This is a genomic window from Clostridium saccharoperbutylacetonicum N1-4(HMT) (genome assembly GCF_000340885.1).
Lineage (GTDB): Bacteria > Bacillota > Clostridia > Clostridiales > Clostridiaceae > Clostridium > Clostridium saccharoperbutylacetonicum.
Map to the genome: position 1 here is coordinate 6,413,014 of NC_020291.1, position 57,671 is coordinate 6,470,684.

Sequence of the window (57,671 nt, forward strand, 5' to 3'; positions counted from 1 at the left end):
TTGCTAAAATATTTTCAAAAAATTTTTAAATTTATATTTTTATAAAATTCACCTATACTATAACTTGATTTTTATAAAAAATAGATTTGATTAAAAAATATTTTTATTTTTCATTGATTATTATTTCTGTAACGTCAACATTCAATGCTCGTGCTAATAATCCTATAGTTTTAGGGCTTGCATTTCTTTTCCCATGCACGATGTTAGTTATAGTTGCTCTTGGCATCTTAGCTATTTCTGCTAACTCATTAGTATTAAGACATGCTTTTGCTTGTAATAATACTAATTTTTTTATATCTAATTTCAACATTCTTTCGCCTCCGTTTACTTTTGTATATTTTTAATTAAATATTAGTTTACTTTTGTGTCTTTGTCAAGAATTTTGTAAACTTTTTTCACTTTATAGTTACAAATGTGTACTTTAATGTTATTATTTTATCAGGAGGTGTTACTATGCCTGTAGGTGAAAATATAAAAATGTATAGAAACAATTTAGGTCTGACTCAGAAACAATTAGCTGAAAAATGTTCAATTTCTGAATCTGCTATCAAATATTATGAAAGCAATAGAAGAAATCCTAAAATAGAAACTTTAAATAAAATCGCTGATGTTCTTCAAGTTAGCTTAGATGATTTAATTGAACGCAATGTAGTATTATCAAAAAAAATAATTGCCTATTTAGAAAGACCAATGTTAAAAACTATTGATTATGAAAACATATTAAAGATATTATCAGAAACCTTAAATATTGATTATGAATTGTTAGAGAAATGTGTAAATAGCGATAAAGAATTATCTTTAGAAATACAAAAAAAACTATTAAATTACCTTTCCGATATAGATTATCCTTTATTTTTAGAATTTATCGAAAGATACAAGAGTAAAATTCAAAAATCAGATGAATTAGATAGATATGTAACAGAACTTTTTGCCTTGAAAATATATGATTTAGATAAAAACTCTATCGAATTATTAAGATCGTATATACTCCTTGTTTTTGATAAAAAGGTATCACGACTTCTTAATGATGATATACTTCACAAACTTCAAAAAGATATAACTAAATTTTTAGAATTTAAATTGTATGAGATAGAAAAGGAACACTATGGCGAGGATAAATAATGTAAATAATGCTTTAAGACTAGAGTGAATATTTTTTGGATTTAGCCTATTACCTATGCAAAAATAATTATAATTTTATTTCTTAATTTAAGATAAATATTACTTTCATGTAAAATATAGTATAATTATTTTATATTTTATTATTGGAGTGATTTTATGGGTATATTAGACTTCTTTAAGCCAAATAAATATGAGAATTCAAAATTAATAGAGTTACAGAATATAGTTTTTAACATTGATTCTACTAGTTTACAAGTAAGCAGAAAACAATTAAATGATGCTCTAAACAAGTATGTATCTGACCATTCTAAAATTGTTAATGATTGCGTTAATTTAATAGGAACTACCTCAGATTCAAATACATTTTTTACTCGCTTCAATTTATTGAATGTTCACTTAAAAGCTTTATCAAAAGTTGAAAATTATTATTCTTTTAGTGAAATGCTTCCATCTGCTCAATTAAAGAAACTTTCAATCGATAAAGACATGCTGATCAATTGCTTTATCAGCAAAAGCTGGGAGACGTTATTATCTAAAACATCATCTTTAAAAACTGAGAAAGCAAAACAAAATAACATTAGTAAATTTTTTGAGAACATTTATGGATATAAGAATAATATGAGTAATTCAAATGTTGAACATCTTGAGAAACTAAAAAATAGTACTAATTTATCTAAAGTTAAAATAGATACTAGTGGTAAAGTAATTTATGATGGATTAAAAAAGGAAATTGATGCTTCTCTGTATGAGTATGTATACAATAAAGCCATTAACGATAAAAATATACATAAATTCTTTCCAGAAGGGATCCCAAAACAAACAGTATTTCATATAATTTCTGAACATTTTAAAGGAAGAAGATCTGAAGCTATAAATGCAGATATATGCAAAATGTTTTTTGATATTTCAAATAAAAATTTAGAAAAAATAACTCAAACTATATGTAGTATAAGTTCCATAGCTCTAACCATGTCTAGAAGTAAGAAGTTAGGAATAAACTGGTACGTATGGAGAACATGTATGGATACACGAGTTAGACCATCACATGCTTATTTAGAAGATGTTTTAATTAATTATGATACTCCACCTTTCTCAGAAACTTTGTTAAATGAAAAACCTATTGATAATTATAATGCAGGAGAACAATATAGATGTCGTTGTTGCGCTTCGCCAGTTATAAGACTAGATTTTATTTCATGGCCACATAAAGTATTCTATCAAAACAAAATTCAAACTATGACTAAAGAACAATTTGAATCAATTATGTAACTTATTACTTTTATTTTTGTTGTAGGTACTCTGCAAATTAATTTAGTAACTACAAGCGAAGTCAATACTATTGACCTAGTTAAATAAATCTTAAAGCAGATTAGGCTGAAATCCATTTAGGAAAGGTGGTATTTATGGCAAGTTATAAGCAATTATCAAAATACAATTGGAAAGTAGATATTCCATTAGGCTACGAAAACGGTAAAAGACAACGAGTTATAAAACAAGGATTTAAAACAAAAAAAGATGCTGAAAAATTTGCTACGGAAACATTAGCGCAAAAGAATAGAGGTTATATTGCCTCTACAGAGAGCAATATACTCTTTAAAGACTTTATAAATAAATGGTTTAATGAATATAAGATAAATACAATTAGCACTAATACAGTAACAAATTATAGATCAAGGATAGATACTCATATAATACCTAAATTAGGCCATTACAAACTAAATAAAATTACTAATATAATTGTTCAAGATTTCTATAACAGCCTTATTAATGAAGGTGCTAAGGCTTCTAGTGCTAAAAAGATTATTGAAACACTAAATAATTGTTTAAAGTATGCACAAAAAAATAAACTTATATATAATTTACCTACAGATATTGAAAGAGTTAAAATGGAAAAACCTAAAGTTGAATTTTGGAATAAAGATGAAATTGACTTTTTCTTAAGTGAAATAAAAGATACATATCTTTATACTCCAATTTTAATTGAACTATTTACAGGATTAAGAATTGGCGAATTATGTGGCTTACGCTGGGGTGATATTAATTTCAAAACCAAATATTTAAATGTTACCCACCAGGTTATATATGATAGAACCACTAAGGAACTAATATTTACGGATAAGTTGAAGACACCCACAAGTTATAGAAAAATGAGTTTACCTGAAATATTAATTGATCACTTAAAAGATATTAAAGGAGAGGCTCTTAAAACTGACTTTGTTGTGTTAAGTCGTGAAGGTTCAATGTGTAATCCTAGAAACCTCTCTATGAATTTTACTGGTGAAATTGCAAAATATAAAGATTCATTAAGCGATAAAATGAAATCATCTCCAAAAGATTTTGGACATTATAAGTCCTTAAAACAAATAACATTTCATGCCCTCAGGCATACCCATGCCACCTTATTAATATTTAATGGTGAAAATATCAAGGTTGTATCTGAAAGACTTGGACACAAGAGCATATCTGAGACATTAGATACCTATACTCATGTTATGGATGATATGAGAGATAATACTGCTGAATTGCTTGATAATATATTTAAATATAAACCTCTTCATGATGATAAAAAACAACTCTAATTTATGGTCACTTTTAGTCATCTTTTTACGTGAAATAAACTTTTGGTCATCTTTTCGTCACCTTTTTGATAAATAAAAATGGCTTAACCATTACAGTTAAGCCATTCTTCTTTGTACATTGGTACTCCCAGCGGGAATCGAACCCACATCTATCCCTTAGGAGGGGATTATTCTATCCATTTAACTATAGGAGCTTATATTCAATTCGTACTCATAAATTTTATACTAATTATTTACTATTGTCAAATTAATAATCAGCTTACTTTTTCTTTAAGATTCTGAAATTCTAAAATTCTTAAGAATTTTAGAATTTCAGAACTTAGGAATAAAAGAATATAAGAATATATATTCTTAAGAATAGCTGCTTTAACTAAAATATTCCTCCATTAATTCTTCTAACTGCTTCTGCAAGTCAACTTTTTCCTTATACAAAGCATCTAATTTTTCATAGTCATCACAGAACTTATTGATTTCCTCTTCAATGCCTTTTAATTTTTCTTCTAATTCTTCTATTTTCTCTTCAAGTTTTAATTTTTTAAATTCGTTATTAGGTTTTGTATTGTTAGATACTTTTTCTTTTTTAGTTTTGGCTATTTTGTTTTCTTCCTTAGGGATTATTTTAACTTCTACTCCACTTTTTAATTGGGCAATTTTTTCTTTATAGTATTCATAGTTCCCATTGTATGAATTTAAGATTCCCCCCTCTAATTCTACAACTCTATTTGCTATATTATTTATAAAATATCTATCATGAGATACAAATAATAGTGTTCCTTCAAAGTCTTTTAAAAATTCTTCTAATTCCTCTCTTGAAGCTATATCTAAATGATTTGTTGGTTCATCTAAAATTAAAAGATTCACTTCCTTATACATTAATATAGCCAGTTTAAGTCTGCTTCTTTCACCTCCAGATAAAGCTCCAATCTTCTTAAATACCATTTCTCCAAAGAACATATATCTTGCAAGATATTCTCTAGCCTTACCTTCTGTTATTACTATATCTTCTCTAAAGGTTTCTAATATAGTTTTATCTTCAGCTTCAAACACTACATTTTGTGGTAAATATCCAAGCTTTATACTGCTACCTAAGCTTGCTGTTCCCTTATCTGCTTCAAGATTTCCAAGCAAAATCTTTATTAAGGTTGATTTTCCACAACCATTTGCTCCTATTAAGGCTACTCTTTCCTTATTTCTCACTAGTAAATCTGCTTTATTAAATAACACTTTTTCATCATAGCTTTTGTATAATTCTTTAACTATAACTACATTATCTCCAGACCGTTCTCCTGTATTAACATTAATATTAATGTTTTGTCTTTCCATCACAGGCTTGTTTACCCTTTCAAGCTTATTTAACATCTTTTCCATGCTTGCAGCTCTTTTAAAGAACTTAGTATTATCACCATTCTTTCCCCATTCCCTTAATTGGGCAATAGACTTTTCAATTGCTTTAATCTTCTTCTGCTGATCTAAGAAGGCTTCCATTTGAAGCTTGAGTTGTCTATCTTTTTCATTTACAAAGGCTGTATAATTCCCATCGTAACTTTTTGCTTTCATATCTTCTATTTCAATAATTTTCGTCACTACATTATCTAAAAAATATCTATCATGAGAAACTATTATTACTATGCCTTTATATTCTTTAAGATAAGCTTCAAGCCATTCCATAGTCTCCAAATCCAAATGATTAGATGGTTCATCTAATAGTAATATATCAGGATTTTGAAGAAGTATTTTCCCTAAAATAACTGTTGTTTTTTCTCCTCCACTGAGTTCCGTAAATAGTTTATTCTTAAACTCCTCGTCAATTTTAAGTCCCACACAAACCTTGCTTAATTTTTCTTCCTTTTCATAACCTCCCAAACTTTCATAGTTAGTTTGTACTTTAGAATAACTATCTAATAGTTTCTCCATATTGGCTTCATTAGCTTCCGTCAGTTGCTTTTCAATAAGTTCCATTTCCTTTTGCAACCTATCTATTTTCTCAAAAGCTGTATTTAAAACATCAATTACTTTATAACCTTCCGGGTAAACTGGCATCTGTTCAAGATACCCTAAAGTTGAATTCTTTTTAATTGAAATAGTTCCACTTTCATGTTCTTCAATTCCCATAAGTATTTTTAATAGCGTACTCTTACCACAACCATTTTCCCCTACAACTCCAACTTTTTCAGAGGTTTGTATATCAAATGTAACATCCTCTAAAACCATATTTGCTCCATAGTATTTTTGTAATTTATTCAAAGCTAATTCTATCATTATTAATTCCTCCAATTTTCTCTATATTTTTTTGTTCTACATTCTTGTGTTTACTAAGTTTTATTAATAAAAATAACATTACTGGAATATACACGACTGCTATAATTCCAAAGGCTATTGAAAATCCAACCTTTTCTGCCAGTGCTCCAAACAAAGGAAACACACTTATCATAAATGCACTAAAGCATAAACTATCAAAAGATAATATTGTTGCTCTATATTCTGATGGTACTCTTGAGTTAATATAATCGCTAAAGATTGTGAAAGAAAGCCCTGCTGAAACTGAACTTAAAAGGAAAAATGCTACTGATAATTCCTTTACAAACGCTAATCCCATCAAAGATAATATATTTATAAGTGATACAGTTATTAAAGTTCCTTTTAATTTTAAGCTTGCTTCAAGCTTATAAGCATATTTTGAGCTAATAGCATCAATAAGACTACTTGCTGCACAGATTATAGCTATCATTGTTTTTGAATAACTAATATCAGAAAAATACTGTTGACTGTAATAAAACACAGTAGTTTGAAGACTTGATACTAATGCTGAAAATAATATTAAATATAATACTACCTTTCTTATTCTTAGTACTTTAACACTTGTCACCAATTGATTTAATATTAAATTTCCAGTTTCCTTTACTTTATCTTCTTTTTGAATAGGTGGTTCATTAAAGTTATAAGCAGCTATTAAAGCTATTATCTGTATAACAGCCCCTAATATATATGCATATAAGAAATTAACATCTGCTAAGATTCCACCAAGTAAGACTGCTAACCCCTGAGCTAAAGACATAATAAAGGCTAAATCCCCCCATATTTTCTTATATTTATCCTCTTCACCTAACTCTTTTAAACTATCATAAACTAGAGCTTCCCCTGCTCCAGAATTTAAATTTGCTCCTGCTGCACTTAATGCAAAGGCAATACTAAAGCCCCAAAAGCCATTTGAAATAATCATTAGAATACAGGAAACTATACCAACAATTCTTCCAAGAATTACACTAAACTTCTTTCCATATAAATCAGCAATAACTCCTGTTGGCAATTCAAATAACACTCCTGTTATATGATAAACAGATTCTATAAGCCCTATCTCCACTAAAGACATACCTTTAAAGCTTAGGTATAGTACCCATATTGCTGAGGTGATATTTAATTGTAGTAAAAAATTATAAACATAACTAATTGATATATTTCTTTTTAATTTTTCTTTAATATTCATATTTATTAATCCTCCAAAAATCTAATTTATTTTTTTATGCACAAAAATAAGCCTTTAAATTTTAGCTTTTAGTAAAACTCACTAAAGCTAAAGTAAAAGACTTATGGAAGAAACGCATCTTAGATTTTTGGTTATAACTCTATTGATATTCAAAATTCACACATCAAAGTTTAGCTAAAACCCTTAAAATAAGTAATATAAAAGGACCCAAGTATAAAAACCTTGAGTCCCAAAAAGCTTAACTTATCAGTATATGAATTTCAAAAAATTCAATTTACCTAAAGACATGGAATCATGGATTCATACTATAGTCAGTACTTATTCTAAAAATGGACGCACTTCCCCCGTTAAATTGAGCATATGCAAATTTTGTAAACAATCCACTACCGAACTTTTCTTTCTTGCTTACAACGATTTTAAAACTACCAACTATATTAGCCATGATTCCACCTCCTCTTCTTAATAATATTATAAATTATATACTAAATACTGGTATTTTGCAAGGATTTTATTAGATTAGCTATCTCATTTCCTCGGAAATACTTAATACTTAAATTGTTTTTACTTTAAATTTTCTGTTAACTCTAACTCTAAAAATATCAACTATCTTTGTAATTAATGGACCTGATAATATTATTACAGCTAAAGATATTGCCCAATCTTTTATATTTATCACAGATAAACTAAATATTTCTCTTCCAATAGGGGTTATAAATGCAAGCACTATAATCCCAAACATAGATAAGCACATTATAGTTTTGAACTTTGTCAAAGGTTTTGCAACCCTAAATAAAATTACCATGCTTATACCAGAAAACATCAATACTGATAAGGTCCTGCTATAATCCAAAGATGCATTTATTCTAAGAGACAATACGAAGGTTATTACAGTAAACAATGCCAGCAATATTCCATTTGGTATACTTACTGTGGTTATTCTTGTTAAGAAGCCTTTCTTTACTCCTCCAGTACTAGGTAACAACGCTAAAAAGAAAGATGGAATTCCTATTGCACAGCTTCCTACCAAAGATAATTGAATTGGCAATATTGGATATTCTAAGAATAACACTGAACACATAAGAGCTAAAATCCCTGAATATATTGTTTTTGATAAAAATAATTCTGAAACTCTCTCTAAATTATTAATTTGCTTTCTTCCTTCTTCAAGTACCTTAGGAAGTGCAGAAAAATCTGATTTCATTAATACCAACTGTGCTACTGCTTTTGTTGCATCAGATCCATTTGCCATAGCTATTCCACAATCTGAAGCTTTTAAAGCAAGTACATCATTTACTCCATCACCTGTCATGGCAACAGTATGCTCCATTTCTTGAAGAACTGTAACTATTTTTTTCTTTTGATGTGGAGTTACTCTTCCAAAAACAGTTGTATCATTAATTACTTTTTTAAGTTCTTCATGGTCTTCTGGCAATTCTCTTGCATCAATATATTTTTCCCATTGCTCTACGCCAGCTCTTCTTGCAACCTCTGATACAGTAATAGGACTATCTCCAGAGATTATTTTTACATCAACACCTTGTTCACTAAAGAATCTTAATACATCTGGTGCTGCTTCCCTTATAATATCTTCAATTAATATTAATGCAACACTTTCTATATTTCCTTCTAATTTTTCACTTAATTTGTTGTGAAGATTAGCTAACAACAAGACTCTCTTGCCCTTCTTTGCTTCTTCTTTAACTAGATTTTCTATAAAGTGATATTGTTTATTTAATATAATTTCAGGTGCACCTAAAATCCATGTTCCAATTCCCTCAAAAGTGGCACCACTCCACTTTCTTTTTGATGAAAATGGAATCTTATCTGTACATACTAAACTTTTATCATAATCTTTATATTTATCTAAAATAGCCTTTTGTGTTGGGTTATTACAAGGTAAATTATGAATTAAAGCCGCTAATATATTATCTATTTCTCCTGAATCTCGGCAGCCTATATTTTTAACTTCAGCTAGTCTTAAATCTCCTTGTGTTATTGTTCCTGTCTTATCTAAACATAATACATCCACCCTTGCTAAAACCTCTGTAGCACATAATTCCTGCACTAAGGTATCATATTGAGATAATTTAACAATCGAAACGATAAATGTAGCACTCGTTAACAATACAAGCCCTTCTGGCACCATACCAACAATTCCTGATACTGCACCTATACATGCATCCTGCCAAGTATTCTCAGGGATTCTTAATTGAGTTATTATTAGCAATAATGATAATGGTGGTACTATCCATATTATAACTTTAAATATTTTATCTATAGCTGTCTGCAATTCTGAATTTATTATTTTGAATTGTCTTGCTTCCTCTGCAAGTGTAGAAGAATAAGTTTCTTTTCCAACTTTTCTTACAACTGCATAACCTTCTCCTGATGCAACAAAGCTTCCTGAAAGTAACTTTTCACTATAATGCTTAGAGATTGCATCTGCTTCCCCAGTAAGCATTGATTCATCTATTTCAAGTCCATTACTTTGTATAACTTCAGCATCTGCTAGTATCTGCATACCTGCTTCTAAATACATTACATCATCAAGCACGATATCTTCTATGGAAATTTCTTTTATTTCACCATCACGAATGACTTTTGCATGAGCTTCACTAATAACAGATAACTTTTCTAATGTATGTTTAGCTTTAATTTCCTGTATTACTCCAATTAATGTATTTACAATAATAACACCTACGAAAACAGCATTCTTAGGTGAGCCAGCTATAATAATTGCCGCTGCAAGAGTAAAATTTATAGCATTAAATTTTGTAAATAAATTTGCTCTTATTATTTGAGCTATAGTTCTTGATGGAGTTTTAGGAATATGATTAACTTTGCCTTCTTTTATTCTTTTCTTAACTTCCTTTGATGTTAATCCTATTATTTCGTCATCGTTCCTTTCCTGAATATCTAATGTATTGTTTAAATTCATTAAAACTCTCCTACCTATGTAAATTATTTTTCTACCTTATTTCATCGAATTAATTAATGTATTATATATTATACCTTATTTTAATAATATTTTTCCCTATGTTTTACTTAAAATATTATTAAATTTATCTATTTTTAATAATCGTATAACTTTTTTATTCTTTTAATATAATAATTTTTATATTATACTGATTAGTGTAAAATTATTATATTGAAGGAAGTGTAATATTTAATGCTGAGAACTTTATTATTTTATTCAGGTATGATCCTTAGTTTAGTTTTTGCTTCTATCTTTAGAATTAGAATAAAATTTTTAACTTTTACCAATAATATAAAAGGAAGAAATAACTTCATTCATAAAGTAACCCATACATGGGCTAAATTTATTTTAAAAATAGCTGGTGCTAAAGTTAATGTTATAGGTCTAGAAAATATTCCTAAAGATGAAACTGTATTATTTGTTTCAAATCATGAAAGCAATTTTGATATTCCATTATTATTAGGTGTTATCGACATGCCAAAGGGCTTTATCGCAAAGAAAGAGCTTGAAAATTGGCCTTTCATAAGCACTTGGATGAAATATATAAATTGTATCTTCATGGATAGGGATAATTTAAGAAAATCTGCGGAAGCAATAGTTGACGGTATAAATTTATTGAAGTCTGGCCACTCTATGGTTATTTTCCCATCGGGTACACGAAGTAAAGGCAAGTCTATTGATGAATTTAAAAGCGGCAGTTTCAAACTAGCGACAAAATCAAAATGTCCAATAGTACCATTAACAATAAACGGAACCTATAAGCTCCTAGAAGAAAATAATAATAGAATTAAAGGCGCCGATATAGAATTAATAATTCATCCTACTATATATGTAGATAAATTAACTAAGGACGAGCTAGAGAAGCTACCTAATACAGTCCATTCCATCATAATTAATTCATGTAAGGATTACTAAAAAATATTATAACATATATTAAATTTTTTTGACATAGTTTCGTATAATATGTTATAATAAATTCATTTGACTTATATATGTTGCAATTCACAATTGTGTTTAAATTTTTTGGCATTTCAATACTAGAAATTAAGAATTATTCTTGCAATTTATATATTCCTTTAATTAGTAAATTAAAGGGGAGCGACCAATTTTAAAATATAGAAACGAGGATATTTAATGAATGATAATCAATTTGCTACATTAGGTCTAAAGGAGAGTATTGTAAAAGCAATATCAGACCTTGGTTTTACGGAACCATCTCAAATACAAGAACAAAGTATACCTGTAACCCTTAGTGGAGCTGACCTAATTGGGCAGGCTCAAACTGGTACCGGAAAAACTGCTGCTTACAGCTTACCAATCCTTACAAAAATGAGTGATAAAAAAGGGATTAAAGCTCTTGTTTTAGCACCAACAAGAGAGCTTGCAGTTCAAGTTAACGAAGAAATACAAAGATTGTCTAAGTATGAAAAAACTGAAGTATTATCTGTTTATGGTGGAGATTCAATAGACAGACAAATTAGAGCTTTAAGAAAAGGTACTGTAGACATAGTTGTTGGTACTCCTGGACGTATGCTTGACCTTATAAAGAGAAAATGCCTTCATTTAGATAGCATTGAATTTTTAGTTCTAGATGAAGCTGACGAAATGCTTAATATGGGATTTATTGATGATATAGAAGAAATTCTTAGTCATACACCAACAGAAAGACAAACTTTACTATTTTCAGCAACAATGCCTGATCAAATAAAAAAACTTGCTAAGAGATATATGAAAGCAGATGCACAGCATGTTTCGATAAAGAAAAGTTCTTTAACTGTATCTAAAATCGAACAAAGTTATTTTATGATTAATAACAAGCATAGATTAGAAGCTCTTTGCAGATTATTAGATTCAGATAATCCTAGTTCTGCTATAATATTTTGTAGAACTAAAAGAGGCGTTGATGAGCTTGTACAAGAACTACAATCAAAAGGTTACATGGTTGAAGGAATGCACGGAGATATGACTCAAGCTCATAGATTAACTACCTTAAATAAATTTAAAGAAGGAACATTAAGCTTATTAATTGCAACTGATGTTGCTGCTAGAGGTATTGATGTTGAGGGAGTAACTCATGTATTTAACTATGATTTACCTCAAGATGTTGAATCTTATGTTCATAGAATAGGTAGAACTGGTAGAGCAAACAAGAGTGGTACTGCGTACTCATTAGTAACTCCAAAAGATTTTGCAATGCTTAAGCAAATTCAAAATGTTACAAAGAGTCAAATTACTCAAAAACCTGTTCCAACTGCTGAAGAAATCAACAATAAGAAATTCAAAAACATGGTTTCCGAAGTTGAAAAAACTATTGAAGCTGGTGAACTTACAAAGTTTATCCCAAGTGCAATAGAATTAACTGAAGCTCATGATCCAGTATCAATTATTGCAGCTTTAATGAAAATTAAATTCCAATCTGAAAGTGTATTTGACTATAGTGCAAATAAGCTTGATGCACCTAAGAAAGAAGATGTACGTTTATTTTTCTCTGTCGGCAAACGAGATGGATTAACTCCAAAGGTATTGATTAATTACATTAAAGACATGACAAGAATTAGTGCTTCTGCAATTGGTCAAATAGACCTTATGGAAAACTTCTCATTTGTAACAGTTGATGAAACTGTAGCTGCCAAAATAATAAATAAATGTCCTGGCGGAAAGATCAACAAAAAGAAAGTTAATGTTGAAGTAGCCAATAAGCGTAAGAAATAATTATAAGTTAATTAATTATTCTTACATAAGGGAAGATTATTTTTAGGAATTCTCCTAGGTTTATCCTCCCTTTTTTTGTTGTTCTTTTTTAATATCTTCACTTATTACATTTCTAATTTCTATCCACAATATTTTATTTATTTATCCACATATCTGCTTAGTTATCTACATTATCTTCATAAAAATTCACATCTACAACGCCATCTAGTGCATACTTTTTTGGCATTCTAATACTAAGAATTCCATTATCAATATTCTTAAGTATTTGGCTTGTCTCTATATCTTCAATATTTTCAAATTTCTTATTGTATGACTTTTTTACAAGCACCTTACTTGTTAATATCCCAATTCCTCTATTCACTAATTCAGACCTATTTAAATTTATTTCTAATATTCCTGGATCATATCTTATACTTAATTCTCTAAGGTCAATCCCTTTTAAATTGATATTTAATAGGTACATATCCTCATATTGCTCCAATTCAATAAAATCATTATTTTCATCTTCTTTTCTTTCATAAATTCCTTCTTCCAAATTCCCATTATCAGTATTTTGAAATTCGCTAATATCTATATTCTCTAGAACAGAACTCATAATATCACTAATTTTTTGCAGATTATTTAAGTTAAAGGTGTCACCTATTCTAAATGAAAAAATTTTAAACATACTTTCCTCCTCATATTTATGGATTTCTAGTTACAAGATAAAAAGCTTCTAATACCTATATAGTATTTATAATTTTTCAATTTGTTTAAACTATTTATTCCATAAATAGAGTTGATTTGCCGAAGAAAAGTCGTCTTTAACCTTCAACTTCATTTCTTAAAGCTGCTTAGTTTTTCTTTATATTTCTTTATTTGAACTCTTGTATCCTCAATTTCTTTATAATCTAAATTTCCTCTTCCCAATCTATCAGAAAGTGAAACTAGTACTATTTCATTAATATTAACATCTTTTAACATGTCACCAATATTTTGAAACTTCATATCTTTAGTAACAAATAAGCTTTGCATATGCCATCTTACAAGACCTCGTACCTCTTCAATAAATGCCTCATCTTCATTAAAATGTTCTAAGAACTTTACAGTCATATCAGCTCCAACAATATCATGATTATAAGAGGTTAATCTTCCTTTTCTAAGCTTAGTAGTTGGCTTTTTCCCTATATCATGTAATAGAAGTGACCACATAAATACACGCTTATCTCTGCTTTTTTCTCTATACTTTGCACCTTCATCAACTACCATCATTGTATGAATAAAGACATTTCCTTCAGGATGATATTTGGGATTCTGATCAACCTCCTGCAAATCTTTAATCATTGAAAAAGGATAATTATCTAGCAAGTGATTTTTTAAAGCTTCTTCTAAATAATTAGATGGTTTATTATCATTTAATAAATTTTGTTCAATCTCTAAAAAAATTTCTTTATCATTCATTAAAATCATCCCCCTTTTATTATCTGTATTCAAACCTAATACTAGTATTTCAAATATTTTAATTCTTAATCATGAAAATATCTTTTTTATTTTTGAATATATTTAAACTCTAAACCACATTCCACATAAAATAATCTGCTTCACAGGACTATATGTTTCTGCTAATTTTAAAATTTTTCCTAAACTTTAACTTAATTATAGCTCCTAAAAACGAAAAAACAGTAGATAATTTTGCTTAACACAATATTATCTACTGTTTAATTATAGTATATATTTAAATTTTAACCTTCCAAGAATTAAAGAGCTGAATTTCCTCTTTCTCCAGTTCTAATTCTTACACATTCTGCTATATCCACAACGAAAATTTTTCCGTCACCAACTTCACCGGTTCTAGCAATTTTAGTGATTAATTCTATAACGTCTTCCACTTTCTCATCTTCAACCACTATTTTAACTTCTATTTTAGGTAATACATTAGTTACTATCTCAGTACCTCTGTGATATTCTTTCCATCCACGTTGTTGACCACAACCCATAACTTGGCTTATAGTTACACCATTTATATTATTATTTTTTAATGCTTCTTTAATATCCTCAAGTTTTGAAGGTCTTATAATTGCTTCTATTCTTTTCATAATTATTTCCTCCCTAATCATCCATTATAATATAAATATATGTTGTCTTATTGAGTCTTTATCTAAAAATTATACCATAAATTATTTTAAAATGAATTCTTTATTACAACATATATTATATTATTAATTTATATTCATATGCCCTGACTAGTCTAATCCATTAAATGCTGGGTAAGCAGTTTCACCGTGTTCAGCTACATCAAGGCCATCAGCTTCTTCTGAACTTTCAACTCTAATGCTCATAAATAATTTCATAACTTTTAGTATTATAAATGTCATTATACCTGCAAATAATACTGTTATTACAATAGCTTCAACTTGGGCAATTAAAAGATGCACATCTCCAAAGAACAATCCATCCCATTTAGCTACAGAGTTAATTGCTGTTTGTCCAAATAGTCCAGTTGCAATTCCTCCCCATACTCCTCCAATTCCATGACATCCAAAAGCATCAAGAGCATCATCGTAACCAAATTTTGATTTTACTGCTCCCATGAAGAAGTAACAAATTGGAGATACTATAGCTCCTATTATAATTGAGCTCCAAAGTGGTACAAACCCTGCACCAGGTGTAATTGCAACTAAGCCTACAACTGCTCCTGTTACTGCACCAAGTACTGTTGGTTTTCCATGTTTAACTTTTTCAATTAACATCCATGAAAGCATTGCTGTTGCTGCTGCAGTATTTGTTGTCATGAAAGCATGCACTGCTAATTCATTAGCTGCTAATGCACTTCCTGCATTAAATCCAAACCATCCAAACCAAAGTAATGCTGCTCCAAGAACTACAAAAGGAATATTGTGTGGTTTATAAGACATCATACCATATCCACGTCTCTTACCTAACATAATACAAGCTACAAGGCCTGAAACTCCTGAACTAATATGAACAACATCTCCACCAGCGAAATCAACAGCTCCTAAAGCTCCTATTATTCCACCACCCCATACCATATGAGCTAATGGATAATATACTAATAGCGACCACAATCCTATAAAAATAAATAATGCTGAAAATTTCATTCTTCCAGTTAAAGATCCAGTTATAAGTGCTGGAGTTATAATTGCAAACATCATTTGAAAAGCTGCAAAAAGCATATGAGGTATAGTTGGCGCATATGCAGAAGGCGCTCCTGCTACACCATTGAATCCAAAGAAATTAAGTCCCCCTACTATTCCACCAATATCATCACCAAAAGACATTGAGTAGCCTACTAATACCCACATTACAGAAGCTAATCCACAAATAAACATTGAAGACATTAGTGTATTTAAAACATTTTTCCTACGAACCATTCCTCCATAAAAGAATGCAAGACCTGGCGTCATTAAAAGTACAAGTGCTGAACAAAGTATAACAAAACTGATATCACCTGAATTAATTTCCATAAATATTCCTCCTTAATATATAAATACTAAACCAAAAATTATAAATTCAAATTACTTATTTTTTCTTTTTTTAAATAAATGTTAGCCCTAGGTAACTGCGCGCTCGTTCCCTAATACAACAATTATAAAATCTGCTTCATTATTACATTATTTGAAATAATAATGTAAAATAAAAAGGTGTTTGATCCGCATACTTAGCAGTACGCTTATCAAACACCATTGTTCTTATTTCATAGTATATAAGGCGAATTAACTTTTGTCAACAATTTTTTCATATTAATTTCAATTTTGTTTAATTTCTAATCAAAATTGTTTATAGTACTAATTATCATCTTCTTTATATGCTTATGCTTATTAGGCATGTCGTCTTCAGTATTGATTAATTGAATTAAATTAGTCAAATCACGAAGTTTACTCACTTTATACCAGTTATCACTAAGCTTGTAATCTGAATTATTATTATATTCTTCTTTAAACACATTAATTAGACTTTTATTGAAATATTCTTCATATCTAAAAAACTGCCCTATATCAGCAATAGGGTGTCCTGCCATTACAAATTCCCAATCTAAAACTCCAGATAAATGTCCATTTTCTATCAAAATATTAGTACCTTGAAAGTCGCCATGCACTAATCTAATATCCTTATCCAATTCCAATAAAATTTCATCATTTTGTTTTACTAATCGACAAATTTTATTTACAATGTCTTTACCCAATCTCTTTTTTGCCATATCCCCCATTAAAATTTCATACCACTTTATAAGTGGAGGAAAGTTGTCTATTACATGTAAATTTTTATCTAAAAATCCGACCTTATCAAATTTATAGCTGTGTATTTTTGCTAGCGTTCTTGCAACACTTTTAACAAAGCCGTCTTCTAATTTATATCCATCACTTACGACTTTACCCAAAGTCTGTCCATTCATATATTCATAGATTGCATATTCCCTATTTTCAATTAGTTCATCTCTACTAATCTTATATATTTTAGGAACTGGTATAGCTTTATTTTCTTTCAACATAGTCAATAATTTAATTTCTCTCATATAATTTTGTTCCATAGGAAAAAATATTTTCAAAAGATATTTTTTATTAATATTATTAGTTGAAATAATATAATTTGTGGTTCTACATCCCTCATCAACTGGTGTTATATTTACAATATTATTTTCTTGTAATATACCTTCAAATAGTTTACTGACTATATTCTCATCAATCTCTAAAAATGGGAATGTTCTCTCCCAATCATATTCCATAAATTATACCTCGCTACTCTAAATATATTAATTAGTTCCTATGCTTCTAATTGTTCTAAATAATCATAAGCTTTCTCTATTGCCTCTGTTTTAGTTTCATATATATGACTTACTCCAAGTTGAACTGCAAAGCCCATTCGATGTAATACCTTCATTGGCTGCTCTTGTACGTGGGTTAAACAAAGCTTTATATTATTCGCATCACAATGTTTAAGTAATCTGGTTAATGCATCTATTGCAGAAGCATCTATCGCATGGGTATGTCTCATATCCAAAATTACAACCCCAACAGAAGCTTCAATTTCTTTTATCTTACAAATAAATTCTTGTGCAACTCCAAAAAACATTGGACCATTTACTTGATATACTCGTATTCTTCCATCTGTTTTTTCTAATATTGCAGTTGTTTCTTCATCAAAAACTTTTTCCTCTACTAAATCTCTGATTTGTGTAGTATCTGATATTCTCTTCATAAATAAAAATGCTGTCATGACCATTCCAATACCTATAGCAACTACTAAATCAAATATAACAGTTCCTATAAATGTAACTAATAATACAATAACATCACTTTTAGGTGCTTTTAATAAGCCTTTAAAAGCTCTCCATTGTGACATATTATATGATACAACTGCTAATATTGCAGCAAGCACAGTCATTGGTACCATTTTAGCAAGAGGCATTAAAATTAACATAGTAATTAATAATGTTATAGCATGTACCATTCCTGCTATAGGACTTCTTCCTCCTGTTCTTACGTTAGCAGCAGTTCTTGCTATAGCACCTGTAGCAGGTATTCCGCCAAATAATCCTGATGTAATATTAGCTATCCCTTGCGCCACAAGTTCCATATTAGAATCATGAGTATCTCCAATCATTCCGTCTGCTACTACTGCTGACAGCAATGATTCTAAAGCAGCTAAAATAGCAATTGTCATGGCAGGACTGAATAATTTATTTATTACACTCATGCTAAGCTGTGGCAACACAGGCGCTGATATTGTTGATGAAATATCTTGAAATCTGCTTCCTATTGTATCTACTGGGAAATCTAACAGCTTTACAGCAAGAGTTGCTAAAATTAATGCAATCATAGATCCTGGTATAGTTTTATTAATCTTAGGCCAAACAATTATTATAATAACAGAAATTATTCCAATTGCTAGAGAATATATATTTAGTGTTCCCATATTAGAAAAATAACTGTTCCATTTTGCAAAAAACTCTGCTGGTACATTATCAATTTTTAAACCTAAAAAATCTTTAACTTGTGTTGACATTAATGTTACAGCTATACCTGCTGTAAATCCTATAGTTATTGTTTGAGGTATATACTTAATCAGCGAACCAAACTTTAATAATCCCATTATTATCATTATAATTCCAGCCATTATTGTCGCGGTGATGAGTCCATTTAATCCATATTCCTGAATTATAGAATAAATTATAACAACAAAGGCTCCTGTAGGTCCTCCTATTTGAACTCTACTTCCTCCCAAAAATGAAATAATAAATCCCGCGAAAATAGCAGTTATGAGTCCTTTTTCTGGTGATACACCAGAAGATATTCCAAGTGCTATTGATAATGGTATTGCTATTATAGCTACAATAACACCTGCAATAATATCCTTCATAACTTGTTCTTTAGTAATTTCCCCGTTCTTAATCATAGAAAAGAACTTAGGCATCATTTTTAATCACATCCTTATTCAATTGTTCAAATTTTATATTACTCCTAATCAATATAGTAGTCAAAGCAAAATATTCATTTTTTTGACAATAGGAGTACATTTATGACAATTAAATATAGGATTAACTTTTATATTTCTATTAACTATTTATAACATTATCTAATTTAATTTTTAATTCATCAGTAATATTTACTAATGGAAGCCTAACTTCATCTGAATCTATAAGACCTAACTTTTTCAAACAATATTTCACTGGTGTTGGATTAGGTTCTGCAAATAATAGAGGAATCATATTCTGTAATGATTTCCACTTTTCCAGTGCTTCTTGATGATTATTCGCTCTAATCAAATTGTACACTTCAATAAATTCTTTAGTCTTTAAATGAGCAGAAGACATGATTCCACCTTGTCCTCCCATTGTAAGTGTTGTATAAAAAAGTGCATCTTCGCCTGTTAATATAGAAAAATCCTTTGGTGGATTTAATAATAATTCAATTGTTTGTTTTATATTTCCTGAACAATCTTTTATTGCAACTATATTTTTAAGTTCTGCCAGCCTTTCTACAGTTTCATTTTCAATATTAGTTCCAGTCCTGTAAGGTATATTATATAGTATTATATCTAAATCAGTTGCTTCAGATATACATTTAAAATGTTCGTAAATTCCTCTCTGATTAGGTCTTGAATAATATGGAGCTACAGATAATATACCATTAACTTTGTGCTTTTCCACCACTTTTAATTTACTTACTACCTCACTAGTATTGTTTCCTCCCAATCCAACATATATTGGTACTCTATTATTACAATACTCTAGAGTTTTAGTTAAAACTTCATCATATTCATTTGGTAGAATTGTAGGACATTCACCTGTTGTTGCCAATGGCATAATTCCTGTTACACCTTCTTCAATATAGTGATCAATCATCCTTTTATAAGATTTCAAATCTACTTGTCCATCTTTAAATGGTGTTATTAGTGGCACTAGTACGCCTTCAATTTTCATAATATTACACTCCTCAAATTAGTTTTTAACAAAAGAAAAACCGTTAGCAGGTACTAACGGGCAGAGTTAATCATATAAAGCTTTATTTAAAATCAAAATACAACAATAAATAATAATTTCATTATTATTCTAAATTTGACTAAATCCTTGTTAGCTCTCCACTTTCGTGACAGTCATACATATATTTTATGCATACCCAGAAATAAATTTTTGCATAATTTAAATCTTCGGCCATATTACCTTTCCTTATTAATCAATGTTTGCCAACTCATAATAAGTACTAATTATATATAGCACCTCTACCTAAGGTTTCTGTTATTAAATTACAATAATTATAACATTTAATTAGATTGTTGTAAATGAAACGCTTTTACAGAACGACTGAATATATAATTAAATTGCCTATTAATACTTATAATAAAAAAGATATATTATTTCATTTTCTTATACACTATTTTAATATTTTCTAAAATACTAATTTATTACTTATCTTATAGTCTTTCAATTAACCTTACTTATCTTTATAAATATATTATTATAATTTTTTTGCATAGTATATAGTTAAAAATGCTATAAAAGTTGCAAAAATGCTATTAGAAAACTATATTCCATATCTAATATATAAATAAATTAATCTTTACATAATCAAATATTAATTTATATTTTAAATTTTATACACACATATCCACATAAACAAGAAATAATCCACAAAGAAATTAAATTTATTGTGGATTATTTTTCTATTATGTTAATAATTATATGAACTTTATCTCTTAAATTGCTTTTTAAAACAATTTAAGAATAGAAATAAAAAAAGACAGTTATTACAACTATCTTTTTAACTTACCTCGCAACGTCCTACTCTGCCACACAGTCTCCCATGCAGTACCATCGGCGCTATAGACCTTAACTTTCCTGTTCGGAATGGGAAGGAGTGTTACCTCTATGCCATCATCACGAGATCTTATACAGTTAACAGTTTATGCCCTTTAGGGTATCCTGTGGACAATTCATAGTTAACAATTTTGCTGGATATTCCTTTGGAATATCTTTTTTGAAAGATTTGTTCTTTCAAAATTGCACATAGTTTTTTAATGTATTTTTACAACTTAACTTATTGGTCAAGCCCTCGACCTATTAGTATCAGTCAGCTAAATATGTTACCACACTTACACCTCTGACCTATCAACCTTGTAGTCTTCAAGGGGTCTTACTAGCTTATGCTATGGGAAATCTCATCTTGAGGGGGGCTTCACACTTAGATGCTTTCAGCGTTTATCCCTTCCCGACTTAGCTACCCAGCTATGCTTCTGGCGAAACAACTGGTACACCATAGGTCAGTCCATCCCGGTCCTCTCGTACTAAGGACAGCTCCTCTCAAATTTCCTACGCCCGCGACGGATAGGGACCGAACTGTCTCACGACGTTCTGAACCCAGCTCGCGTGCCGCTTTAATGGGCGAACAGCCCAACCCTTGGGACCTACTTCAGCCCCAGGATGCGACGAGCCGACATCGAGGTGCCAAACCTCCCCGTCGATGTGAACTCTTGGGGGAGATCAGCCTGTTATCCCCGAGGTAGCTTTTATCCGTTGAGCGATGGCCCTCCCACGAGGTACCACCGGATCACTAAGCCCGACTTTCGTCCCTGCTCCACTTGTAGGTGTCGCAGTCAGGCTCCCTTCTGCCTTTGCACTCTTCGAACGATTTCCGACCGTTCTGAGGGAACCTTTGGGCGCCTCCGTTACATTTTAGGAGGCGACCGCCCCAGTCAAACTGCCCACCTAACAATGTCCTGTCACCAGTTTCATGGCATCCAGTTAGAACTTCAATACTATCAGGGTGGTATCCCAACAACGACTCCACTAAAGCTGACGCCCTAGTTTCCCAGTCTCCCACCTATCCTGTACAGACAATACCGAAATTCAATGCTAAGCTACAGTAAAGCTCTACGGGGTCTTTCCGTCCAATCGCGGGTAGCGAGCATCTTCACTCGCACTACAACTTCGCCGGATTTGCAGTTGAGACAGTGCACAAGTCATTACGCCATTCGTGCGGGTCAGAACTTACCTGACAAGGAATTTCGCTACCTTAGGACCGTTATAGTTACGGCCGCCGTTTACTGGGGCTTAAGTTCATACCTTCGCATTACTGCTAAGTATTCCCCTTAACCTTCCAGCACCGGGCAGGCGTCAGCCCCTATACATCAGCTTTCGCTTTAGCAGAGACCTGTGTTTTTGTTAAACAGTTGCTTGTGCCTATTCTCTGCGACCTGCTTTCGCAGGCACCCCTTCTCCCGAAGTTACGGGGTCAATTTGCCTAGTTCCTTAACTGCAATTCTTCCGTCGGCCTTAGGATTCTCTCCTCATCTACCTGTGTCGGTTTGCGGTACGGGCACTACTTCTCTCTCTAGATGCTTTTCTTGGAAGCATGGAATCAGATACTTCGGTTCCGTAGAACCTTCCCCATCACGCCTCAGAATTGTTGGAACGGATTTGCCAATCCCAACTTCCTAAACGCTTAGACTAGCATCCAATAGCTAGCACATCCTATCCTTCTCCGTCACACCCTCGATATTAACGATGATAGTGGTATTGGAATATCAACCAATTGTCCATCGACTACGCCTTTCGGCCTCGCCTTAGGTCCCGACTAACCCTGAGAAGACAAACTTTACTCAGGAAACCTTAGATATTCGGCCTGTAGGATTCTCACCTACATCTCGCTACTAATGCCAACATTCTCACTCGTAATCAGTCCACCGCTCCTTTCGGTACGACTTCAGCCCGATTACGACGCTCCTCTACCGCTCACGTATAAACGTGAACCCGTAGCTTCGGTGGTAAGTTTGAGCCCCGGACATTTTCGGCGCAGGATCTCTTGACTAGTGAGCTATTACGCACTCTTTTAATGAGTGGCTGCTTCTAAGCCAACATCCTAGTTGTCTTAGAAATCCCACATCCTTTTCCACTTAACTTACACTTTGGGACCTTAGCTGACGATCTGGGCTGTTTCCCTTTTGACCATGGAACTTATCTTTCACAGTCTGACTGCCGGACTGATAGTATATGGCATTCGGAGTTTGATAAGGTTCGGTAAGCGCTATGCCCCCTAGCCTATTCAGTGCTCTACCTCCACTACTCACATTTTCCGACGCTAGCCCTAAAGCTATTTCGAGGAGAACCAGCTATATCCGAGTTCGATTGGAATTTCTCCGCTATCCACAGCTCATCCCATGCTTTTTCAACAGCAACGTGGTTCGGTCCTCCACGAGGTTTTACCCTCGCTTCAACCTGGCCATGGATAGGTCACCCGGTTTCGGGTCTACAGCATGCAACTAATCGCCCTATTAAGACTCGGTTTCCCTTCGGCTCCGTACCTTAAGTACTTAACCTCGCTACATACCGTAACTCGTTGGCTCGTTCTACAAAAAGCACATCATCACACACGTAAGGTGCTCTGATCGGTTGTAGGCATATGGTTTCAGGTTCTATTTCACTCCCCTCCCGGGGTTCTTTTCACCTTTCCCTCACGGTACTGCTTCACTATCGGTCATCAGGTAGTATTTAGCCTTGGGAGGTGGTCCTCCCTGCTTCCCACAAGGTTTCACGTGTCTCGTGGTACTCTGGTGCAGAACTGTTCATTATTATTTTCACCTACAGGACTATTACCCCCTATGGTCCAACTTTCCAGTTGTGTTCGGTTAACAATAATTTCACGTTATGTTCTGTCCGCAACCCCAGAGATAAATCTCTGGTTTGGGCTCTTTCCTTTTCGCTCGCCGCTACTAAGAAAATCGATTTTTCTTTCTCTTCCTCCAGGTACTTAGATGTTTCAGTTCCCTGGGTTTACCTTCATAAAGCTATGTATTCACTTTATGATACATGGGGTTTCCCATGTGAGTTTCCTCATTCGGAAATCTTCGGATCTCTGACTATGTGCGTCTACCCGAAGCTTATCGCAGCTTATCGCGTCCTTCATCGGCTCCTGATGCCAAGGCATTCACCATACGCCCTTTGTAGCTTGACCTAATTTATTAGTCATATCACAAAGAATATATATTCTTGGCTTTGTTGTATTTTTTATACATCAAATCTATGTGCAATTTTCAAAGAACAATTTGCTTGCTTATTACCGCCAATTGCTTCGTCAGCTGCAAATTTTATTCATTCACGTACATAAAGTACGCTTCATTTCATAAAATTTTTGCTTCCTCGCACTTGTTGCTACTAAGCTACGCAACAATTTTGCTGTTTTTTAGCAAAATTTTTTTGAAAGACTTAGTCTTTCAAAATTGAACAGAACAAATACTTTAAGCAACCTGTTGAGTAAGTATTTTAATTTTGATACATAAATGTATCTGTACTAGCCAAACATCATGTTGGTCTAGATTTCTCCATAGAAAGGAGGTGATCCAGCCGCAGGTTCTCCTACGGCTACCTTGTTACGACTTCACCCCAATCGCTGACCCTACCTTAGGTCGCTGCCTCGCTTACGCGTTAGCTCACGAACTTTGGGTATTGCCAACTCTCATGGTGTGACGGGCGGTGTGTACAAGGCCCGGGAACGTATTCACCGCGACATTCTGATTCGCGATTACTAGCAACTCCAGCTTCATGTAGGCGAGTTTCAGCCTACAATCCGAACTGAGACTGGTTTTAAAGTTTGGCTCCACCTCGCGGTTTAGCATCTCTCTGTACCAGCCATTGTAGCACGTGTGTAGCCCTAGACATAAGGGGCATGATGATTTGACGTCATCCCCACCTTCCTCCCGGTTAACCCGGGCAGTCTCGCTAGAGTGCTCAACTAAATGGTAGCAACTAACAATAAGGGTTGCGCTCGTTGCGGGACTTAACCCAACATCTCACGACACGAGCTGACGACAACCATGCACCACCTGTCTTCCTGCCCCGAAGGGCTTCCTCCATTACAGAGTAATTCAGGAGATGTCAAGTCTAGGTAAGGTTCTTCGCGTTGCTTCGAATTAAACCACATGCTCCGCTGCTTGTGCGGGCCCCCGTCAATTCCTTTGAGTTTTAATCTTGCGACCGTACTCCCCAGGCGGAATACTTAATGCGTTAGCGGCGGCACGGAGGTCATGACAACCCCCACACCTAGTATTCATCGTTTACGGCGTGGACTACCAGGGTATCTAATCCTGTTTGCTCCCCACGCTTTCGAGCCTCAGTGTCAGTTACAGTCCAGAAAGTCGCCTTCGCCACTGGTATTCTTCCTAATCTCTACGCATTTCACCGCTACACTAGGAATTCTACTTTCCTCTCCTGCACTCTAGATATCCAGTTTGGAATGCAGCACCCAGGTTAAGCCCGAGTATTTCACATCCCACTTAAATATCCACCTACGCTCCCTTTACGCCCAGTAAATCCGGACAACGCTTGCCACCTACGTATTACCGCGGCTGCTGGCACGTAGTTAGCCGTGGCTTCCTCCTCAGGTACCGTCATTATCGTCCCTGAAGACAGAGCTTTACAATCCGAAGACCGTCATCACTCACGCGGCGTTGCTGCATCAGGGTTTCCCCCATTGTGCAATATTCCCCACTGCTGCCTCCCGTAGGAGTCTGGGCCGTGTCTCAGTCCCAATGTGGCCGATCACCCTCTCAGGTCGGCTACGCATCGTCGCCTTGGTGAGCCGTTACCTCACCAACTAGCTAATGCGACGCGGGTCCATCTCATAGCGGATTACTCCTTTAATTGCTGCACCATGCGGTACTACAATCTTATGCGGTATTAATCTTCCTTTCGAAAGGCTATTCCCCTCTATGAGGCAGGTTACCCACGTGTTACTCACCCGTCCGCCGCTAATCCATTCCCGAAGGAACTTCATCGCTCGACTTGCATGTGTTAAGCACGCCGCCAGCGTTCGTCCTGAGCCAGGATCAAACTCTCAATAAAAAGTTTAATCTTAGCTTACTCAAATAAAAATTGCTGGTTTACTTAAATGTATTTATCTTATTCTGTTCAATTTTCAAAGACCATTTTCTTTCTTACAACTTTCGCTGTAATCTTTTGTTTGTTTTTGTCACTCGTAAGCGACTCGTTTATCTTATCACTTAGTCTCAAGCTTGTCAACAACTTTTTCAAAATCTTTTTTAGCTCTTTATTTATGAGCTATTTATTCATTTGCTTAAGTTGTTTACCGCTCTCAGCGACGTGTTTTATCTTAACATATCCACTTAGCCAAATTGCCATTAAATCACTCATAATTCTAATTTAGATTTATAATTCACTAATATTCTTCACTTTTCTTAATTATCCTCATATTGATACACCCCGCAGAGTTAATTGCTTACTATAAGAGTTTACATCCATAATATCAGCTTAAAATCTATTCTATCATCTTTTCTCATTAATCTTCCTTTACTCGACTCCTTATACCAATTTCTTTAGTTTATAAATCTTTTAATACTCCTATAATTCTAATAAAACAAAAAAACTACTGAGATATATTTTAGAACTGCTTAATCGCTGTGCAAAATATATATTTCAATAGTTTATTTTTCTATAATTATATTGCTATAAATATATATTATAAAAATAGCCTCTTGCTATTATTAACGTTATATTGACAGTACCTCCATATATAAAACATTTATTATAGCCTATATTACAAATCCTTATCCATAATTCATGCAGCTGCTTGTCAAAAAGTAATCCAAAAATCTTAAATCATCTGTTACTTCAGGATGAAAAGAAGTGACTACAATATTTCCTTCTCTTGCAGCTACTATATTATTATCTATCTTACATAATACTTCTACAGTTTCTTTTACATCTACTATATATGGTGCTCTAATAAAAACAAGTTCTATTTTTTCTTCAGATACTGTACTAATTGATTCATAAACTCTAAAACTATCTATTTGAGTTCCAAATGCATTTCTTCTTACTTTAATATTCATTACTTTAAGATATTCTTCTTGCCCTTCTATCTCATCTGCCAATAATATCATTCCTGCACATGTTCCCCAAGTTGGAAGTCCATTTCTTATTTTATTCCTTAATGGTTCCATTAATCCTGTTATTTTCAATAGTTTTCCAATAGTTGTACTTTCTCCTCCTGGCAATATTATTGCATCAATATCATTTAAATCTTTTTCCTTCTTAACTTCAACTCCTATATGTCCTAAATGCTTTATCTGATTTAAATGCTCTAAAACATCCCCCTGCAGAGACAAAACCCCAACCTTCATTTTACCATCCTCTTTCAGCATATTGAGTCTTTACCTCTTCTGCTGAGATTCCACTCATTGCATTTCCTAAATCTGCAGAAACTTCTGCTAATTTTTCAGAATCATTATAATAAGTAGTAGCCAATACAATAGCTCTTGCTCTTTTTTCTGGATTATCAGATTTAAATATTCCTGAACCCACAAATACACCATCACTGCCTAACTGCATCATAAGAGCTGCATCTGCTGGCGTTGCAATTCCTCCGGCTGCGAAGTTAACAACAGGTAATTTACCATTTTCCCAAACGTATTTAATTAACTCATATGGTGCTCCAAAATTTTTAGCTAAAGTCATTAACTCTTCTTTTGATGAACTTTGTATTTTCTTTATTTCCTCAGTCATCGTTCTCATATGCTTAACTGCTTGTACTATATCTCCTGTACCTGCTTCACCTTTAGTTCTTATCATTGATGAACCTTCACCAATTCTTCTTAGTGCTTCGCCAATATTCGTTGCACCACAAACAAACGGAACTTTAAAAGTTTCTTTATTTATATGGTATTTATCATCTGCAGGCGTAAGTACTTCGCTTTCATCTATGAAGTCAATATTCAGAGCTTCTAATATTTGAGCTTCCACAAAATGCCCTATTCTGACTTTAGCCATAACTGGAATAGATACTGCCTCCTGAATCTCCTTAATCATTTTAGGATCTGACATCCTGGCAACTCCACCTTCTTTTCTTATATCTGAAGGAACTCTTTCAAGAGCCATTACTGCACATGCCCCAGCTTTTTCTGCAATTATAGCTTCTTCTTTGTTTGTGACATCCATAATAACGCCACCCTTTAACATTTGAGCAAGATTTTTATTTATTGATTCTCTTCCCATAATACATAAATCCCCCTTTTTTGAATTACCCTTATAATAAAATATGTATGGATACAATGCAAATGTACCCATACATTAAAATGATACCAATCAACTTTTACTCACAAACATTTATATATCTCTTAAATTTTCCTTTACAGACATATGATTTATCAACAATTTTAAATCCTGCATCCATAATATAATTATCCATATCCTCAAAAGTAACTAAGACTAATCTATCACTAATTTTACGTGCACTTCTGATAAGAGCTGTTTGCTCCTCTATTGTCGTTGGTGTAAATAAACCATATGGCAAATCTATAATTGCAACATCGTACCTCTCTTCTATTTCATTCATATCCCCATTAGTTATTACATCTTCATAACCATAGAATTTTAAGTTTTTCTTAGCATTTTCTGCAATACTCATATTGAGTTCACATCCAACAACATTAATCTCCATTGAAAGAGCTTCAAGAATAACTGTCCCTACTCCGCAACATGGATCTATTAACTTTAACTCCAAGTTGTTTCTAACTGCTATATTTACTAGTGCTCTAGCCACTCTCACACTCAAAGAATTCGAATATGAGTAGGGTTTCTTATCATGAATATGCCACTCATAATCATTTTTCTCATACTTACCAAATATCCACTTTCCATTAATCCTTGTAATCCCAAGAATAATCTTAGGATTGTGAATTTCTGGTTCCCCTGTTATTACAAATCCAATTTGACTCAAGCTTTTAAGTCTTTCCTCATAATCTATATCCCCATATTCTGTTCTTAAGTAACAAACCTTAAAATTATCATATGCTAATTTATCCCCTATGATATTTTTCATTATTTGCTCTAATGAATCCTCTTCATATACAACTGATATCATTTCTTTTATAAAAGGACTCCTTGACGGGCAAATGTAAAAATCTGAAAACAAGTATTTTTCACTTAGAGTTTCTCCGAAAAGACACTTAATCTCCAGCTTGCATAAAGCTTCTTCAAACACAGGATACTTAATGTAGTAGAAGTACTTTTTATAATTATTATCATCTAATTTATCTTTATCCAATTAATTTCACCATCTTCGCTTTAAATATAATTTAAGTATTGATATTAGTTTAATAATACCATAACAGATGCACGAAATAATTCATATTCTATAATCTAAATAAGTGCTTCAACCCTTTTTATTCTTCAACTTTATTTAACATAACATTATTTTTCACTGTTTTGTCATATATGATAACGTTTTTATCTCTGTTTTATTATTTTTTATATAAAATATTAAATATCAATCTTGTAATAATCACTTGTATATGTTATTATATCAACAATATATATGATAACTTTATAATATTTTATCAACATATTTCGAAATTAATTATCATTTTAATATTATTGTTTAAATTAAAGGGGGATAAATATATGAAAAAAAAATTATTATCGGGAATATTAATTTCCGCTATGGCTGTTACTCTTTTAGCTGGTTGTAGTGGAAATACAGCTGGAGGCGGAAGCAATGGAGATACTATAAAAATCGGTGCCATTGGTCCATTATCTGGGGCAGCATCTACTTATGGGGTTTCAGTTAAAGAAGGTGCTCAATTATTAGAAAAAGAAGTTAATGATGCTGGCGGAATTAACGGTAAGAAAATCAAATTTGTTTTTGAAGATGACCAAGCTGATCCAAACTCATCGATGCAAGCTTTCAATAAACTTGTTGATGATGAAAAAGTATGTGCGATTTTAGGACCTGTTACATCAGGTGCAACACTTGCAGTCGCTCCAAATGCAACATCAAAGCAAATTCCTATGATAACTCCAACAGCTACAGAACCAACAATAACTAAAGTTGGTGGAGATTATATGTTTAGAGGTTGTTTTGTAGACTCTTTCCAAGGTGATGTTCTTGCTAAATATGCAACTGAAAAATTAGGAAAGAAAACTGCTGCAGTTTTATATAATTCTGGTTCAGATTACTCAAAAGGAATAGCTGACAGCTTTAAAGCAAAATTTGAAGGTGCTGGTGGACAAGTTGGTGAATTCTTAACTTACAATGATAAAGATACTGACTTTAAAGCTCAATTAACTAAAATTAAAAGCTTAAATCCAGATGTAATAGTATTACCTGATTACTACAATGTTGTTGGTCTTATTGCTAAACAAGCTAGAGATATGGGAATAACTTCTCAATTCCTAGGCGGAGATGGATGGGAATCAGAAGAATTAACTAAAATCGGTGGAAAAGCTGTAGATGGTGCATTATATATCAATCACTACTACTCTGGAGACTCAGATGAAAATGTAAAGAAATTCGTTGAATCATACAAGAAAGAATATAACAAAGAACCAGATGCTTTCGCTGCTCTTTCATATGACACTTCTAAAATATTAGTAAAAGCAATCGAAAAAGCTAGCAAAACAGATGGTGCCGCTATTAAAGATGCTTTAGCTGGAATGGAAATGAACAGTGTTACTGGTAACATCAAATTTGGTAGTGACAGAAGTGCTATAAAGAGTGCTGCAATTATTAAAGTTGATGGAGATAAGAAAGTTTTGGCTGGTAAAGTTAATCCTTAATCATTAAAAAAAGGAGGAATATACAATGGAATTTATACAACAAATCATTAATGGTTTAGCTTTAGGTAGCGTATATGCCCTCCTAGCATTAGGATATACAATGGTATATGGAATCATACAGTTAATAAACTTTGCTCATGGTGAAATTTATATGATAGGAGCCTTTTCAGGCTTCTATTGTGCTTCAACATTAAAATTGCCATTAATCCCAACATTATTAGTTGCTATGGCAGTTTCAGCATTAGCAGGAATAATAATAGAGAAGGTTGCTTATAAACCACTTAGAAATTCTCCAAGAATTGCATTACTTATTACAGCAATTGGTGTTTCTTTATTCTTACAAAATGCTATGAGATTATTAGTTGGATCTAATCCAAAACCATTCCCTGATTTAATTAATGCTGGGAGTATTAATATAGGTGCTATTCAAATTGATATGAAGACAATATTAATGTTTGGAGTTTCTGCACTTCTTGTTGTTTTACTACAATTTATTGTTTACAAAACTAAAGTTGGGAAAGCTATGAGAGCCTCTTCTCAAGATATGGAAGCTGCTTCTCTTATGGGTATAAATGTTGATAACACTATTTCACTTACCTTCGCTATTGGCTCTGCCTTAGCTGGTATAGCTGGAGTTTTAGTTGCAATATCTTACCCTAGCATTACTCCTTATATGGGAGCTATGCCTGGACTTAAAGCTTTCGTTGCTGCAGTACTTGGTGGAATTGGAAGTATACCAGGAGCCCTTGTTGGTGGACTTGCTATAGGCTTACTTGAAACTTTTTCTAAAGCTTATATCTCAACCAACTTCTCTGATGCAATAGTTTTTGCAATTTTAATTATAATACTTTTAATTAAGCCTTCTGGTCTATTGGGTAAAAAGACCAATGTGAAAGTGTAGGTGTTAATTATGAAGAATTTGTTTAATAAAAAGAATATATGTATTGCTGCCGGAGTTTTAATAACTTATGGAGTATTGTTTGGTTTAATAAGTGCTGGTGCTATTAACTCATATTACAAAGGAATTATTACTTTTGCTTTAATTAATGTTGTCTTAGCAGTATCACTAAATTTAATTGTTGGATTTACAGGACAATTATGTTTAGGACATGCTGGTTTTATGTCAATAGGCGCATATGTATCTGCTATGGTTACACAAAAAGCACACATGCCCTTTGTTGTTTCAATTATTATTGGTGCAGTAATTGCATGTATATTAGCAGCATTAGTTGGATATCCTACACTAAAGCTTACAGGTGACTATTTTGCAATAACTACATTAGCCTTTTGTCAAATTATCCAAATAGTAATTATGAATATTGATACAGTTGGTGGGGCGCGTGGACTTACTGGTATACCAACAAAAACTACTTTTACAGTTGCTTTTGTCTTTATGGTGGCCAGCATAGTTATAATAAAGAATATAATTAATTCATCGCAAGGGAGAGCAATGCTTTCAATTCGTGAAAATGAAATAGCTGCTGAATCTATGGGAATCAACGCATTAAAATATAAAATGATGGCATTTATTATAGCTGCATTTTTTGCTGGACTTGCTGGAGGACTATATGCTCATTATTCAGGTTATATAAAACCAGATCTTTTCGACTTTAACAAATCAATTGATTATTTAACTTTCGTTGTATTTGGTGGTATGGGATCTTTATCTGGTTCAATTATTTCAGCTATAATGTTAACTTTCTTACCAGAACTTTTAAGAAGCATGGGTGATTTCAGAATGGTTATTTATCCATTAGCTTTAATACTTCTTATGATATTCAGACCTGAAGGATTGCTTGGAGATAAGGAAATTTCTCTTAAAATCTTCGGCAAAATAATACCAAGTAAAAAGTCAAAGGACAGAGAGGAGGCATAATTCAATGTTAGAAGTTCAAAATTTATCAATTGTATTCGGTGGATTAAAGGCAGTTTCAGATTTTAATCTTACTATAAATGAAAAAGAAATTGTTGGACTTATTGGACCTAATGGTGCTGGTAAAACTACTGTATTTAACATGTTAACTGGCGTTTATACTCCAACTGAGGGTACTATATCCTATCTTGGGGAAAAGATTCAAGGTCTTAAACCATACAATATCACTCAAAAGAAAATAGCTAGAACCTTTCAAAATATACGTCTATTTTCTCATCTTTCTGTTCTTGATAATGTAAAAGTAAGTTTTAACTATAGAATAAATTATTCTCTATTTGATTCTATCTTTAGAACTCCTAAATTTAGAAAAACTGAAGCTGAAATTATAGATAAGAGCATTGAATTATTAAAAGTCTTTTCTCTTGATGGAAAAAAAGATGAATTAGCTAGCAATCTTCCTTATGGAGAACAAAGAAAACTTGAAATTGTAAGAGCCTTAGCAGCTGAGCCATCTCTTTTATTATTAGATGAACCTGCTGCTGGTATGAATCCTCAAGAAACAGTAGAGCTTACTGAACTTATAGACTGGATTAAAGAAAAATTTAATATTTCAATTCTTTTAATTGAACATGATATGAAACTAGTTATGGGAATTTGTGATAAAATTGCTGTTCTTGATTACGGAAAGAAAATAGCTGAAGGTACCCCTGAGGAAATTAAAAACAACCCTAAGGTAATTGAAGCTTATCTTGGAGAGGGGGCTTAAAAAATGCTTAAAGTAGAAAATATTAATCTATATTATGGTGTAATTCATGCCCTAAGGGATATTTCCCTTGAAGTAAAGCAAGGTGAAATAGTAACATTAATAGGTGCCAATGGTGCTGGCAAGACTTCTACCCTTAGAGCTATATCAGGACTTCAACCTATAAAGTCAGGTAAGGTTACTTTTAAAAATTCAGAATTAAGTAGAACTCCAGCTAATAAAATAGTTTCTCTTGGCCTTTCACATGTACCTGAAGGAAGAAGAGTTTTCCCTCAGTTAACGGTTTTAGAAAATCTAGAGTTGGGTGCTTATTTAAGAAAAGATAAAGCTGGAATAAAGCAAGACTTGGAGATGGTCTTTGCTAAATTTCCAAGATTAAAAGAAAGAATAAAACAACAAGCAGGTACACTTTCTGGTGGTGAACAGCAAATGCTTGCAATAGGAAGAGCTCTTATGAATAGACCGGAAATGTTAATCTTAGATGAACCTTCAATGGGACTTGCGCCTCTTGTGGTTAAAGATATCTTTGATACAATTGTTGAAATCAATAAATCAGGGACTACTATACTTTTGGTTGAGCAAAATGCAAATATGGCATTAGCTATTGCAGATAGAGCTTATGTTCTTGAAACAGGAAGAATAGTTAAGTCTGGAGATGCACAAGTACTTCTTAATGATGAAAGTATTAAGAGTGCTTATCTTGGAGAATAAAAAATTTAATTAAATTTTTAATAAAAGGCTGATAAAATTTATCGGTCTTTTATTATTGTGTTTTTGTATAACATTGAAACTTTGATTTAAACTGAATATCTTCTTAACCTATAAGAAACACTATTAGTATATAGATTATTTATTTAGGAGGTCAAATTTATGAATAAAGAAGAAAATAGTTCACTACATGACAAAGCTAAGAAAATGATGATTGATGGTGAGTCTTGGGATTCCATAATGGAAAAAACTCATTTAAGATTAAAAGATTTAAGAAGAATTCAAATTAATGAAATAGATCCTAAATTTTAATAAATTATTTATAAAATTTAAATTTATAGTACCTTAACCCCTTTAGAAATAGCTATTTATGGATTACCTAAAATTTTCTATATATATCTATTTCTTTTTTTATATGCTTTTTGTAGAAAAAAGTGAAAACTTTTGTAATTTTCTGAATATTTTATTGTATAATATAAGTGTACAATATATTTTTATCATAAAAATAAAGGGGATGTTTTCAATGGTACCATATTTTATACTCATTTATAGTGTTATTATTATCTCACTTATGGTAATCGTCTACTTGGTAAAGTACACATTTGCACAAGATAAAGGCACAACTGAAATGCAGGAAATATCAACCTACATTAAAGAAGGTGCAATGGCGTTCATTAAAAGACAGTATAAAACTATATTCATGTTATCAATTCTAGCTTTATTTTTAATAATATTATCTAATTACTTTGGTAATACAAGTAAAGACTCTAGCACAGCTATATCTATTTCATTTCATACTGGAATAGCATTTATAACAGGTGCATTCTGTTCTGCCTTATCAGGATATATTGGTATGTATATGGCAGTTAATTCAAACATAAGAGCTGCTGCTGGTGCAAAAAAAGGTTTAAACAATGCTCTTCAAATAGCTTTAAAAGGAGGCGCAGTTACTGGACTAGCTGTTACAGCACTATCTCTTTTAGGTGTTGCAACTTTATTTCTCTTATATGGAGGAGGTTCAGGTAACGATACTCTTATAAAAGAATCTCCATCTCTTTTAGTTGGATTTGGTTTTGGTGCTTCCTTTGTTGCACTATTTGCACAACTTGGTGGAGGTATATATACAAAAGCTGCTGATGTTGGCGCTGACCTTGTTGGAAAAGTTGAGGCTGGTATTCCTGAGGATGATCCAAGAAATCCTGCAGTTATCGCTGACCTTGTTGGTGATAATGTTGGTGACTGTGCAGGAAGAGGTGCTGACCTTTTTGAATCAACAGCAGCTGAAAATGTCGGTGCTATGGTTCTTGGTGTTGCACTATATCCTATCTTTGGGTGGAAAGGCATACTATTCCCTCTTGTAGCACGTGCTCTAGGTATTGTAGCTTCTATAGTAGGTATTTTTACAGTAAAGGTTAAAGATAATAACGACGATCCAATGAAAGCTTTAAAGAGTGGCTTTGTTGTAACTTCTATAATAAATTTAATTATTTTATATTTTGTAGTTAATAACATGCTAACAGGTGCACTTCCAAATGGCGGCAGTGTTAATTCAATTTATTTATATGGCTGTGCAGTTGCTGGTATACTACTTAGCTATGTATTTGTAATTATAACTGATTACTACACTTCAATAACTCGCAAACCAGTAAAAGAAATAGCTAATGCATCTGAAACTGGAGCTGGTACAAATATAATAACTGGATTATCAGTTGGTATGGAATCAACTGCATTACCTGTTGTATGTATTTCAATTTGTATATTTGCAGCTTATAAGTTAAGTGAATTAGCCTTACCTAATATTGCAAATGCAGGTTTATATGGTACAGCAATAGCAACTATGGGAATGCTATCAACCTGTACTTATATTCTTGCTATGGATACCTTTGGACCTATAACTGACAATGCAGGTGGAATCACTGAAATGTCTGGAGCTCCTGAAGAAATCAGAAATGTTACAGATAGATTAGATGCTTGTGGAAACACTACTAAAGCATTAACAAAAGGTTATGCAGTAGGATCAGCTGCTTTGGCAACCTTCTTACTATTCTCAGCATACCTAGATGAAGTTAAACGAATTTTAGGAAAGCCTTTAGACTCATGGTTTTCAGTTGATATAGGAAAACCAGAAGTATTTATTGGAGGCTTTATAGGAGCCATGATAGTATTTCTATTTAGCTCAACAGCAATTAGTGCTGTTGGAAGAGCTGCTAAATATGTAATCCTTGAAGTTAGGCAACAATTTAAAGAAATTCCAGGCATAATGGAAGGCACAGCAAAACCTGATTATGCTCGGTGCGTAGACATTGTTACTAAAGGAGCCTTAAAGGAAATGATTCTTCCTGGAATAATAGTAATATGTGCTCCAGTTGTTGTTGGAATGCTCTTAGGAAAAGAATCAGCTGCTGGCTTTTTAATGATAACTACAATAACAGGTGTAATTATGGCTCTATTCCTAAACAATGGCGGTGGTGCATGGGACAATGCAAAAAAGCTTATAGAATTGGGTGAACACGGTGGAAAGAATTCTGAAGCCCACAAAGCTAGTGTTGTTGGAGATACAGTTGGAGACCCATTTAAGGATACTGCTGGTCCATCCCTTCATGTATTAATAAAACTTGTAAGTACTTTGACCTTGGTATTTGTAGCATTATTTAGCTAAAATATTTTTAGCCAAATAAAAAAGAGAATTCATCCAAAATGAATTCTCTTTCTTCATAATATATTAACTTACAAAATTCCAGAATCCTTCATATTTTTCAAATCCCTTACTATGGCTGCCTTCCCTATTATTTCTTCATAAATATACGGTGCTTCCTCTTTTATAAAATGCATTTTATCTTCAATATTATCATACATTTTTGTAATATCATTATACCTATCACACAATAACTTATTTTTCTTCTGTATCAATTTATCAGCTTTTTCTATTCTTGTTATTGGCTGTGGCGTATGAGGTTTATCAAAGATTATTTCTACTGAATTTTCATTTCTGCTTATTTCCTCCTGTGAATATCCTGCATTTAATAATCCTTGTATAAATGAATTGCACATAGTGTTGTCTTTAAAAAAAATCTTAATACTCATTTCTAATTCTGAAGGCTCTGAATATTCTCCAAGCTTAAATCCAGCCAACCACCAATGTTCCTCATCCCTTGAAAATAGAAGTTCACCATTCTTTTTTAAAGTAAAAGACATAGGTAATCGTTCCTCATCATTTGCACAATTATAAAACATATATTTATACGCAGCTGGGATATTTAAAGCAGGTTTAGCAGCCGTATATATTCCAACTTCGCATCCAGTATTTAAATCATATTGCCCTTTCCATAGTTCAATTAGCCATATTTTATTATCATATTCAAAATAAATTGGTTCACAATCTACAATCATACCAAATGGAGCCATTGTTTCATCATATAAACGACTATATCCCATATTTCTCTGCCAAGGGTTCATATTGCAATAAAAAATATCTTGTTCAGCATCATAAGCATAACCTGCAATAGCTATTCCCTTTTCAAAAATATTATCTCCATCTGCATTTTCTAACTTCTCTTTATTTATATTCTTCATTATTCGGATTCCAGTAAGCATTGTTATCAAAGGTTCAAACATAACTACTCACCCCAAATAAATTATTTTTATTTATATAATATTCTTTATTCAATCATTATGTTAAAAAAATATAACAATATTGACAAAACTATAAAACTGTATTATTATAATTTATACCAAATAGGTATAGTTAATAACTAATACATTTTAAAATTTTATATTAAGAAATAACATAAGGCGAAAGCCTTTTAAAATCATTTAAAACTATACCAGATGAGTATAGTTAATATTTTAATTTATAATTTTCAAATTTAAGGAGACGATTAAACTATGTCAATGTGTACATCAGCAGATTGTAAATTATGCGAATTTTTATCATCAAAAGAAGATCTTGAAACATCTTTTAATAGAGTTGAAACTCAAAAGGCTAAATGTAAGTTTGGGAAAAATGGAGTTTGTTGTAAGCTTTGTTCAAATGGGCCATGTAAAATAACTCCAAAATCACCAAGAGGTGTTTGTGGGGCAGATGCAGATACTATAGTTGCAAGGAACTTTTTAAGAGCGATTGCAGCGGGTTCAGCATGTTATCTTCATGTTGTTGAAACAACAGCAACAAATTTAAAAAATATTGGAGAAGGCAAAGGTAATCTAAAAATAAAAAGTCCAGAAACTTTAGATAATCTTGCAAATATATTTGAGATTGTTGAATCAGATATAAATCAAAAAGCTATTAAGGTAGCAGATGCAGTTTTAAAGGATCTATACAAGCCAAGACATGAAAAAATGGACTTAGTTAAAAAACTAGCTTATACTCCAAGATTTAAAAAGTGGGAAGAACTAAATATCTTACCTGGTGGTGCTAAATCAGAAGTTTTTGATGCTATAGTAAAGACTTCAACTAACTTAAGTAGTGATCCTGTAGACATGTTATTTAATGCATTAAATCTTGGAATATCAACTGGTATTTATGGTCTTGTATTAACTAATCTTTTAAATGACGTTATCCTTGGTGCACCAAAGATTAGACAAGCTAAAGTAGGTTTTAGAGTAATAGATGAAGATTATATAAATATAATGACAACAGGACACCAACACTCAAATATTGCACATCTTCAAGATAGATTAATAGATAAAGATGTTAAAAAACGTGCAATTGAAGCAGGTGCAAAAGGCTTTAGATTAGTAGGTTGTACATGTGTTGGCCAAGACCTGCAATTAAGAGGTGAGCATTACACTGAAGTTTTCTCTGGACATGCAGGAAATAATTATACAAGTGAAGCAGTGCTTGCAACAGGTGGTATAGACTTAATTGTTTCAGAATTTAACTGTACAATTCCTGGACTTGAACCTGTAGCAGAAAAGTTCAAAGTTAAAATGCTTTGTACAGATGATGTTGCTAAAAAGAAAAATGCTGACTATATAAGATTTGATATGGAAAAAGCTGAAGACTTAAGTGAAACAATCATATCTGAAGCATTAGAAAGTTATACAAACAGAAGAAAGACCGTTAAAATAGATATTCCTAAAGATCATGGTCATGATGATGTAGTAACTGGTGTTAGTGAAGGTTCATTAAAAGAATTCTTAGGTGGAAATTGGAATGGACTTATTGATCTAATTGCAAAAGGAAAAATTAAAGGTATAGCTGGAGTTGTAGGATGTTCGAACTTAACTGCAAAAGGACACGATGTATTTACTGTTGAGCTTACTAAAGAATTGATAAAGAGAGATATCTTAGTGCTTTCTGCTGGCTGTTCTTCAGGAGGACTTGAAAATGTTGGACTTATGTCACCTGGTGCTGCTGAACTTGCTGGAGATAATTTAAAAGAAGTATGTAAATCTCTTGGCATACCTCCAGTTCTAAACTTTGGTCCATGTCTTGCTATTGGAAGACTTGAAATGGTAGCAACTGAGCTAGCAGAAACTCTAGGTGTAGATATTCCTCAACTTCCATTAGTATTATCAGCACCTCAATGGCTTGAAGAGCAAGCATTAGCTGATGCTGCCTTTGGATTAACTTTAGGATTACCTCTTCATGTTGCAATATCACCATTTATAGATGGTAGCCCTGTTGTAACTAAAGTTTTAGAAGAAGATCTTGTTAATATAACAGGTGGTAGACTTATAGTTGAAGAAGATGTAGTTAAAGCAGCTGATGAATTAGAAAAAATAATTGAAACTAGACGAACTCAAATGAATATTTAAAAGCTTATGATAATAAATTCATAAGAAAGGAAGATACCTCGAAGATTTACTTTTGAGGTATCTTTTTTACTAGCTTTAAGTTGCTTTACTTTATAACTTTCTACACCATAATTTACCATGTTTCAGTCACATATAATTATTTTACATTATAATGAATTGAAAGAATATTATGGTGCAAAATCACTATATTTTGATGTATAATAAATAAGGTATTATTATAATTTTATTTACATAATCTATTACTAAAATTAATAACAAAGGGGGAATTTTAATGGCAATTGTAGAAGTCGTTAAGTATAATGGTGGTCCAGATACTTTTGCTTGGAAATATCCAAGTGAAGAATTAGGAACATGGACTCAACTTATTGTTAACGAATCTCAAGAAGCTATTTTATTTAAAGGAGGACAAGCACTTGACTTATTTCCAAGTGGAAGACATACCCTTGAAACTGCCAACATTCCATTTTTAAATAAAATCGTTAATCTTCCATTTGGAGGCAGATCGCCATTTACTGCAGAAGTTTGGTATATAAATAAAGTCTATTCATTAGATGTTAAATGGGGAACTGCTACACCTATCCAATTGCAAGATCCTAAATATAAAATTTTTGTACCAGTACGCTCTTTTGGACAATTTGGTATTCAAATTGAAGATTCAAGAAAATTTTTAATAAAATTAGTGGGTACCCTTTCTGTATTTGATAAAGACAGTATTATAAAGTATTTTAGAGGATTGTACTTAACAAAAGTAAAGGATGCTATTTCTTCCTATTTAGTTCATAAGCAAATCAGTGTTTTAGAAATTAATGCTTATCTTGATGAGCTTTCTGAACAATTAAAAGAAAAGATGGTACCAATTTTATCTGAATATGGTATCAAACTAGTTAACTTTTATGTTAATGACATTAATATACCTGAAGATGATAATGCTGTTATTAAATTAAAGGATGCACTTGCTAAACGTGCTGAAATGGATATAGTTGGCTATAATTATACTCAAGAACGTTCCTTCGATACAATGGAAGGAGCTGCTACTAACCCAAGTTCTGGACAAGCAGGATTTATGGGAGCTGGCCTTGGATTAGGAATGGGAATGGGACTTGGTAATAGCTTTGCTAATCAAATGGGTATAATAACTCAAAATATGACTACTACTATTACAATAACAAAGACTTGCCCAAATTGTGGCACTGAAATGGAACAAGAAAAGCGTTTTTGCAGTGATTGTGGTTTTGATACACAAAAAAATGACTCTAATAAAAAACGTGAAAACGTTAATTGTAGTAATTGTGGTGCTTCATACTCTATTAATGCTAAATTCTGTCCTGAATGCGGTGATAAATATAACCCTTGCCACAAATGCGGAGCTGATTTAAAAGAAGATGCAACTGTGTGCCCTGAATGTGGCAGTGGGAAACCAAAGCTTTGTAACAACTGTGGATATAAGATAGAAAATGAAAATACTAAATTCTGCCCTGAATGTGGAACTTCATTAATTCAAAAGTGTTCAAGTTGTGGAACAGAAATAAACGGTTCTCCAAAATTTTGTCCTGAATGCGGAAATAAATTTTAATTTATTAAGTTAGAATCTGTTAAGCTGTTATGAAAAAATAGCTTGATTATTCATAGAATTGAAAAGGGGGATAAATATGGGTAGTAAAGCAAGAACTCTTGCAAGTATAGGAATTGGCTTCATTGTTTTTATAGTTACCTTAGTAGTATTTTTCTTGGGATATACAAATCATCCAATGGAAAACATAGATTGGATTGCCTTTATATTTGTATTAATTTCAGAAATCCTCTTATTTGGAGGTACTACTATTATCTTAATGAAAAAATATCCAAGCAATCAAATGTTATTGGTATCTGGAATTATTTCCACTCTATCAATTTACTGGATAGTTACTTGCATACTTTCTATTTTTAACAAAAATATATTTAACGGTAATACTCAAGGTTTTATTACTACTCAAATTATTATTCTTGCAGCTGCTTTAATTATCTCAATAGCATTATATGTAGCTGGGATTAATGTAAATGAAAATGATGATGAACTTGCTTATTCAGGGATAATAATAAAAGATTGTGAAAGTCTTGCATTTTCATTAAAATCTAATTCTAATTTTAGTGCATATTCATCGCTACTAAATAAAATTTATGAAGAAATAAAATATAGTGATAAAACCAAAACAGTTGAAAATGAACAAATCATATATAATAGAATTCAGACACTTAAAGAATTATTATCAACTAATGAAAATAATTCAAAAATTGAAGATGTTTCAAAACTAGTTGATGAAATAGTATTACTTATTAAAGAGCGTAATCAGTCTGTACTAAAATTAAATCAAGGAGGTTTCTAAATATGAGCATGCAACAAACTTCACGTCCAAGAATTGTAGCTTACAGAATTGCAGGTATCATAGCAAGTATATTAGGTTATTTTATTGATTTTATATTTGGTCTCACACTTATATTTGGTAATCCCCTGGGTGGTGTAGGTACAATAATAGTACTACTTATATTCATTGCTATAGGAACTTGGCTAATTATATATGGTATTAAAACAAAAAGAAAAATTATAAGATTCAAGAAATATGTAAACATAATTTCTTTAGAAAATGAAACTTCTTTAGAAAATATTGCAAATGCATGTTCACAATCAATAGATTTTGTAATTAAAGACCTAGAAGTAATGATTGCTCAAAAGTTTTTTACTAATGCATATATAGATAGAGATACTAATGAAATTGTTCTTGAAAGAAAAAATAACTCTGAAGTTTCAAATAATATAATTGCAAAAACTGAAGTTGTTGAGTCAAAGGTTGTGACTTGTAAGAACTGTGGGGCATCAAATAATATTACCATTGGCACTGTAGCAGAATGTGAATTCTGCGGATCAGTTTTAAATTCATAATGATACGTAAAGGAAGGGGTCTTAATGAATTATAATTTTAATAATATTGAAGTTTCAGTGAAAAATCCTAACCCTAAGTGGTGGTTATCATTACCTTTTATTATATTTACTTTTTTAGCTTTTTTCCCAATTGGTATATTTCTAATGTGGAAGAGATATACTACTTATGAAAAAAACTCCTTACAGCCTGGAAAAGCTGTTACTATAATCGGATGTATACTTTTATTTGGCGCATTTGTGACATTTATTGTAAGTATTTCTGATGGATTTAAACAAGGTAAAGTTGCAATATTATTCTACCTTCTATCTGGTATAAGCCTGGTTTTAGTGGGAAAAAAGAGAAAAGAAAATGCAAAAAAATTCAAAAAATGTATTTCAATTATTCTTAATGATGAAATCATGGATATTGATAATATTTCTGCTCTCATTCCAGCATCATACGAAAATACAAAAGAGTACTTGCAAAATATGATTGATAATGGCTTTTTTCAAGATGCTTACATCGATGAAATTAGAAGACAAATAGTATTTCCTAAAAAGAAGGAAGCTAACTCATATAATCAATTTAATAATACCGAGAATAATATTAGAATGAAGGTAGTAACTTGCAATGGCTGCGGAGCTCAAAACAGTATAGCTACTGGAACTGTAGGAGAATGTGAATTCTGTGGATCTAAAATAGAAGCATAATGAGAAAAAATAATTGAGAATTTCAGATGAATGTTATGAAATTCTCAATTATTTTTATTTACAGGTAGTCTAATCTTAACTTAGACTAGTTTTCTAAATATGAAAAATTTGATTTTTCCTGGGAAATAAATTGTATTCCTACTTATAACTTTACCTACACCTCTCACTTCTCCATTAAAAATGGTTCCATTTTCCACCCCCAAAATTTAGCTAAATAGATTTTATTGAACTGCATATTAACCTGTATCCCCTATTGATAAACCGTATTCCATGTAATTTTTTAAATCATTTAAGAATTAAGTTTTTATAATTATCTTTAGTTATTATTTTATCTGTAACTAAATACTTATCAGGTATATCTTTCCCATTCAAAAGATTATCCATAAGTTCTTGTGCTGCAATTTGTCCCACTTCTGTAGCACTTATATATGCAGAAGCTATAAGTGGAGAAGTTTCCTTTTGGAATTCATCTTTTGCTACGTAGCTACCAACACCTACAGCTACAGCATTTTTTGCAAGACCTGATTGCTGAAGTGCCTTTATAGCGCCAATAGTTCCAGCTTCGTTTGCTGACATAACAAACCAATTTTTAATATTCTTATTATTTGCAATAGTAGAAGCTGCTGAATAGAAGCTTTTTTCTGACTGGCCATTATATTCTGCCTGAAAAATATTTTCCTTTGGAAAATTAGGAATTCTATTTTTAAAGGTGTCTAATTGACCCTCAGTTCTAGGTATACAGCTAGATACCGAATCCATTGACATAAGTAGAAGTCCAGACTCATTAGGATTAGTTAACCTATTATTTTTCTCTAAGTAATCCACCATAAGACTAGTCATATCTCGTCCAATTTGATTAGAATCTATTCCAACAAATGGAGCAATATAATTACTGCTTTCATCAGTTAAAGGGTCATCACAAGCAATAACCGCAATATTTGCTTTTTTACATCTTTCTATGGTTATTTTACTTAGTTTTTGGTCAGGAACACATATTAAAATCCCATCTACTTTTTGAGTAATCAAGTTATCCAAAGCGGATAAATATACGTCTGGATTCATTTTAGCATCTATAGTAATTACTTCTTTAGCACCCATTTTTAAAGCTTGATTTTTAGCTGCTTCGCTTTCTTCCTGGAACCAAGTTTCATCTAAAGTTTTATAAATAACAGCAATAACCAAATCAGATTTTTTAGAATTTTGATTATTACTTACAGTATCACAAGAAAAAGTAAAACTACATAAAATTATAATAACAACTAAAAGTATTCTCTTGTTCATGTAATATAAATTCCTTTCATCACATTTTTAGCAATCATATTCAAAGTGATAAGCACTCTATACATTTTTGAAATATGAGTCTCTAAATTGATTTGGGGTAATGCCTGTAACTTTTTTAAACAATATACTAAATTGTTGAGGACTATTAAATCCAAGTTTATCTGATATTTCATAAAGCTTGTAATTAGTAGATATAATTATTTCTTTAGATTTCTCTATTCTAGCTTTCAAAATATATTTTGTTACATTCTCACCTGTTTCCTCTTTGAATATTCTACAAAGATAAACTTTATGTACATTGATGTTTTCTGCTATATCAGCTAAATTTAGTGACTGATTAAACAGATTTCTATTTATGTACTCAATGGAGTCAGATACTTTTTTGCTATACTTATTTTTAAAAGAATTATTACAATTAATATTTATTATTTTTGTAAATATCTCAAGGAACCATCCTCTCATTTCTTCAACAGTTTCCTTTGTTGATAGGATTTCTATAGGTATATATGAAATTGAAAAAATCTCCTCATAAATTATAGAATATCTATTACAGGTTCGTACTACTAACTCCAAGAGAGAAGAATTTATATAATTTAAATAATTTAATTGCATAAATCCTCTTATATCCTTATCATATAAATGAGTTAATTCAAGCTTTAAGTTTTCTACATTATTTTGTTCAATAGCTATATTAATAGCATTAATTCTTTTAGCTAAAGTATCAGTATCTAAGTTTAAATTCTTAACAAAGGTATTATTTAAAATTATAGTATCATTGCCCAAAAACACTTTCATCTTAGAAAGTTTAAGTACCTCGTCAAAATATTTCTTTATTCTAAATGGTTTTTTAAAAGTTGAACTTACACTTATTGTTAAGCTTATGTTATTCAAAATAGAAACCCTTCGTCTTATTTCCTGCGCTAAATAATAAGATTCATTTATTATATCAGCTTCACTAATTGTTGAAGTTAATTTTACAATAGCTGTGAATTCTCCATTTTCACTATAAAAACATTCTCCAATGTTAAGTTCTTCGATAACTTCAGAAACATTTTCTATTATACTATTTAAGGTTTTTGTATAAAAATCTTCATCTTCCATATATTTAAAAAAATTATCTATTTGAATTAAAAATAAAGTAAAAAGTTTTCCTTTTAAATTAAGGTTAAGGTTTTCAATGAGAACATGACTATCATCATCACTTATGTTATTAAATATAAGCTTTCTTAAGGCAATATCTTTATTCTTTTTAAAAAAATCTAAAAGTTTGTTTTCTTTTTTTGTTTCAATATTTTTAAACTTTATATTCTCAAGGTCTGTTTTGGTTTTAGCCAATATTCCATATAAATCATTGGGAGTTATTAAATCTTTAATTAAATAATCTGTTACTCCCATTTTCATAGCTCTTTGAGCATAAGTAAAATCTTCATAGCAGCTTAATATTAAAAATTTCTGTGCCTTATTTACTTTTTGTATTTCTTCTATTAAATCTAACCCATCCATAACAGGCATTTGTATATCTGCAATAATAAGATCTGGTTTTATATCTGAATAGTTATCAAATGCTTCCTTACCATTTGATGCACTATATACTATTTTAAACTCGGTTTCTTCCCAATTTATAATGTAAGATAAAATTTCTCGTGCAGGTATTTCATCATCTACAATCATTACCTTATACATGCTCTTACCTCCCCTTTTAAACTTATGACACCTAAACTCGTATTTTTAATCAATGTATGGAATATTGAATTCTATACAAGTTCCTATACCAATTTTGCTATATACCTTTAAGGCATATTCACTCCCAAAATATAATATAAGTCTTTCACTTATGTTATCTAGGCTTATCCCATTAAAGCCCTTATGCTCAGTTTTCTTATTACTAATTCCAACACCATCATCAATAATTCTTATGCTTATAAAATCTTTTTGAGGCAATATATCTATTCTTATAGTACCAGCATAGCCTTTAGGCACTATTCCATGATAAAGAGAATTTTCAACAAGTGGTTGAAGAATAAGTTTTGGTACTAAGTAGTCACACAATTCCTCTGGTATATTACATACTAATTTAACAATATCTCCATACCTATACTTTTGTATTTTTAAGTAGTTTTGTGTGCAGGTAAGTTCTTCTTTTAAAGTTATAAGCTTTTTATTTGTTGATATACTTTGCCTTAACAAACTATTAAAGGATTGAATAATTTCTCTTATTTCTCCTTGATTATTTTTTATAGCTAAATAATTTATTGTATTTAAAGTATTATGTATAAAGTGAGGGTTAATTTGGGATTGTAATAAATCCAGCTGAGTTTTCATAGATTCTACCTCAAGCTTTTTATTTTCTTCCTCTTCTTTGTAAATTTGTTCAACTAAATTTTTCATATTGTGAATCATATTATTAAAACTAATTATAAGATATTTAAGTTCATCTTCAGTTTTAGCTTCTAACTTATCTGGCCATTCTCCATTTTCAAATTTATTCATTGCCTTTGTAATATCATATATAGGGTCAGTAATTTTTCTTGAAGTAATATGACTTATAAAAATTACAACTGCAATGCTGAAAATACCAATACAATAAATTAGTACTTTAATAGCATTAAGGTTTTTATTTAAAGAATCTAACGATATTAGTCCAATAACTCTCCATTCCGGATATGCCTCAATAACATTATTAAATTCCATATATTTTTCATTCTTAATCTTTAGAGTATCATTATTAACTTTTTCTAACATTGCTTTATTATAATCAAGATTTCCTATTTTATAGATCAAATTACCGTTTTGATCAACAATAAAAGTGCTATCAAAAACTCCATTGCAATAGTCATCTATGTTTGTAAATAAATTCTTTTTCTTTATGTTAATCATAAGATACCCTAATAATGAGTAATTTTCCTTATCTAAATACCTAGAAAAGTAAGTTATATTTGTCTTTTTTTCATAATCAGGATTTTCATAATTAAACGGAAAAGTGTTAGGAGCTGAGAATTTGCTTGAATAACCACTTTCTATAAAGTTGTCCAATTCCTTATTTCCATAAATTAATTCACTATAAGGATCTTGTGAGTATAGTGGGTCCATTATTTTTTTATCTGTTGTTAATGGTATAACAGAACTTATATAATTACTCCATTTGGAATATTCCGAAAGGCTATTAAAAAATTCAGTATTAGCTTCTGAACCAACAAAATCATTTTTATTAACTTTATACATATAGTCATAAATATTTTTATCGTTTTCAACCATGTAAGCATCGTGTCTTATTGAATCTAAATTTTCATTAAGTATTTTAGAAATTACATTTATTTTCTCTGCAGCAACATTATTATACTGCTTGGTTATCTCCTTAGAGAAAATGTAACTTATAGATGCTGTAACAGCTAAAGTCAATCCAAATATTATAATTGAAAAATATATAGTTATTCTATTGCTTATTTTTGTGATTTTTTTTATCTTCATAATCATCACCTTAGGAAATTATAGCACTAGAAGTATAGTATTTCAAAAAATAAACTATATCATAAAATTTATTTTTAATTAAGTTAATATTTTATAAGAAAAGTTAATAATTTGAATTTTTATAATGGAACGATTTCAATATAATATGATTAACGATTACAGAAAACAATAACATCCTATAGATTACAATAATATGAATGTTTAATATCCATAAAAATATTTAGAACATATTATGGATGAAGTAAACGTTTGTGCTTTAAAAGGAGGAAAAAATATGTTAACTATTATTTCATTTTTATTTTGTATTGTACTGGTAGCAACAGTTACTTATCGTAAGTTAAAAGGACAGAAAAATAATTCAAAGGATTCTTACTTCTTAGGTGGCCGTAGCTTAACTGGTGGTGTTATCGGTGCATCTTTATTACTTACAAATTTAAGTGCCTCTAACTTTGTTGGAATGAGTGCTCAAGCTTACAGTAGTAATATGAGCGTTATGGGTTGGGAAGTTGGTTCTGGTATTACTCTTGTAATTGTAGCTTTATTTTTACTTCCAAGATACTTAAAACAAGGGGTTACTACTGTACCTGACTTTCTTGAAGAACGTTTTGATTCAGGTGTTAAGAAAATAGTTTCGATACTATTTTTATTAGGCTATGTTTCAAATTTACTTCCAATAACTCTTTATTCAGGTGCCATTGCGTTAGCTCAAATATTTAACGTTCAAGAAATGTTTGGTATAAGCTATACAGCTAGTATTTGGATAATGGTTTGGGTTATAGGTATAATCGGATTCATTTATGCTATACTTGGTGGATTAAAAGCAGTTGCTGTATCAGATACTTTAAACGGTATAGGATTAGCTATTGGTGGATTAATGGTTCCTATCTTTGGACTTATTTACTTTGGTCATGGCAGCTTTTCTACTGGATTATCTAGTATGCTAACTAATAATGCTGAAAAGCTTAATGCCATAGGAACATCACATGACCCAATACCTTTTGGAACAATATTCACAGGAATGATTTTAGTTAACCTTTATTATTGGGGAACAGATCAAGCCATTATTCAAAGGGCATTGGCAGCAAAAAACTTAGCAGAAGGACAAAAAGGAATAATTTTCGCAGGCCTTTTAAAAGTATTAACACCATTAGTAGTTATTGTACCTGGAATTATAGCTTTCCATATTTATGGAACAGGTGTTGAAAATCCAGATTTATTATATTCAAGACTAGTAAATGATGTATTACCAAAACCTTTAATTGGTTTCTTCGCAGCAGCCATGTTTGGTTCAGTATTAAGCGTATTTAATGGAGTTTTAAACAGTGCTTCAACTTTATTTGCACTAAATGTGTATAGTCCTGTATTTGGAAAGGGAAAATCTGATAAAGAAATTATATCAAAAGGTAAATTGTTTGGACTTGTTTTAGCTATAATTTCTATGACTATTGCACCATTTATAATGTATGCACCACAAGGATTATTTGAATACCTACAAACAGTTAATGGATTTTTCAATGTTCCTATATTTACAATAGTATTCATTGGTTATGTTACTAAGAAAGTTCCAGCTATAGCTGCTAAAATATCTATAGTATTCTTTGTACTAACTTATGGAACACTTCAATTAGTAATAAAACCAGATATACATTATCTTTACCAATTAGCTATCTTATTTGTAGTAAGCTGCATAATCATGCTATTCATTGGTCAAATAAAGCCAAGAGCTTCAGAATTTATATTAAAAGATAATAACGTTGTAGATGTAAAACCATGGAAATATTGCTATGAAGCTTGTGGGTTTGTAATATTCTTTATGATATCAATGTATATAGTTTGCTCAAAATTAGGCTTTGCAAACGAAGGCGGAATAAGTATTAAAACCTTGATTCCTATAGCTTTAGTTGCTGTTATAATGTTTGTATTAGTAAAGATTATAAAGACAGGCTCTTTAGGACATAAAAAAGATAATTGTGAAGAGTTAAATTATAATAATGTAAATGAAGGGATATAAAAATATATATCCAATTCTTGAAGAATCTAGAGTCTAAATAAATTTAACTAATAGAATCTTTGAAAAAAATAGTGGAGAACATATTAAAGTATGTTTTTCACTATTTTTTATTTATTATCATTTGAAAGATAATCTAAATATAATATCATTTGTATTAAATTGTATTTTATTGATATAGATGGTATAATATTCTTGTAATTTACATTATTACAAATTTTTATTTTAGGGGGATAATAAATTTGAAAAGAATAGCATTAAAATTATTAATTGCTGCAGTTAGCACATTTATATTAACAAGTGGATCAATCTGTGCATCAGCAGCTGAACTAGAAACAAATACAGATAATCAAAATGAACAGGTGGTTCTTATAGGTAATTCTGACCTAACCACTGAAATCAACACTAAACAAATAACTTCTGAATCAACTGAAAATACAAACTTTGATAAAGATGTGCTTACTGATACTAAAAAGAAGTATAATCTAAAAATCAACGAAAATCTAGAAAAACAGATAGATCTACTCTGTACTGACAGTAATTTATCTAATAAGAAAAATGCAGTATTAGCTAAAAATCAACTAAAAGCTGAAAAATCGACAACTACTGATACATCAGTAACCATTGACCAATCAACTACTACTGGAGCAGCAGTAACAACTGAATACTCAGGAATAACTGATTTGGGTAATACTAGTTTAGATAAGTCAGCATATGCAAGTCTAAATACTATGACATATGGTCAAATTAAAGCAGAAGGAGAACAACGCTGGTATTTAACCAAAGTTGATAAAGGTCAAAAATTAACAGCCTTTCTTGGATATAAGGCTGAATCTGCTATAGATTTAAATTTATACTTATTTAAATACAATGAAAGTGATGGAAGTATAAGCCAAGTTGCATACTCAGCTCTTAATGGCAAATCTACAACATCAAATGAACAGTTAAGTTACATAAGTGACGGTGGATATTATTTTATGTGTGTTAACTCCGCTGGTGGTTTTGATGTAAACAACAAATATCAATTAATTCTTATTTCTTCAAATAAGTATGATTCATCTGAACCTGATGACAGCATAACTCAAAGAAAAATTTTATCTGGTATTCCAACAACAATAAGTCAAACTATAGATAATGCCTTTGATGTAGATTGGATTCAATTTACAGTACCAGAAAATAAAAATATATTTGGTACATTTCAAAATGCAAGTAGCAATGGAACATATAAAATGACTCTTTATGATCACAACCTTAACTCCCTAGGTACTTTAACTCAAGGTCAAAATTTCAATGGGTTATTTGCAGCTGGAGCATACTTAATAAAAGTAGAAGCAATAAGTGGAGCTGACGCAAATACACCATATAATATTACATTTACACCATATGATAACTTTAATACTAGAAAAACTGTATCTGGATCTGCTACTATAACAGACTCTATAGACAATGCACTAGATGAGAACTGGATAGAATATTCAACAACTGAAAGTACAAAATTAGAATTAAGTTTAACTAATCCAAATTCTAATACTAAATATGCAGTGGATATTTGTAACAAAAATAGTGCTGGGAATTTAGTCATTGCTGCAACTATAAATCAAGGGGATTTAAAAAGCGTATTGCTCTCTAGTGGTACATGCTATCTTAGAGTGCGTTCATTAAACGGATATGATCCTAATACAAAATATACTCTTAGCCTTAAAGTTGATCCAAACTATTTATGCAGTAGTGGTGATTATGTAGTAACAACAAATTCAGATCGTAATGCACTTTATATTAATGGAGCGCCAGTATCTTTAGAGTATATTCCAAGTAGTGCATATTATCCAGGTGGTGATGCGTCGTCTCATGTAACAATGGGAGGCAACTCTAAAATAACTAATTATGGAATAGTAAATTATCAAGGGAAAACATGTGTTTGTATAGAGGTAAGTGATGTATTTATATATACTTGGGTATATGCTAATCATGGCTATAATTATGAACATTTAACAGTTCCTTTAGGACAATTTGTTATAGATCTTCAAACAGGACAATGTATAGATGGTGGAGTTTTAAAATGGGTGTAATTACAATATAAAAAATATGTAGCGCCTGTAAAAAAAGTCTGTAAATTTAATAGAAAAAATAGCTTTCTATAATAAAATTAAATATCATAGAAAGCTATTTTTATGCCATGAGAAAGAGTGTCTGAAGATAATCTCTGTAAATAATACAAAAATTATCTATCATATTTTATTGAATCCACGTTCCATTACTTCCTACTTTATATCCATCAACTGTTGTATCAGCAAGCATGACTCCAAACTCATTACAATAGTACCAAATTCCTTTATCATTAATCCAACCGGTTTGCATTGCTCCTGACGAATTTAGATAGTACCAATTCCCCTTAATATTTTGCCACCCTGTAGTCATGATACCATCCTCTTTTAAGTAATACCAAGTAGATCCATCTTGAAACCAACCTGTAGCTTTGGTTCCATCAGTTTTAACATATGTCCAAGCTCCATTAGCCTCCTTTGACCAACCTGAAACTACAGTTGAAGCTGTTTCACCCGCAGTAGTTTTTGTATTTGTAGTCGCTGTTTTATCTAAAGTTGAAGCCTTTGAAGTTATAATTGAATAAATTCCATCATCTTTATTCCACACAATCACTTCAGATGGCAAACTAACACTAATCTTGTTCATACCTCCATCTACTTTGTATAGTTTTTCAAATGAACTGTCTTTACCATTGAACATCTCAACATATCCATCACTTGACAAATCAAAAAGATCTCCAAATCCTATAACACTTTCATCAAGAGAATCAATCGATACAGAATCAGAATCACTTACATCTATATAATAATAACCATTTTCTGATTTAAAATTTATAGTTTCTGCATATTGTTTTAATTTAGCACTACTGCAATATGAACTTAACATATATCCTTGTGGTCCACTTGATATTGTTCCATACCCACTTCCATCAACATTTGTATTAGAAGTATCAGAAAGTCCAAGTAAATGTACCGCTGTGCCATCTTCATCAGTAATAAAGTATGTACTTACATCTTTAGCATACTTTATTCCATCTATATCATCTGAAGATTGAGCCTTAGAAATCTTTTGTATTACTGTCACACTCTTATTATCACCAGAGCCATTAATAACAGTTTGTTTATGGTGATTACTTTTTGACCCAAAGTATACTTGATCTGTTATATTTTCATAATCATCACCTGAATTTTTTACTCTTCCCCAAATTGAAAGTTCTGCAGTTCTAGTTATAGACTCCAACTCTTCATCCTTAGGTGTATCATTGCTAATTGTTGCTTTTATTTCATAAGTTTGTCCATCAGTTCCTTTTAATTCATAAGTACTTTCTGTATTTTTTATAGTAATAGCAGCACCAGTTGAATATATACCAATCTTTCCCAAATTATAATCTGCATCAATATAGTTTCCTTTATCATCAGAGTAAACTGCTGAATACTGATCTCCATATAAATCAGCCATATTTAACTTATAATAAAATTTTCTCCACACACCTGTAGGACCAAACATAGTTTTGCAAGTACCATGATCATATTCTGCCTTAACAACCTCATCATAATATGTTTTATCAAATCTTCCATCATTATTAGCTTTAATTGCTTTTCTTACAGCTAATTCTGCATCATCATCGATGTCTCCAAGTATATCTTCATGTGTTATCTCTCCGGTCTTTAAATCTACATAATAATCTCCATCATCCATTTCTAGATACTTTTTATCATTATATGTTACTAGACCATTTATTTTATCACCAGCTTCAGCACCATCTACTTTAGCAAATTTTCCATTTGCATAAAGATAAATAGCTTCATCCTTATCATTCAGTTCTGCATCAAGATAAAATGTACCATCCCCAATTGATATTCCTTGATATACTATAGCTTCATCCGCTGAAATTTTTTTAACATCAACGGCCATGGCTGGAACCATTGATACAATAGAAGCTGCTACTACTAATAAACTTGTAACCTTTGTAATTCTTTTTAACATATTTATTCCCCCTGTAACATTTTACGATCTGTTAAGTTATATATACATTTCTCTTCTCTACTGAAGTTTATATGTTTTATACGTTTACATTAAAAACAACATATTTTCCTGTACAATAGAAAAATAACCAAATACATAATACACTCATAGTTGCTTTAATTTAGGCACATGAAAGAAAATAACAAGTCTGAATTCCATGATTATTTTTCATCAGGCAATTTGCTGTACTTGTTATTTTTTTTGAATGTGCCTTAACTAATTATTTTTCAATATATTCTTACTACATATTTTATTATCAGCAATTATTTATGTCTTTCAGCTAAGTCTGCAAGCATCTTATCTTTCATATTATCAATTTTATAAAGTAACATTAATCCAATACTAATAACTAAAGTAATTATTGGTAGTCCTACATAACAAAAAGAAATTGCACTCAATGAACTTGCTGTTTGTTCAACATTAGGTATAAAACCTCCAATAGATAAAATTAATGACATTACTACTGCTGCAATTCCTGCACCACAATTAACTCCCATTGTTCCAAATGTTGTAAGTAATCCTTGTGCACGGACACCAGTCTTCCATTCACCATAATCAACTACATCCGCAAACATTACAAAAACAACACTTTGTCCTCCACCTAATCCTGCTGCTGCAACTGCAATACCTACAAATGTTAATACTAAAGATTGGTTTATAGTAGCTAAGTATAGAATTCCTTGGCCAATTATACTTATTACAAATCCTAATATAGCTATGTTTCTATTTTTCATCCTTTTTGCAAGCATAGGAATAAAAGCTATGGCAACTATCATCGATACAGAATATAATGCATTTGCTGCCGATGCGATATTTACATTTCCAATATTATATTTAAAGAAATAAACAGTTGCTTGCATTTTTACAACTATTCCAATAAATATAACTAGATTCATAATAGTTAATATCCAACATGGGAAATTACGCACTAATGATTTTAAGCTTTCTTTTAAATGTGGTTCCTGTGCCTTTTCTAACACTACTCTTTCTCTTGTATTTTTAAAGGTAGTCATTAATAGAGCAAAAGAAATTATTGCAAATACTACCATAGTCAACATAAATCCTCTTCTAGGATTTCCTTGTCCCAAAATACTTACTAGTGGTAATGTAAGTGCTCCTGCTATTATAACTGCTACTTGCCCTGCAATAGTTCTAAAAGAGTTAGCTTTAAATCTTTCTTCAGAATTAGTTGTTAAACTTGGCAACATTGCCGTTATAGGAGAACCAATAGCTAAAGCTAAAAAATTAAATACAATATAAGTAAAATACATATATGCTATCTTCCCCATATTATTTAACTCTGGTACAGCAACTGTCATTATAGCGATTACAGCATATGGTCCAGCAAACCATAAAAACCAAGGTCTACACTTTCCCCATTTTGTATTAGTTCTATCAATTAATATACCAATAACTGGACCTGAAATACCATCCAAAACACGAACAATTAAGAAGAGTGTTCCAACCGTTGCTACATCTATTCCAATTACATCTGTGTAATAAAACATTAAGAAAGAAGCAATAGCGGTAAAAATAATATTATATCCAGAATCAGATACACCATAACTTAGTTTTTCTTTTAAAGATAGTTTGACATTTGAATCTGACATTTATAAATTCCCCCTTATATAAATTTAGTGAAAATAATTTAATTAAAACGATTTCTTTGTGTATTATATCAACCGGTTACATATTTATATTGTATACTCTTTTTTTTAATATGTCAACCGGTTACACATAGCGTTTTCATTTTTTATATATCAATAAATATCTTGTATTTGTAATGTAAGGCACAATAAAAAAAATGACTAAACAAAACCTAATTTAAATTTATACCTTCAAATATATCTTGCTACTAGAAAAAAATCATCTCTTTTTGGAACATTTAAAATAGGGTTATAGGCATTTCTCAGCTAACAGAGTGAGTCTACTCTCATTTTGCCAAAGCCCTATTCTATAATCCACTAAGTAACAGAATCCATTTTATTTTAGTCCGTTACGGCATAAAATTAAGATTCACTTGTTTTATCTATATATTTTCATTGCTTGTGCCTAATCATCTACTGGTAGTTTTTTTAATCCAATTTATTTACAAACTGAACTTAAAATAATATTTCTTAACTTTCTAGTAAGTGTAGTAGTTCCCGCATCAGTCTTTTGAATCATGAATAAAAATATTAAATCATCCTTCGGACAATTACAGAAATATGGGCCAAGCCAGCCATCCCATCCATATTCTCCAAGGCTCCCTATATCTCCAGCCATACTGCACTCTGTCATTATACGCATTAGATTTCCATAACTATGTCCACATAGTGTCCCCCAATTATCAAAGCCCTTCTGCTGTACGGCATTTAAAGTTCCTGATGTTAAATATTTAACTGTGTGAGGTCGTAAAATTTGAACACCATCTAAACTTCCATTGTTCATAAGCATCTTAGCAAATCTAGCATAATCATCTATAGTAGAAACTAAACCCGCTCCACCAGATTCAAATTCTGGATTCCTATCCATCTTATGAACTATTCCTAGATGATTTCCAGTGTAAAGTTCTAAATCTCCCTTACTATTGTCAGAATAAGTTTTTACAAGGCGATCTCTTTTTTCATCTAGCAACCAAAATCCAGTATCTTTCATGCCTAGGGGTTCAAATAACTCTTTTTTTAAAAATTCACCAAACCTTTTACCACTAACTATTTCAACAATAGCCCCTAATACATCAGCTGAGGTACCGTAAGTCCAAGAAGTTCCTGGTTGAAAGGCTAAAGCACATCTTCCTAACTTATTCATAGCTTCTATAGTATTCATTGGCTTATCACCTAGCAGCCTACTATCTATCTCCTTAAATAGAGCTTCAGTATCCTTTCCTGCTCTATGTTCTCCACCATAAACTAAGCCAGATGTCATAGAAAGTAAATCTTTAAGTGTTACTTCCCTTTCCACCGGAACCAAGCAATCACCTGCGTCAACCATCTGATCTTTAAATCCTGGAAGATACTTGCTTACTGGCTCATATAAATCGATTTCTCCGCGTTCAAGCAGAATCATAACTGCGGTTGCTGTAATAGGTTTAGTCATGGAATATAATCTAAAAATAGAATTTCTTTTTATTTGAGCTCCACTTTTCCTATCTGCTAAGCCGTCTTCGTGATATAAAATTTCTTCTCCATCTTTTATTATCATTAAATTTGCGC

At 31.4% G+C, this 57,671-nt stretch carries 41 protein-coding genes, 1 tRNA gene, 3 rRNA genes and 1 riboswitch (1 of these 46 running past the window's edge); of the genes, 19 read left to right on the forward strand and 26 right to left on the reverse strand.

The annotated features are described in order from the left end of the window. Positions 1–103: 103 nt before the first annotated feature. Positions 104–310, reverse strand: a complete 207-nt coding sequence (locus CSPA_RS27865) for a helix-turn-helix domain-containing protein (protein ID WP_015395767.1) — start codon at positions 308–310, stop codon at positions 104–106. A gap of 143 nt (positions 311–453) precedes the next feature. On the opposite strand from CSPA_RS27865, the gene CSPA_RS27870 reads away from it, so the two are divergent. From CSPA_RS27870 to CSPA_RS27880, 3 genes are all read left to right on the forward strand, one after another. After that, positions 454–1,122: a helix-turn-helix domain-containing protein gene (locus CSPA_RS27870; protein ID WP_015395768.1), complete on the forward strand. Its 669-nt coding sequence runs from the start codon at positions 454–456 to the stop codon at positions 1,120–1,122. A 156-nt stretch (positions 1,123–1,278) separates the two neighbouring features. After that, positions 1,279–2,391, forward strand: a complete 1,113-nt coding sequence (locus CSPA_RS27875) for a phage minor head protein (RefSeq protein ID WP_015395769.1) — start codon at positions 1,279–1,281, stop codon at positions 2,389–2,391. 134 nt (positions 2,392–2,525) lie between these two features. Continuing rightward, a complete protein-coding gene (locus tag CSPA_RS27880; protein WP_015395770.1) occupies positions 2,526–3,701 on the forward strand; it encodes a tyrosine-type recombinase/integrase in 1,176 nt (391 codons plus the stop codon). A 119-nt stretch (positions 3,702–3,820) separates the two neighbouring features. Here the strand turns inward: CSPA_RS27880 and CSPA_RS27885 are convergent. From CSPA_RS27885 to CSPA_RS27900, 5 genes are all read right to left on the reverse strand, one after another. Continuing rightward, positions 3,821–3,895: transfer RNA gene (locus CSPA_RS27885), tRNA-Arg, on the reverse strand. A gap of 172 nt (positions 3,896–4,067) precedes the next feature. Next, a complete protein-coding gene (gene abc-f, locus CSPA_RS27890; protein ID WP_015395771.1) occupies positions 4,068–5,960 on the reverse strand; it encodes a ribosomal protection-like ABC-F family protein in 1,893 nt (630 codons plus the stop codon). Next, on the reverse strand, positions 5,938–7,185 hold the full coding sequence (locus tag CSPA_RS27895; protein ID WP_015395772.1) for an MFS transporter: 1,248 nt from the start codon (positions 7,183–7,185) through the stop codon (positions 5,938–5,940). The genes abc-f and CSPA_RS27895 overlap by 23 nt, the downstream gene beginning before the upstream one ends. A gap of 292 nt (positions 7,186–7,477) precedes the next feature. After that, on the reverse strand, positions 7,478–7,627 hold the full coding sequence (locus tag CSPA_RS30425; RefSeq protein WP_015395773.1) for a hypothetical protein: 150 nt from the start codon (positions 7,625–7,627) through the stop codon (positions 7,478–7,480). Positions 7,628–7,735: 108 nt separating this feature from the next. Next, positions 7,736–10,123 carry a cation-translocating P-type ATPase gene (locus tag CSPA_RS27900; RefSeq protein WP_015395774.1) on the reverse strand — a complete coding sequence of 796 codons (2,388 nt, stop codon included), beginning with the start codon at positions 10,121–10,123 and terminating at the stop codon, positions 7,736–7,738. A 231-nt stretch (positions 10,124–10,354) separates the two neighbouring features. On the opposite strand from CSPA_RS27900, the gene CSPA_RS27905 reads away from it, so the two are divergent. Together CSPA_RS27905 and CSPA_RS27910 are read left to right on the forward strand one after the other, a co-directional pair. Next, entirely contained in the window at positions 10,355–11,077 is a 723-nt protein-coding gene (locus CSPA_RS27905; RefSeq protein WP_015395775.1) for a lysophospholipid acyltransferase family protein, read from the forward strand. A 219-nt stretch (positions 11,078–11,296) separates the two neighbouring features. Next, positions 11,297–12,874 carry a DEAD/DEAH box helicase gene (locus tag CSPA_RS27910; RefSeq protein ID WP_015395776.1) on the forward strand — a complete coding sequence of 526 codons (1,578 nt, stop codon included), beginning with the start codon at positions 11,297–11,299 and terminating at the stop codon, positions 12,872–12,874. 157 nt (positions 12,875–13,031) lie between these two features. On the opposite strand, the gene CSPA_RS27915 is transcribed toward CSPA_RS27910, so the two are convergent. The 13 genes from CSPA_RS27915 to CSPA_RS27975 all read right to left on the reverse strand — a co-directional run bounded on the left by CSPA_RS27915 (position 13,032) and on the right by CSPA_RS27975 (position 29,427). Next, the gene (locus tag CSPA_RS27915) at positions 13,032–13,541 is read right to left on the reverse strand and encodes an Hsp20/alpha crystallin family protein (RefSeq protein ID WP_015395777.1); all 510 of its coding nucleotides are present in this window, start codon (positions 13,539–13,541) and stop codon (positions 13,032–13,034) included. A 149-nt stretch (positions 13,542–13,690) separates the two neighbouring features. Beyond that, on the reverse strand, positions 13,691–14,314 hold the full coding sequence (locus CSPA_RS27920; RefSeq protein ID WP_015395778.1) for an HD domain-containing protein: 624 nt from the start codon (positions 14,312–14,314) through the stop codon (positions 13,691–13,693). 296 nt (positions 14,315–14,610) lie between these two features. Then, positions 14,611–14,949 (reverse strand): P-II family nitrogen regulator, encoded by a 339-nt coding sequence (locus CSPA_RS27925; protein ID WP_015395779.1) that lies wholly within the window; start codon positions 14,947–14,949, stop codon positions 14,611–14,613. 147 nt (positions 14,950–15,096) lie between these two features. Continuing rightward, positions 15,097–16,338, reverse strand: coding sequence for an ammonium transporter (locus tag CSPA_RS27930; RefSeq protein ID WP_015395780.1), 1,242 nt, complete (start codon positions 16,336–16,338; stop codon positions 15,097–15,099). A gap of 299 nt (positions 16,339–16,637) precedes the next feature. Continuing rightward, on the reverse strand, positions 16,638–17,597 hold the full coding sequence (locus CSPA_RS27935) for a phosphotransferase family protein (RefSeq protein WP_015395781.1): 960 nt from the start codon (positions 17,595–17,597) through the stop codon (positions 16,638–16,640). 38 nt (positions 17,598–17,635) lie between these two features. Further along, a complete protein-coding gene (locus CSPA_RS27940; RefSeq protein ID WP_015395782.1) occupies positions 17,636–19,288 on the reverse strand; it encodes a SulP family inorganic anion transporter in 1,653 nt (550 codons plus the stop codon). Between the two features lie 139 nt (positions 19,289–19,427). Then, positions 19,428–20,294 (reverse strand): 4-hydroxy-tetrahydrodipicolinate synthase, encoded by an 867-nt coding sequence (gene dapA / locus CSPA_RS27945; RefSeq protein WP_015395783.1) that lies wholly within the window; start codon positions 20,292–20,294, stop codon positions 19,428–19,430. Between the two features lie 143 nt (positions 20,295–20,437). Further along, positions 20,438–20,604, reverse strand: a riboswitch (Lysine riboswitch). A 535-nt stretch (positions 20,605–21,139) separates the two neighbouring features. Beyond that, a 5S ribosomal RNA gene (gene rrf, locus CSPA_RS27950) occupies positions 21,140–21,256 on the reverse strand. Positions 21,257–21,411: 155 nt separating this feature from the next. Then, positions 21,412–24,321, reverse strand: a 23S ribosomal RNA gene (locus CSPA_RS27955). Between the two features lie 373 nt (positions 24,322–24,694). Then, a 16S ribosomal RNA gene (locus CSPA_RS27960) occupies positions 24,695–26,207 on the reverse strand. The 16S, 23S and 5S rRNA genes sit together here, the layout of an rRNA operon. A gap of 722 nt (positions 26,208–26,929) precedes the next feature. Then, positions 26,930–27,505 (reverse strand): pyridoxal 5'-phosphate synthase glutaminase subunit PdxT, encoded by a 576-nt coding sequence (gene pdxT / locus CSPA_RS27965; protein ID WP_015395784.1) that lies wholly within the window; start codon positions 27,503–27,505, stop codon positions 26,930–26,932. A 1-nt stretch (position 27,506) separates the two neighbouring features. After that, positions 27,507–28,376 (reverse strand): pyridoxal 5'-phosphate synthase lyase subunit PdxS, encoded by an 870-nt coding sequence (pdxS, locus tag CSPA_RS27970; protein ID WP_015395785.1) that lies wholly within the window; start codon positions 28,374–28,376, stop codon positions 27,507–27,509. 97 nt (positions 28,377–28,473) lie between these two features. Further along, positions 28,474–29,427 (reverse strand): TRM11 family SAM-dependent methyltransferase, encoded by a 954-nt coding sequence (locus tag CSPA_RS27975; protein ID WP_015395786.1) that lies wholly within the window; start codon positions 29,425–29,427, stop codon positions 28,474–28,476. A 356-nt stretch (positions 29,428–29,783) separates the two neighbouring features. Between CSPA_RS27975 and CSPA_RS27980 the strand changes: the two genes are divergently transcribed. The 7 genes from CSPA_RS27980 to CSPA_RS28005 all read left to right on the forward strand — a co-directional run bounded on the left by CSPA_RS27980 (position 29,784) and on the right by CSPA_RS28005 (position 36,941). Next, positions 29,784–30,938 (forward strand): ABC transporter substrate-binding protein, encoded by a 1,155-nt coding sequence (locus CSPA_RS27980; protein ID WP_015395787.1) that lies wholly within the window; start codon positions 29,784–29,786, stop codon positions 30,936–30,938. A gap of 25 nt (positions 30,939–30,963) precedes the next feature. Then, positions 30,964–31,839, forward strand: coding sequence for a branched-chain amino acid ABC transporter permease (locus CSPA_RS27985; protein ID WP_015395788.1), 876 nt, complete (start codon positions 30,964–30,966; stop codon positions 31,837–31,839). A 9-nt stretch (positions 31,840–31,848) separates the two neighbouring features. Then, a complete protein-coding gene (locus CSPA_RS27990; protein WP_015395789.1) occupies positions 31,849–32,814 on the forward strand; it encodes a branched-chain amino acid ABC transporter permease in 966 nt (321 codons plus the stop codon). A gap of 4 nt (positions 32,815–32,818) precedes the next feature. Further along, the gene (locus CSPA_RS27995) at positions 32,819–33,577 is read left to right on the forward strand and encodes an ABC transporter ATP-binding protein (protein ID WP_015395790.1); all 759 of its coding nucleotides are present in this window, start codon (positions 32,819–32,821) and stop codon (positions 33,575–33,577) included. Between the two features lie 3 nt (positions 33,578–33,580). Then, positions 33,581–34,285 carry an ABC transporter ATP-binding protein gene (locus tag CSPA_RS28000; protein WP_015395791.1) on the forward strand — a complete coding sequence of 235 codons (705 nt, stop codon included), beginning with the start codon at positions 33,581–33,583 and terminating at the stop codon, positions 34,283–34,285. Between the two features lie 159 nt (positions 34,286–34,444). After that, positions 34,445–34,594: a hypothetical protein gene (locus CSPA_RS30430; RefSeq protein ID WP_015395792.1), complete on the forward strand. Its 150-nt coding sequence runs from the start codon at positions 34,445–34,447 to the stop codon at positions 34,592–34,594. Positions 34,595–34,805: 211 nt separating this feature from the next. Further along, positions 34,806–36,941, forward strand: coding sequence for a sodium-translocating pyrophosphatase (locus CSPA_RS28005; protein WP_015395793.1), 2,136 nt, complete (start codon positions 34,806–34,808; stop codon positions 36,939–36,941). A 68-nt stretch (positions 36,942–37,009) separates the two neighbouring features. Here CSPA_RS28005 and CSPA_RS28010 read toward each other — a convergent pair whose 3' ends face one another. Continuing rightward, a complete protein-coding gene (locus tag CSPA_RS28010; protein ID WP_015395794.1) occupies positions 37,010–37,897 on the reverse strand; it encodes a DUF4474 domain-containing protein in 888 nt (295 codons plus the stop codon). Positions 37,898–38,167: 270 nt separating this feature from the next. On the opposite strand from CSPA_RS28010, the gene cooS reads away from it, so the two are divergent. From cooS to CSPA_RS28035, 5 genes are all read left to right on the forward strand, one after another. Continuing rightward, entirely contained in the window at positions 38,168–40,042 is a 1,875-nt protein-coding gene (gene cooS / locus CSPA_RS28015; RefSeq protein ID WP_015395795.1) for an anaerobic carbon-monoxide dehydrogenase catalytic subunit, read from the forward strand. Positions 40,043–40,313: 271 nt separating this feature from the next. Next, positions 40,314–41,615, forward strand: a complete 1,302-nt coding sequence (locus CSPA_RS28020; RefSeq protein WP_015395796.1) for an SPFH domain-containing protein — start codon at positions 40,314–40,316, stop codon at positions 41,613–41,615. 76 nt (positions 41,616–41,691) lie between these two features. Continuing rightward, positions 41,692–42,405, forward strand: a complete 714-nt coding sequence (locus CSPA_RS28025) for a hypothetical protein (protein ID WP_015395797.1) — start codon at positions 41,692–41,694, stop codon at positions 42,403–42,405. A gap of 2 nt (positions 42,406–42,407) precedes the next feature. Further along, on the forward strand, positions 42,408–42,959 hold the full coding sequence (locus CSPA_RS28030; protein WP_015395798.1) for a hypothetical protein: 552 nt from the start codon (positions 42,408–42,410) through the stop codon (positions 42,957–42,959). Between the two features lie 24 nt (positions 42,960–42,983). Next, the gene (locus CSPA_RS28035; RefSeq protein ID WP_015395799.1) at positions 42,984–43,649 is read left to right on the forward strand and encodes a hypothetical protein; all 666 of its coding nucleotides are present in this window, start codon (positions 42,984–42,986) and stop codon (positions 43,647–43,649) included. A gap of 285 nt (positions 43,650–43,934) precedes the next feature. Here the strand turns inward: CSPA_RS28035 and CSPA_RS28040 are convergent, their stop codons facing one another. Genes CSPA_RS28040 through CSPA_RS28050 form a run of 3 tightly spaced genes read right to left on the reverse strand, consistent with a single transcriptional unit; the run spans position 43,935 to position 48,398 of the window. Further along, on the reverse strand, positions 43,935–44,930 hold the full coding sequence (locus CSPA_RS28040) for an arabinose ABC transporter substrate-binding protein (protein ID WP_015395800.1): 996 nt from the start codon (positions 44,928–44,930) through the stop codon (positions 43,935–43,937). A 57-nt stretch (positions 44,931–44,987) separates the two neighbouring features. Then, a complete protein-coding gene (locus tag CSPA_RS28045; RefSeq protein WP_015395801.1) occupies positions 44,988–46,613 on the reverse strand; it encodes a response regulator transcription factor in 1,626 nt (541 codons plus the stop codon). A 45-nt stretch (positions 46,614–46,658) separates the two neighbouring features. Beyond that, positions 46,659–48,398 carry a sensor histidine kinase gene (locus CSPA_RS28050; RefSeq protein WP_015395802.1) on the reverse strand — a complete coding sequence of 580 codons (1,740 nt, stop codon included), beginning with the start codon at positions 48,396–48,398 and terminating at the stop codon, positions 46,659–46,661. Between the two features lie 274 nt (positions 48,399–48,672). On the opposite strand from CSPA_RS28050, the gene CSPA_RS28055 reads away from it, so the two are divergent. Both CSPA_RS28055 and CSPA_RS28060 read left to right on the forward strand, forming a co-directional pair. Then, the gene (locus CSPA_RS28055) at positions 48,673–50,409 is read left to right on the forward strand and encodes a solute:sodium symporter family transporter (RefSeq protein WP_015395803.1); all 1,737 of its coding nucleotides are present in this window, start codon (positions 48,673–48,675) and stop codon (positions 50,407–50,409) included. A 239-nt stretch (positions 50,410–50,648) separates the two neighbouring features. Continuing rightward, positions 50,649–52,475, forward strand: coding sequence for a hypothetical protein (locus tag CSPA_RS28060; protein WP_015395804.1), 1,827 nt, complete (start codon positions 50,649–50,651; stop codon positions 52,473–52,475). 166 nt (positions 52,476–52,641) lie between these two features. Here CSPA_RS28060 and CSPA_RS28065 read toward each other — a convergent pair whose 3' ends face one another. The 3 genes from CSPA_RS28065 to CSPA_RS28075 all read right to left on the reverse strand — a co-directional run. Further along, entirely contained in the window at positions 52,642–54,438 is a 1,797-nt protein-coding gene (locus tag CSPA_RS28065) for an N-acetylmuramoyl-L-alanine amidase family protein (protein WP_015395805.1), read from the reverse strand. A gap of 302 nt (positions 54,439–54,740) precedes the next feature. Further along, positions 54,741–56,087: an MFS transporter gene (locus tag CSPA_RS28070; protein ID WP_015395806.1), complete on the reverse strand. Its 1,347-nt coding sequence runs from the start codon at positions 56,085–56,087 to the stop codon at positions 54,741–54,743. Positions 56,088–56,562: 475 nt separating this feature from the next. Next, on the reverse strand, positions 56,563–57,671 hold the 3' portion of the coding sequence (locus CSPA_RS28075; protein WP_026106462.1) for a serine hydrolase domain-containing protein. The gene runs 73 nt beyond the window's last position; 1,109 of the gene's 1,182 nt are visible here — the last part of the coding sequence; the start codon falls outside the window, past its right edge — the gene reads right to left on this strand; the stop codon is at positions 56,563–56,565.

What these genes read in the sequence shown, in the direction of transcription:
- CSPA_RS28070 (WP_015395806.1), bottom strand. Translation starts at nt 56,087, where the DNA reads ATGTCAGATTCAAATGTCAAACTATCTTTAAAAGAAAAACTAAGTTAT.
- CSPA_RS28065 (WP_015395805.1), bottom strand. Translation starts at nt 54,438, where the DNA reads ATGTTAAAAAGAATTACAAAGGTTACAAGTTTATTAGTAGTAGCAGCT.
- CSPA_RS27865 (WP_015395767.1), bottom strand. Translation starts at nt 310, where the DNA reads ATGTTGAAATTAGATATAAAAAAATTAGTATTATTACAAGCAAAAGCA.
- CSPA_RS28040 (WP_015395800.1), bottom strand. Translation starts at nt 44,930, where the DNA reads ATGAACAAGAGAATACTTTTAGTTGTTATTATAATTTTATGTAGTTTT.
- cooS (WP_015395795.1), top strand. Translation starts at nt 38,168, where the DNA reads ATGTCAATGTGTACATCAGCAGATTGTAAATTATGCGAATTTTTATCA.
- CSPA_RS28025 (WP_015395797.1), top strand. Translation starts at nt 41,692, where the DNA reads ATGGGTAGTAAAGCAAGAACTCTTGCAAGTATAGGAATTGGCTTCATT.
- CSPA_RS28030 (WP_015395798.1), top strand. Translation starts at nt 42,408, where the DNA reads ATGAGCATGCAACAAACTTCACGTCCAAGAATTGTAGCTTACAGAATT.
- CSPA_RS30430 (WP_015395792.1), top strand. Translation starts at nt 34,445, where the DNA reads ATGAATAAAGAAGAAAATAGTTCACTACATGACAAAGCTAAGAAAATG.
- CSPA_RS27995 (WP_015395790.1), top strand. Translation starts at nt 32,819, where the DNA reads ATGTTAGAAGTTCAAAATTTATCAATTGTATTCGGTGGATTAAAGGCA.
- CSPA_RS27940 (WP_015395782.1), bottom strand. Translation starts at nt 19,288, where the DNA reads ATGATGCCTAAGTTCTTTTCTATGATTAAGAACGGGGAAATTACTAAA.
- CSPA_RS28055 (WP_015395803.1), top strand. Translation starts at nt 48,673, where the DNA reads ATGTTAACTATTATTTCATTTTTATTTTGTATTGTACTGGTAGCAACA.
- CSPA_RS27915 (WP_015395777.1), bottom strand. Translation starts at nt 13,541, where the DNA reads ATGTTTAAAATTTTTTCATTTAGAATAGGTGACACCTTTAACTTAAAT.
- CSPA_RS27935 (WP_015395781.1), bottom strand. Translation starts at nt 17,597, where the DNA reads ATGGAATATGATTGGGAGAGAACATTCCCATTTTTAGAGATTGATGAG.
- CSPA_RS30425 (WP_015395773.1), bottom strand. Translation starts at nt 7,627, where the DNA reads ATGGCTAATATAGTTGGTAGTTTTAAAATCGTTGTAAGCAAGAAAGAA.
- CSPA_RS27875 (WP_015395769.1), top strand. Translation starts at nt 1,279, where the DNA reads ATGGGTATATTAGACTTCTTTAAGCCAAATAAATATGAGAATTCAAAA.
- CSPA_RS28005 (WP_015395793.1), top strand. Translation starts at nt 34,806, where the DNA reads ATGGTACCATATTTTATACTCATTTATAGTGTTATTATTATCTCACTT.
- CSPA_RS28000 (WP_015395791.1), top strand. Translation starts at nt 33,581, where the DNA reads ATGCTTAAAGTAGAAAATATTAATCTATATTATGGTGTAATTCATGCC.
- CSPA_RS27985 (WP_015395788.1), top strand. Translation starts at nt 30,964, where the DNA reads ATGGAATTTATACAACAAATCATTAATGGTTTAGCTTTAGGTAGCGTA.
- pdxS (WP_015395785.1), bottom strand. Translation starts at nt 28,376, where the DNA reads ATGGGAAGAGAATCAATAAATAAAAATCTTGCTCAAATGTTAAAGGGT.
- CSPA_RS28050 (WP_015395802.1), bottom strand. Translation starts at nt 48,398, where the DNA reads ATGAAGATAAAAAAAATCACAAAAATAAGCAATAGAATAACTATATAT.
- abc-f (WP_015395771.1), bottom strand. Translation starts at nt 5,960, where the DNA reads ATGATAGAATTAGCTTTGAATAAATTACAAAAATACTATGGAGCAAAT.
- CSPA_RS27905 (WP_015395775.1), top strand. Translation starts at nt 10,355, where the DNA reads ATGCTGAGAACTTTATTATTTTATTCAGGTATGATCCTTAGTTTAGTT.
- CSPA_RS28035 (WP_015395799.1), top strand. Translation starts at nt 42,984, where the DNA reads ATGAATTATAATTTTAATAATATTGAAGTTTCAGTGAAAAATCCTAAC.
- CSPA_RS27910 (WP_015395776.1), top strand. Translation starts at nt 11,297, where the DNA reads ATGAATGATAATCAATTTGCTACATTAGGTCTAAAGGAGAGTATTGTA.
- CSPA_RS27980 (WP_015395787.1), top strand. Translation starts at nt 29,784, where the DNA reads ATGAAAAAAAAATTATTATCGGGAATATTAATTTCCGCTATGGCTGTT.
- CSPA_RS27900 (WP_015395774.1), bottom strand. Translation starts at nt 10,123, where the DNA reads ATGAATTTAAACAATACATTAGATATTCAGGAAAGGAACGATGACGAA.
- CSPA_RS28045 (WP_015395801.1), bottom strand. Translation starts at nt 46,613, where the DNA reads ATGTATAAGGTAATGATTGTAGATGATGAAATACCTGCACGAGAAATT.
- CSPA_RS27895 (WP_015395772.1), bottom strand. Translation starts at nt 7,185, where the DNA reads ATGAATATTAAAGAAAAATTAAAAAGAAATATATCAATTAGTTATGTT.
- dapA (WP_015395783.1), bottom strand. Translation starts at nt 20,294, where the DNA reads ATGAAAATTGAAGGCGTACTAGTGCCACTAATAACACCATTTAAAGAT.
- CSPA_RS27990 (WP_015395789.1), top strand. Translation starts at nt 31,849, where the DNA reads ATGAAGAATTTGTTTAATAAAAAGAATATATGTATTGCTGCCGGAGTT.
- CSPA_RS28010 (WP_015395794.1), bottom strand. Translation starts at nt 37,897, where the DNA reads ATGTTTGAACCTTTGATAACAATGCTTACTGGAATCCGAATAATGAAG.
- CSPA_RS28020 (WP_015395796.1), top strand. Translation starts at nt 40,314, where the DNA reads ATGGCAATTGTAGAAGTCGTTAAGTATAATGGTGGTCCAGATACTTTT.
- pdxT (WP_015395784.1), bottom strand. Translation starts at nt 27,505, where the DNA reads ATGAAGGTTGGGGTTTTGTCTCTGCAGGGGGATGTTTTAGAGCATTTA.
- CSPA_RS27920 (WP_015395778.1), bottom strand. Translation starts at nt 14,314, where the DNA reads ATGAATGATAAAGAAATTTTTTTAGAGATTGAACAAAATTTATTAAAT.
- CSPA_RS27880 (WP_015395770.1), top strand. Translation starts at nt 2,526, where the DNA reads ATGGCAAGTTATAAGCAATTATCAAAATACAATTGGAAAGTAGATATT.
- CSPA_RS27870 (WP_015395768.1), top strand. Translation starts at nt 454, where the DNA reads ATGCCTGTAGGTGAAAATATAAAAATGTATAGAAACAATTTAGGTCTG.
- CSPA_RS27930 (WP_015395780.1), bottom strand. Translation starts at nt 16,338, where the DNA reads ATGGAAATTAATTCAGGTGATATCAGTTTTGTTATACTTTGTTCAGCA.
- CSPA_RS27925 (WP_015395779.1), bottom strand. Translation starts at nt 14,949, where the DNA reads ATGAAAAGAATAGAAGCAATTATAAGACCTTCAAAACTTGAGGATATT.